The sequence below is a fragment of the Rathayibacter sp. AY1F4 genome (assembly GCF_002931775.1).
In the GTDB taxonomy this organism is placed as follows: Bacteria; Actinomycetota; Actinomycetes; order Actinomycetales; family Microbacteriaceae; genus Rathayibacter.
Genome location: NZ_PSVE01000010.1, coordinates 57,293 through 113,337 on the forward strand (window position 1 = coordinate 57,293; position 56,045 = coordinate 113,337).

A 56,045-nucleotide genomic window follows, 5' to 3' on the forward strand; every position below is an offset into this window, starting at 1 on the left:
CCGCCGGCCCGGTCCGTGTTTCGTCCGGATGAAATCTGGCAGGGGGGACTGGGCCGCACCGTTTCCTGTGAATACCCTCGCAGAGGACGCGATCCCCTCCCAGTCTTCGGGAGGTGCGCGTCGGGGCCGCCGACGCGGCGGCCCGTTCTCGAGGAGAGGGAGCCCCAGTGGCGCGAACCACCACGAACACCCCGAGCGGCCGCCGACGCCGCTCGCTGATCGGCTCGAGCGCGATGATCGGAGCGGGCGCCCTCGTCGCCGGCTTCGCCTTCGCGCCGACGGCGAGCGCCGTCGAGCCGGTCGACTTCGCCGACACCGTCACGGTCGACGGCATCATGACCCACCTGGAGGCCCTCCAGGCGATCGCGGACGCCAACGGCGGCACCCGCGCGATCGGCACTCCGGGCTACGAGCTGAGCGGCGCGTACGTCGAGAAGGTCCTCGCGGACGCCGGCTACACGACGCAGCGCCAGGACTTCACCACCGCGACGCAGACGATCGATGCGTTCTCGCTGACCACCGGCACCGGCGCCGTCGGCACGCCGATGGAGTTCACTCCGTCGACGCCCGAGGGCGGCGTGACCGGCGAGCTCATCGCCCCCGTCGATCCGCTCGGCTGCACCACGGACGCCTGGACCGGCCTCGACGCCACCGGGAAGGTCGCGCTCGTCAGCCGCGGCTCCTGCAGCTTCCTCGAGAAGTCGGTCGCCGCCGGTGCCGCCGGCGCCGCCGCGATCATCATCTACGACAACGCGCCGAGCGACGCCCTCAACGGGACGTTCGGCGGACAGGACGAGGCCGCCGTCCCCGGCGTCGGCGTCACGCAGGCCGAGGGGCAGGCGCTGCTGGCGTCGCTCCCCGCGAGCGTCTCGGTCCTCATCGACCAGACGACGACCGAGGTGGAGACCTTCAACATCGTCACGGAGACCCCGGGCGGCGACCACGACAACGTGGTCATGCTCGGCGCGCACCTCGACAGCGTGCCCGCCGGCCCCGGCATCAACGACAACGGCTCCGGATCCGCGACGCTGCTCGAGACGGCCGTGCAGCTGGCCGCCGCGGGCGACACGACCAACGCGGTCCGCTTCGCCTGGTGGGGCGCCGAGGAGGTGGGCCTGGTCGGCTCCTACACCTACGTCGACTCCCTGACGGAGGAGGACGCCTCGAAGATCGCGACCTACATGAACTTCGACATGGTCGCCTCGCCGAACTACGTGATCTCCGTCTACGATGCGGACCAGTCCACCTACGAGGCCCCCGTGGACGTGCCCGCCGGCTCGATCGCGACCGAGAAGGCGTTCACCGACTACTTCGACTCGATCGACCAGCCCTGGATCGACACCGCGTTCGACGGCCGCAGCGACTACGACGGCTTCATCTCGGTCGGCATCCCGTCCTCGGGCGTCTTCACCGGCGCCGACGACGTCAAGACGGAGGAGGAGGTCGCGCTGTTCGGCGGTACCGCCGGCATCACGCACGACCCGAACTACCACTCCGCCGCCGACGACATCGACAACATCAACCAGGAGGCGCTCGGCATCACGTCGAAGGCCATCGCCTTCGTGACCGCCTCGTTCGCCGCGGACACCTCCGCGATCGACGCCGAGAAGGACCCGACCACGCCGACCCCGACGCCGGAGCCCACCGTGGCCCCGACCGCCGAGCCGACCGTCGCTCCGACCGCACAGCCGACCGTCGCCCCGACGACCGCGCCCACCACCGCACCGACGGCCGCTCCCACTCCGAGCAGCACGCCGACCGCCGTGGCGCCGCACCCCGGTGGCCGCCCGCCCCTGGCCTCGACGGGCGCCGACATCGGCCTGCCGCTGGGCCTCGGCGGACTGCTGATCGCCGGCGGCGTCGGCGGGCTCCTGCTCGCTGCGCTGCGCCGCCGAAGCGCCGAGCGCGGCTAGCCGCCACCGCCCCGGAGCCGTCCAGTCGTCGCCCCGCGCGACGACCGGACGGCTCCGTCGTTCCGCCCTGAGGGGACCCCGGACCGTCGAGCTGCGGCGGGTCCCTTCGACGGTCGGGGGCTCCCTCGCGTCCGACAGGGCTTCCGGCGGCCGGGGGACACGGTGTTCACTGGGCGCATGCGAGCCATCTGGAAGGGCGCGATCACCTTCGGCCTGGTCAACGTGCCGGTGAAGATCTACAGCGCGACCGAGGACCACGACATCCCGCTGCACCAGGTCCACGACAAGGACGGCGGACGGATCCGGTATCAGCGCAAGTGCGAGATCTGCGGCGAGGTCGTCACCTTCGACCACATCGACAAGGCCTACGACGACGGCGAGCGCACCGTGGTCCTGTCCAAGGACGAGCTCAAGGCGCTGCCGGAGGAGCGCGACCGCGAGATCGACGTCGTGCAGTTCGTGCCCAGCGAGCAGGTCGACCCGATCATGTTCGACCGCGCCTACATCCTGGAGCCCGACTCCTCCTCCCCCAAGGCCTACGTCCTGCTGCGCCGCACCCTCGAGCAGACGGACCGCACCGCGATCGTCGAGTTCGCGCTGCGGCAGAAGACCCGCCTCGCCGCGCTGCGCGTGCGCGGCAAGCTCCTGATGCTGCAGACCCTGCTCTGGGCGGACGAGGTGCGGGAGGTCGAGTTCCCGTCGCTGGAAGGCAGCACCCGGATCGCGGCGCGCGAGCTCGAGATGTCGGCGCACCTGGTCGACTCCTACTCCGAGGACTTCGACGCCGCGAAGTTCCACGACGCGTACCAGGAGGAGCTGCGCACGCTGATCGACGCCAAGATCGAGCAGGGCGACGCCCTCGACACCGCCGCGACCTTCGGTGAGGCGCCGGAGGAGGAGGGCGGCGGCGAGGTGCTCGACCTGATGGAGGCGCTCAAGCGCTCGGTCGAGCGCAGCCGCGGGGCGAAGGGCGCGCCGGCGGAGGAGGCCTCTGCCGAGAAGAAGGCCGCGACGAAGCCTGCCCCGAAGAAGGCGGCGAAGGCTCCGGCGACGACCGCCGCGAAGAAGAAGCCCGCGGCGAGGAAGGCCGACCCGGAGAAGGGCGCCGACGCGCCTGCGAAGAAGCGGACCCCGAAGAAGACCGCGGCGGCGGAGAAGGCGGCCTCCTAGCCCCGCCGGATGCGGCGGGTCGGGGTCGGACGGAGCATCAGGCCCGCTCGGCCGCCCGGTCGGGCTCGTCGGCCCCGTCCAGCTCGTCCACGTCGTCGAGGTCGACCGCGACCGAGCTGACCAGCGCGAGCAGCGCCTCCGCATAGGCGTTCTCGGCCGCCGCGTCCTCGAAGGTCCGCGCCCGCCCGCCGAGCTCGACCTCGACGGCGAACCGCGCCTCCGGCTCCGCGAGGCGACGGAGGGAGCGGAAGGTCCCGCGGAGGAGCTCGCGCAGCTGGTCCTCCCGCGGCAGCCAGAGCGAGTCCTCCAGAGAGACGGAGTCGAGTGCCCATTCCGTGGTGCCGTTGAAGCCGAGGACGGTCCCGCTCGGGTACTCGTGCGCCTCGATGGTCATGTCGCTGACGGTGAAGACGTCGCCGTCGAAGCCCTCCCGCTCGATGCGGAAGCGGTCACCGGTGCGGGGCGTCCAGCGCACGCCCGCCGTGCGCAGGGCACGGGCCAGCTCGAAGGAGATCATCCGACGAGTGTGGCCCGCGAAGCCGCGAACGCGCCGCGAGCGGCACCCGCGCGCCCCGATGTCGGTGGATGAGTTTACGTTCATGAAACGTCCGGTTCACAGGCCGGGCACCCGCACTGCATAGCGTGACCATGCGTGCCCCTTCCGGGGGTGCGCCGGCCGCGCCGCGCGGCGACGACGCTGCGACCGCTCTTCCGAGCGGCGATCGAGAGGACCACCATGCCCGACTCTCCCACCCCGCCCGACCGCCGCCGGAGGCGCGGGCTCGGCCTGGCGGCCCTGACCGGCCTGGCCCTGGCGGCCGCTCCGCTGGTCGCGACCTCCGCCGCGGCCTCGCCCTCGGGCGACGAGCTCGTCATCAGCGAGGTCTTCGCCCGCGGAGGCTCCGCCGGCGCCGCGTTCAGCAACCGCTACGTGGAGCTCTACAACCCCACCGCCGCCGAGATCGCCCTCGGCGGCCTCTCGATCCAGTACCGCTCGGCGACCGGCACCGCGAACCCCACCACGACCGTGCCGCTCACCGGCTCGGTGCCCGCGGGCGGCCACTTCCTGCTCGCCGGCGCCAGCAACGGCACCAACGGCGCGGCCCTGCCGACGCCCGACCAGAGCGCGAACGGCCTCAACATGGCGGCCGCGGGCGGCACCCTCTTCCTCGTCGACGGGACCTCGGCGCTCGTGGCGCCGCCCACCGGCGCCGCCGCCCAGCCGGACGCGGTGATCGACCTCGTCGGCTACGGCACCTCGAACACCTTCGAGTCGTCCGTCGCCACGGTCCCCTCCCTCACCCAGACGATCGCCCGCGCGGACACTGCCACCGGCGACACCGACGTCAACTCGGCCGACTTCGCGCTCGGCGCACCGACCCCGCAGGCCGCGGGCGGAGGATCCGAGCCCGAGCCCACCTCGCCGCCGACGACGACTCCGCCGACCACTCCCCCGACGACCCCGCCGGCCGAGATCCCGGCCGTCTCCATCGCGGAGATCCAGGGCACCGGCGACGCGTCGCCGCTCGTCGGCAGCACCGTCACCACCTCCGGCGTCGTCACCGCGCGCTACCCGTCCGGCGGCTACAACGGCTACGTCATCCAGACCCCCGGCACCGGCGGCGAGAGCTCGCGCACGGCCTCCGACGCCGTCTTCGTCTTCTCCTCCGCCTCCGTCGGGTCGGTCGCGATCGGCGACCACCTGCGCATCACCGGCGAGGTGAGCGAGTACAACGGCCTGACCGAGCTCACCCCGACCTCGGCCGCGACCGTCGTGAAGCTCGAGGGCGCCGCCGCAGCGCCGGTCCCGGCCGCTGTCGCGCTCCCCCGCACCGCCGCCGAGCGCGAGGTGCTCGAGAGCATGCTGATCGCTCCGCAGGGCGCCTACACGGTCACCGACACCTTCGACCTGAACAGCTTCGGCTCGGTCGGCCTCGCCGCCGGCACGTCCCCGCTGCTCACGCCGACCGAGGTCGCCCGCCCCGGCTCGCCGGAGCTCGCGGCCGTCGTCGCCGACAACGCCGCCCGCGCGATCACCCTCGACGACGGCGCCTCGATCAACTTCCTCGGCGCCGCCGCGAACAAGGCGATCCCGCTGCCCTACCTCACCACCACCGCGCCGATCCGCGTGGGTGCTCCGGCGACCTTCACCCGCCCCGTCGTCCTCGACTACCGCAACGGCGGCTGGGCCTTCCAGCCCACCACGCAGCTGACCGTCGAGAACGCCGGCGACGTGCAGCCCGCGACCTTCGCGAACACCCGGACCGCGAAGCCCGAGGCCGTCGGCGGCGACCTCTCGATCGCGTCCTTCAACGTGCTCAACTACTTCTCCACCACCGGCGACTCGATCACCGGCTGCACCTTCTACACCGACCGCGACGGCGACCCCGTCACGGTCAACAGCGGCTGCGACGCACGCGGAGCGGCGAACGCCGACGACCTCGAGCGCCAGCAGGCCAAGATCGTGACCGCGATCAACACCCTCGGCGCGGGCGTCGTCTCGCTCGAGGAGATCGAGAACTCGGCCAAGTTCGGCAAGCCGCGCGACGAGGCCCTCGCCACCCTGACCGCCGCGCTGAACACGGCGGCCGGCTCCGAGGTCTGGGCCTACGTCCCCTCCCCCGCAGCGCTCCCCGCGCTCGCGGACGAGGACGTCATCCGCACCGCCTTCATCTACAAGAAGGCCGTCATCGAGCCGGTCGGCGAGTCCGTCGTGCTCAACGACACGGTGAACTTCTCGAACGCCCGCAAGCCCCTCGCCCAGGAGTTCCGCCTCCTCGGCGACGGCGCCAGCGAGTTCGTCGCGATCGTGAACCACTTCAAGTCGAAGGGCTCCGGATCCGGCGCCGACGCCGACCAGGGCGACGGCCAGGGCGCCTCGAACGCCTCGCGCGTGAAGCAGGCGACCGCCCTCGTCGCCTTCGCCGACCGCCTCCGCACCGAGAAGGCCACCGAGCTCGTCTACCTGCTGGGCGACTTCAACGCCTACTCGAAGGAGGACCCGGTGAAGGTGATCACCGACGCCGGCTACATCGACCAGGGTGCGAAGGACGGCAAGTACTCGTACTCGTTCGACGGCGCGGTCGGCTCGCTGGACCACGTCTTCGCCTCGCCCGCGGCCGACAGGACGGTCACCGGGGTCGACACCTGGAACATCAACAGCGGCGAGTCCGTGGCACTGGAGTACAGCCGCTACGACTACAACGCGACGATCTTCTACGACACCTCGGCGTACCGCTCCAGCGACCACGACCCGGTCGTCGTCGGCCTCGACCTGCCCGAGACCCAGACGGACCCGGAGCCCGAGCCCGTCACGGTCATCGACGTCGCGACCACCGCCTCCACCAAGCGCCTCGCCGTCGTGCGGACGCTGACGGTGTCGGCGGTGAACAACGGCGACGAGACGGTCTCGATCGAGATCACGACGGCGTACGGCAGCAAGACGAAGAAGACGGTCAAGCCCGGCCAGTCGTTCACGGTCAAGACCGTGACCGTCTTCAAGCCCATCAAGGCCGGCACGGCGACCATCGAGGTCACCGCGCCCGACGGCACCGAGCGCGTCTACAAGCAGGCGTACCGCGGCGCCTGATCCCGCGCGACCCCTGACCTCGACGAGCTCCGGCTCCTAGAGTTCGGGGATGCCCGAGGGAGACAGTGTGCACCGTCTCGCCGCCCGCCTCAGGCGGGCGGCGGACGGTCGCACCGTCCTCGAGGGCGAGCTGCGCTCCGGGGACGCGGCCGGCACTTCCCTCGCCGGGCTGAGGATCCTCGAGCACGACACCCACGGCAAGCACCTCCTCACCCGCTTCTCCGGCGGAACGACCCTGCACACCCACCTGCGGATGCAGGGCTCCTGGACCGTGACCGCTCCCGGCCGAGCGGTCCCCCGCTCGGTGCAGAAGGACGTCCGCGTCCGCCTCCGCCTCGACGATGACTCGACCGTGTGGGGCATCGACCTCCCGGTCGTCGAGCTCCTCGCCACCCGCGACGAGCCGCGCGCCGTCGGGCACCTCGGGCCCGACCCGCTCCGCGCGGACTGGGACGCCGACGAGGCCGTCCGGCGCCTCTCCCGCCTCCCGGACCGGCCCGTCGTCGCCGCACTCCTCGACCAGCGCTGCCTCGCGGGTCTCGGCAACCTCTGGGCCAACGAGGTCTGCTTCCTCCGCGGGGTCTGGCCCTGGCGGCCGATCGGCTCCTTCGACGTCCGCGCCCTCGTGGCGACCGCGGCGAGAGGCCTCCGCGCCTCCGTCACGATCCCGGGGATGTTCCAGACCACCACCGGTGACACCCGCCGCGGCGAGCGGCACTGGGTCGCGGGGCGCGCCGGGCGCCCGTGCCTGCGCTGCGGCACGACGGTGCTCGTCCGCGACGAGGTCCGCGACGACCCCGAGCAGCGCCGCACCTGGTGGTGCCCGCACTGCCAGCCGGAGCAGGCGGCCGCCCCCTGAGCCCGCGTACCGCCGCCTGAAGCCCGCGTACCGCTGCCGACGGCCCGTGCGTAGGCTGGCCGCATGACGAACGAGTGGGGAACTCCGGATCCGTCCGCCCGGCGAGACCGGTCCGCGGAGGTCGTCCCGGCGGCCGCCTCCGGCGAGGAGGTGGAGACCGCCCGCGTCGAGGACGCCGAGCGCGCGCTCGCCGTGCGCGAGGTCAAGCGGCGCCGCGACTTCCTGGGATCGGTCGGCGGATGGGCGAGCGTCTCGGCGATCACGACCGCCGTCTGGGTCGGCACAGGGGCCGACGGCTACTTCTGGCCGATCTGGCCGATGATCGGGATCGGGATCGGCGTCGTCGGCCAGGCCGCGTCGATCTGGGGTCCCGCCCGCAAGGAGATCACCGAGGCGGACATCGCCGCCGAGATGCAGCGCCGGGAGAAGCGCGGCCGCTGATCAGTCCAGGCGGCCGACCGAGGTGACGCGGACGACGGCCGCACCCTGCTCGTCCGACTCGGCGAGGTCGACGGTCGCCGAGATCCCCCAGTCGTGGTCGCCGGCCGGATCGTCGAGGATCTGCCGCACGAGCCACTGCGTCGGCTCCTCCGTGACGAGCAGCATCTTCGGCCCCCGGGCGTCGGGCCCGATGCCGATGCTGTCGTGCTCGTCGTAGTAGTCGTCGAGCGCGGCGCCCCACGCGTCGGCGTCGAAGCCGGCGGCGGCGTCGAGCTCGCCGAGCGCCTCGTGGTCGTCGAGGGCGGCGAGGGTCACCCGGCGGAACATCTCGTTGCGCACCAGCACGCGGAAGGCGCGGTGGTTCGCGGTGAGGCGGCGCGGAGCGGGCGGCACGATCGCCTGGTCCGCCGCGTGGAGCGCCGGATTGACCAGCTCCTCCCACTCGTCGACCAGCGAGGAGTCGACCTGGCGCACGAGCTCGCCCAGCCACTCGATCAGGTCGTGCAGCTCCTCGTTCTTCAGCTCGTCGGGGATGGTCTGCCGGGCCGCGCGGAACGCGTCGGACAGGTAGCGCAGCACCAGTCCCTCCGAGCGGGAGAGCTTGTAGAACGCGGTGTACTCGCCGAAGGACATCGCCCGCTCGTACATGTCGCGCACGACCGACTTCGGCGAGAGCTCGAAGTCCTTCACCCACGGCTGCGCCGCGGTGTAGGTCTCGAAGGTCGCCTCGAGGAGCTCCTCGAGCGGCTTGGGGTGCGTGACGGACTCGAGCAGCTCCATCCGCTCCTCGTACTCGATCCCGTCGGCCTTCATCGCCGCGACGGCCTCGCCGCGGGCCTGGAACTGCTGGGCCCCCAGGATCGGGCGCGGGTCGTCGAGGGTCGCCTCGAGCACCGAGATCACGTCGAGCGCGAAGCTCGGCGACTCCGGGTCGAGAACGTCGAACACGGCCAGCGCGAACGGCGAGAGCGGCTGGTTGAGCGCGAAGTTCGGCTGCAGGTCGACGGTCAGGCGGATGCGGGTCACGCCGTCGGCGCCGACGCTCTGCTCGACCACGCCCGCCTCCCGCAGCGTCCGGTAGATGCCGAGCGCCCGGCGGGCGAGCTGCAGCTGCCGCTTCCACGGCTCGTGGTTGTCGAAGATCAGGGCGTGCACGTTCGCGTAGGCGTCGCCGCCGCGGGCGATCACGTTCAGCAGCATCGCCGACGTGATCGTCATGTGCGAGGCCAGCGTCTCGGGCTCGGCGTCGACGAGCTTGCGGAAGCTCGGCTCGCCCCAGCTGACGAAGCCCTGCGGCGCGCGCTTGGCGACCCACTTCCTCCGCTTCTTCGGGTCGTCGCCCATCTTGTCGAGAGCCTTCCGGTTCTCGGACTCGTGCTCGGGGGCCTGCACGACCACGGTCCCGGCGGTGTCGTACCCCGCGCGACCGGCGCGGCCGGCGATCTGGTGGAACTCGCGGGCCGAGAGCTGGCGGGTCCGGGTGCCGTCGTACTTGGTCAGCGCGGTGAGCAGCACGGTGCGGATCGGGACGTTGATGCCGACGCCGAGGGTGTCCGTGCCGCAGATCACGCGCAGCATGCCCTGCTGGGCGAGCTGCTCGACCAGGCGGCGGTACTTCGGCAGCATGCCCGCGTGGTGCACGCCGATCCCCAGCCGGAGCAGCCGGGAGAGGGTCTTGCCGAACGCGGTGGTGAAGCGGAAGCCGCCGATCACCTCGGCGATGCGGTCGCGGTGCTCGCGGGTGGCGATGTTCGCGCTGGTGAGCGCCTGCGCACGCTCGAGAGCGGCCGCCTGCGAGAAGTGCACGACGTAGACCGGCGACTGGTTCGTCGAGAGCAGCTCCTCGATGGAGTCGTGGATCGGCGCGATCTCGTAGAAGTAGTGCAGCGGCACCGGGCGCTCCACGCCGGTGACCCGGGCGGTCTCCCGGCCCGTACGGCGGCTGAGGTCGGCGGCGAGCGCCGTCACGTCGCCGAGGGTGGCCGACATCAGCACGAACTGCACGTGAGGGAGGGTGAGCAGCGGCACCTGCCAGGCCCAGCCGCGTGCCGGGTCCGCGTAGAAGTGGAACTCGTCCATCACGACCTGGTCGACCGGGGTGTCCTCGCCGTGCCGGAGCGCGAGGTTCGCGAGGATCTCGGCCGTGCAGCAGATGATCGGCGCGTCGGCGTTCACCGAGGAGTCGCCGGTGACCATCCCGACGTTGGAGGCGCCGAAGACGTCGACCAGCGCGAAGAACTTCTCGGAGACGAGCGCCTTGATCGGCGCCGTGTAGAAGCTGCGGCGTCCGGAGGCGAGCGCCGCGGCGTGCGCGCCGATCGCGACGAGCGACTTCCCGGTGCCGGTGGGCGTCGAGAGGATCAGGTTGGAGCCGGAGGCGATCTCGAGCATGGACTCGTCCTGCGCCGGGTAGAGCGGGAGGCCGCGCGACTCCGCCCACTCGGTGAAGGCCAGGTAGACCGCGTCGTCGTCGACGCGCCCGTCCGCGTCGGGCGTCGGCATCCGGTCGAGCAGCGTCGAGGTCATCCCCCCATCCTCCCAGCCCGCGGCCCGTCGCTCAGGTGCGATCCGTCACGGACGGCCCGTGCGCCCCCGCCTCACGGGCCGCGGGTGACGGATCGGTCCGCCGGAGCGAGGGCCCCGTCGACGAGTCCGACGACGCGGTCCGCGTCGGCCAGCACGGCGGGGTCGTGCGAGACGCAGACCACGGTCGCGCCGCGGTCCGCCTCCGCGCGCAGGACCGACCGGATCCGCTCCGCGCTCGCCGAGTCGAGGCCGGTGGTGGGCTCGTCCAGGAGCAGCAGGCCGGCCCCGCGGGCGAGCCCCTGGGCGAGGAGCGTCCGCTGCCGCTGACCGCCGGAGAGCACCGCGAAGGGCTCCCGGGCGAGCGCGGCGATCTCCATCCGCTCGAGCGCGGTGGCGATCGCGCCCGCCGCGCGCGCGTCGCTGCGGCGGAGGCGGCCGAGCCGGCCCCAGGTGCCCACCGCGACCACGTCGCGCACCGTCACCGGGAGGCGGTCCGGGATCGACGCCCGCTGCGGCACGAAGGCGATCGCTCCGGTGACGTCCCGCGTGCCGGACGTCAGTGGACGCACTCCCGCGATCACCTCCAGAAGCGTGGACTTGCCGGCGCCGTTCGGCCCGGCGATCACGGTCAGCGAGCGCGCGGCGACGTCGAGATCGACCCCCGCGAGAGCGCGGCGGGAGCCGAAGTCGACGTGAGCGCCTCGGAGGCGGACCGGGGGCTCGGGCAGGGGTGAGACGTCCATCCCGACGAGCGTACAGGAATGATAACTGTTCTCATTATCGTGTACGGTCGGGCACCATGCCCAGCCTCCTCGCCGGAATCCTCGAGCCGTTCGCTCTCGACTTCCTCCAGCGCGCCCTCCTCGGCGGCGTCCTCGTCGCGGTCCTCTGCGGCGTCGTCGGCACCTGGGTGGTCCTCCGCGGGATGGCCTTCCTCGGCGAGGCGCTCGCCCACGGGATGCTCCCCGGCGTCGCCCTCGCGACGGTGCTCGGCGCGCCCGTCCTCGTGGGCGGCGCAGCCAGCGCGGTGCTGATGAGCCTCGGCATCGCGGCCCTGCAGCGGCGCGGACGACTGTCCTACGACACCAGCATCGGCCTGCTCTTCGTCGCCATGCTGGCGCTGGGGGTCATCGTGATCTCGCACTCGGGCAGCTTCGCCACGGACGCGACCTCGATCCTCTTCGGCGACATCCTCGCGATCACTTCCGTCGACATCGGGCTGCTCGCCGCCGCCGCCGGAGCCGGCCTCCTCGTCGCAGCGGCCTTCCACCGCCCGCTCGTCGCCCTGGCGCTGGATCCGCGCATCGCCGCAGTGCTCGGCCTCGGTCCGCGCTCGGCTCAGGCCGCGCTGGTCGGCCTGGTGACCCTCGCCGTCGTCGCCTCCTACCAGGCGGTCGGCTCGCTCCTCGTCGTCGGGCTCCTTCTGGCTCCCGCGGTGGCCGCCGGGCACTGGACCACCCGCATCCCGACCCGGATGCTGCTCGCGTCGATCCTCGGCGCGGCCTCCGTGCTCGTCGGCCTGCTCGTCTCCTGGCACGCGGCCACGGCCGCGGGCGCCTCGGTCGCCGGCACGGCCATCGCGGTCGCCGCGGTGTCCTGGGCGGTCCGCTCGGCCGCGTCGGCCCTCGCGTCCCGGTCGGGCCCTCAGCCGGTCGCCGCATGAGGCCCTGCCGGCACCGCTCCTCCCCCGCTCACCCTCGAAAGGACTCCGTGCACTCCCGAACCACCGCCTCCACCGTCCTCCTGGGCGCTCTCGCGCTGGGCCTGGCCGCCTGCTCGACCGACGCCTCCGCGCCGGCCGCGGACGACACGGGCTCCGGCCACGGCGCCGTCGCGAACGCCGCCGAGCTCGCCGAGCCGCGCCTGGGGCTGACCACGATCGACCCGTCGGGCGCCGTGTCTCACCTCGACCTCCTCGACGAGACGGTCACCGGCCTCGGCACCATCGGCGCACCGAGCGCGATGACGACCGACGGCCGCTACCTCTTCGCCCAGACCGATGCGGGCGTCGAGATCGTCGACAGCGGCGTGTGGACCTGGGACCACGTCGACCACTTCCACTACTACCGCGCGGACCCCCGCCTGATCGGCACGGTCGCGGGCTCCGGGACGGCCGTCGTCGCCACGACGAACCTCTCGACCACCGGCGGAACCGGACTCTTCTTCCCCGACTCCGGCGAGGCGGTCCTCCTCGACACCGAGGCGCTGTCGAAGGGCGCGATCGTCGAGCGGTTCCGGAAGGACGTCGAGCCCGGACCCGGGATGGTCGTGCCCGTCGGCTCGTCCGCACTGGTGACCGAGGGGTCCGGATCCGGAGCGGCCGTCGCCGGCTACGACTCGGCCGGCGAGCCGACGGGCCTCCGCGAGGCCTGCCCCGACCCCGCCGGGACGATCACCACCCGCGTCGGCGCCGTCATCGGCTGCTCCGACGGCGCACTCCTGGCGTCGATCGAGGACGAGGAGCTCATCGTCGAGCGGATCCCTTACCCCGCCGGCACCACCGCGCCACCCGCCGCCTCCTTCGACAACCGTGAGGGCCGCCCCACGGTCGCCGGCCTCGCCGGGGACGCGGGCATCTGGCTCCTCGACACCCGGGAGCGCTCCTGGAGCCTCCTCCCCTCTCCCGCCTCGCTGGCGCAGGTCACCGCGGTGGACGACGCGGACGAGACCGTCCTCGCCCTCGCCGCCGACGGCCGCGTGCTGGTGCTCGACGGCTCCGACGGTGCGGTCCTCGCCGAGACCGCGCCCCTCGTCGCGGACACGACCGCGGACGGCTCGCGGCCCGTCCTGATCGCCGACCAGCAGCGGGCCTACCTCAGCGCGCCCGCCGAGCGGAAGCTGCACGAGATCGACTACGCGGACGGCGCGCGCCTCGCCCGCACCTTCGAGACCGCCACCGAGCCGGCCTTCACGGCGGAGACGGGCCGATGAGGCGCGGCTGGGCCCTCGCCTCCGCCGCGGCGGTCCTGCTCCTGTCGGGCTGCACGTCCGCGGAGGAGGACGAGAGGCCCCTCGTCATCGTCTCCACCAACATCCTCGGCGACGTCGTGGGCGAGCTCGTCGGCGACGAGGCGCAGGTCGTCACGCTGATGAAGCCCGACGCCGACCCGCACTCCTTCGAGATCTCGGCGCAGGAGGCGGCGCGCCTGCGCTCCGCCGACCTCGTCGTCTCGAACGGGCTCGGACTCGAGGAGGGCCTGCAGCAGCACCTCGACGAGGCCTCCGGTGAGGACGTCCCCGCGTTCGTCGCCGGCGACGCCGTCGACGTCCTCGACTACAGCGAGGGCGACGCGGAGGGGAGCCCGGACTCGCACTTCTGGACAGACCCCGGCCGGATGATCGACGTCGTCGACTCCCTCGGGCCCGTGCTCGCCGCGCTCGACGGCGTCGATCCGGCCGCCGTCCGGGACCGGACGGCCGGCTACCGCGCCGAGCTCGAGCGGCTCGACTCCGAGATGGCCGCGGCGTTCGCCGCGATCCCGGCCGAGCGCCGCGCCCTCGTCACCAACCACCACGTCTTCGGGTACCTCGCCGACCGCTTCGACTTCGACGTCGTCGGCGCCGTCATCCCGGGAGGCACGACCCTCGCGGCGCCGTCCGCCTCCGACCTCGCCGATCTCGTCGACGCGGTCGAGCAGACCGGCGTCCCCACGATCTTCGCGGAGTCCTCGTCTCCCGACCGCCTGGTCCAGGCGCTCGCGAGCGAGGCCGACATCCGCGTGGAGGTGGTCGAACTGTTCACGGAGTCCCTGACGGGGCCCGAGGGCGGCGCTCCCGACTACCTCGCCATGATGCGCGTCAACACGCAGCGCATCGCCACCGGGCTCTCCCCGTGAGCCCTCCGATCCACCACCAGGAAGAAGAAGCACCCATGCAGAATCCCCACGTCCGGCGGGCGGGCCTCGGCCTGATCGCCGCCTGCTCGATCACGGTCCTCGCGGCCTGCTCGTCGAGCTCGACCCCGGCCGCCGAGTCCTCGGCGTCCACCGCACCGGCCACCGAGGCCGCGGCGGCCGCCGGCGCCCGCGTCGCCGTCGCCTACGAGGGCGGCATCCTCGTCCTCGACGGCGAGACCCTCGAGACCGTCGCGGACATGGACTCCGAGGAGTTCACCCGCCTCAACCCCGCCGGCGACGACCGCCACGTCATGGTCACCATGAGCGAGGGGTTCCAGCTCCTCGACACCGCCGCCGGCACCAGCGGCGAGCCGGAGCTGACGGACATCGTCTTCCCCGCGGACACCCCGGGCCACGTCGTCCGGCACGCCGGGAAGACCGTCCTCTACGCCGACGGCACGAGCGACACGACCGTCCTCGAGACCGCCGACCTGGCGTCCTCGGACGGGATTCCCGAGACCGAGACCATCCCGGGAGTCGAGGCGCACCACGGCGTCTCTATCGTCCTCGAGGACGGCACCTTCCTCACCACGGTCGGTGACGCCGACGGGCGCACCGGCATCGAGGTGCGCGACGCCTCCGGCGCCGTGACGGCCACGAACGACCAGTGCCCCGGAGTCCACGGAGAGGGCACGGCCGAGAACGAGGTCGTCGTCTTCGGCTGCGAGAACGGCGCCCTGGTCTACGACGGCGGCGAGATCACGAAGCTCGAGGCTCCGGACCAGCCGTACGGCCGCATGGGCAACGCCTGGGTCAGCGAGACCAGCCCGATCATCGTCGGCGACTACAAGGACGACCGCGACGCCGAGGGCTACCTCCTGCACCGCGTGGCGCTGATCGACACCGAGGCGAAGACCCTCGACGTCGTCGACCTGCCCGAGGGCGTCGAGTACACCTTCCGCGGCGTCGCCCGCGGCCCCGACGACCTGGCGTACATGATCGCCTCGGACGGCGCGATCCACGTCCTCGACCCCGGGACCGGCGAGCTGACCGCCTCCCACCCCGTCGTCGACGCCTGGGAGAGCCCGGTCGAGTGGCAGGACCCGCACCCCGCGATCACGGTCGCCGGGGACATCGCCTACGTGACCGACCCGGCCGCCGACAGCATCCACGCCGTCGACCTCGCCACGGGAGAGGTCGTCGCCACGGGCGAGCTCGACGTCACGCCGAACGAGATCGCCGTCGCCGCGAGCTGACCATCGGCACGGAGGAGGGGTGCGGGGCCGTGGGCTCCGCGCCCCTCCTGTTCACCTGGAGGGGCCAGGATCTCCGCATGACGACCGACTTCGATCTCGACCAGGTGGTGCGCGACGTGACCGCGAACGTGCGCAAGAAGTTCCCCGACCACTCCGAGGAGCAGGTCGCACCGCTCGTGCGCGAGGAGCTCGCGGACCTGCAGGACCGGCCCGTGCAGGACTACCTGACGGTGCTCACGGAGCGAGCGGTCAAGCGCCGCCTCAAGCGCGAGGCGCGCGGGGAGTAGACCGGGTCAGGCGAGCGCCCGCTCGATCGACGCCCGCAGCGCCGGAGCCGGCCGGAGCGCGCCCGCCTCCTCCGCCTCGAGGAGCGCCTGCGCGTCCGCCGGGCTGTGCTCGCGGTACCAGCGGTCGACCGGGACGCCGTGCCCGGGCCGGCTCAGGACCTCGACGGCGTCGCCCGCCTCCACCGATCCGCGGTGCAGCACCCGCAGGTACGCGCCGGTGCGCCCCTCGTCGGCGAAGCGCTTCACCCACTGCGGCTCTCCGAGGGCCCGCTGGAACGTCGCGCACGGCGTCCGCGGCATCGTCACCTCGACCTCGACCGCCTCGCCGATCCGCCAGCGCTCGCCGATCACGGCTCCGCTCACATCGAGGCCCGCGATCCGCAGGTTCTCGCCGAACATCCCCGCGGCCACCGGCCGCCCCAGGCGCTCCGCCCACCAGAGCGCGTCCTCGTCGGAGTAGGCGTAGAGCGCCTTGTCGAGGCCGCCGTGGTGCGCGCGATCGGCCTGCACATCGCCGTAGAGGCCCAGGTCGCGCACGCCGACGGGACCCTCGACCGGCCGCTTGTCGATCGCGGTCACGCCGACCGTGCCGGAGTCGGGCAGGAGGCGGGCGACGCGGCACACGGCGAGTAGGCGGGGCATGCCGCCATGGTGCCAGCACTAGGCTCGCCGCGTGCGCGACGCGACCGCTCCTCCCCGGCTCGACCCCCTCCTCCTCGACGGCCTCGCCGAGGGGTACGCCGGGGACACGGGCGCCCGGGAGCACGCCGAAGGGCTGCGCTTCGCCGGCACCGACCTCACCGGCGCCGATCTCACCGCGGCCTCCTTCAGCGAGTGCGCGCTGGAGGGAGTGGTCCTGGACGGCGCCCAGCTGCGGGCCGCGTCGATCGCGGAGTCGCGGCTCGAGCGGCTGGACGTCCCCGGGCTCTCGGCGCCGCGGAGCCGGCTCCGATCCGTCGAGCTGCTCGCCTCGCGGCTGGGCTCGGCCGAGCTCTACGAGAGCACCTGGGAGCAGGTGCGCGTGGCCGACTGCAAGCTCGGCTACCTGAACCTCCGCGGCGCCGCGGTGCGCGACGTGCTGCTCGAGCGCTGCACGATCGACGAGCTCGACCTGGCGGGTGCGACCGGCACGCGGCTGCGCCTGGTCGACTGCGACGTCCGCTCCCTCGATCTCTCCCGGGCCCGGATCGAGCACCTCGATCTGCGCGGCGCCGAGCTGCACGTGCTCACCGGGCTGGACGGCCTCCGCGGCGCCACCCTCTCCGAGCTGCAGCTCAGCCTGCTGCTGCCGCTGTTCGCGGAGCACTTCGGGGTGCGGGTGGGCTGAGCCGGCGGTCCGCCTAGCGCCGGCGGGCGATCAGCCGCGTCAGAGCGCGGCGGCCGAGGAGGAACACGGCCAGCACGACGGCCGTCACGATCACGAAGCTCCACTGCACGCCCTGCCCGGAGGCGATCCGCAGGAGCATCCCGCCCGCGACGGTCACCGCCCAGACGACGAGCCCGGCGGGCACGATCCGGTCCGGGGAGCGCCACGAGCGCGTGACGACCCAGCCGAGCAGGAGCGCCGCCAGGAACGGCCAGAGCGTGGTGAGCAGGCCGATCAGCGCCGACCCCTCGTCGTGGCTCCCGCGGCCGATCAGCACGAAGACCAGGACGAGCACGGCGTCGAGGGCGAGGCCGAGCCCCGCGTGCCGGGTCATGCGGGCTCCGTCACGAAGTCGATGAGCTGCTCGACCCGGCCCAGCAGCGCCGGCTCCAGGTCCTGGAAGGTGCGCACCCGGCCGAGGATGCGCTGCCAGGCGCGCGCGATGTCGGCCTGCTCCTCGTGCGGCCAGCCGAGCGCCTCGCAGATCCCGTGCTTCCACTCGGTGCCGCGCGGGATCTCGGGCCAGCGCTCCAGGCCGATCCGGCCGGGCTTCACGGCCTGCCAGACGTCGATGTAGGGGTGGCCGACGACGAGGACGTGGGCGCCGTGCGGACCGGCGGCGACCTGGTCGGCGATCCGCGACTCCTTCGAGCCGCGCACCAGGTGGTCGACGAGCACGCCGATGCGGCGCCCCGGACCGGGCCGGAACCCGCGCACCAGCTCGTCGAGGTTGTCGACGCCCTCGATGTACTCGACGACGACGCCCTCGACCCGCAGGTCGTGGCCCCAGACCTTCTCGACCAGCTCCGCGTCGTGCCGGCCCTCGACGTAGATGCGGCTGGGCAGGGCGACCCGCGCCTTCGCGTCGGCGACGTGGAAGGAGCCGGAGGCGGAGCGCGCGCGACCGAGGCCGGCGTCGCGCTTCAGCCCGGGCGCCTTGAGCGACACGGGCTTGCCCTCGAGGAGGAACCCGGGCCCCAGCGGGAACACGCGGACCTTGCCGAACCGGTCCTCCAGCCGCACCATCCGCAGCTCCACGCCGAGCACGGCGCCCACGAAGCCGGAGGCGACCTCCTCGACCACCAGATCGCGCTCGGCCTCGACCACCGCCACCTCGACCCTGCCGCGAGCGCGCCAGTCGCCGGCGAGCACGTCCTGCCCGTACCTGTCCTCGTCCATCGCACCGAGGGTAGCCGGAGGCGCGCGGGGCGCCGCGCGGACACGGCGCATGCACCTCTGCTTACATGAGCAGATGACCGAGGACCTCGAACCCGCCGCCGAGCTCTTCAAGGTGCTGTCCTCCTCCTCCCGGCTGCGCCTGCTCCGGGCCCTCGCCGAGGAGACGTCGACGGTCGGGCGGCTGGCCGAGGTGACCGGGCTCTCGCAGCCGCTGGTCTCGCAGCACCTGCGGATGCTCCGCACCGCCGGGCTGGTCGCGGTCGAGCGCGTGGGCCGTGAGGCGCACTACTCCGTCGCCGACACCCACGTCACGCACATCGTCGACGACGCTGTCCGGCACGCCCAGGAGGGGTGACCTCCGTCCCTGTCGGGAACGATGATCGCTCTCGATTAGGCGCATCCATTGCAATGCGTTTATGGATCTGGTCGACTGGAGCCCGTCGCGTCCGCGGCCCCCGCATCCGGAAAGGCAGCACCATGAGCACCACCGATCTCCACGCCGAGCACCCCGTCACCGAGCACGAGCACGGCGAGGGCTGCGGCCACCCGGCCGTGCAGCACGAGGACCACGTCGACTACGTCCACGGCACGCACCACCACGCCCTGCACGGCGACCACTACGACGAGCACGAGTCGGAGGCCGAGCACTCGACCGCCGACCACGAGCACGGCGACGCCTGCGGGCACGAGACCGTGCAGCACGACGACCACGTCGACTTCGTCCACGGCGGCCACAAGCACGCCGCTCACGCCGGCCACTACGACGAGCACTGAGGCCGTGCCGACGGGAGGGCTCGCTCCCTCCCGTCGGCACTCAGCCCTGACGTGCCTTGAAGCGCGGGTTCAGCTTGTTGATCACGAAGACGCGGCCGCGGCGGCGGACCACCTGCGAGCCGGGCTGCGCCTTCATCGACCTGAGGGAGTTGCGGACCTTCACGGATACTCCTGTCGTTAATGAGAACTGTTATCGATAGAGTAGCGGTCCATGGAGCCCCACCACCCCGCACCCCCCGTCCTCGCCGTCACCCTCGTCAGCGCGACCGACCCCCGGGACGCCGGGCGGACCGCCGCGCTCCTCGCAGGCAGGCCCGAGTCCCGGATCGCCTTCGAGGTCGATCCGCCCGGCGCCGACGGTCCCGCTCTCGCCGAGGAGCTCCACCGGCGCCTCGCGGCCGACGCCGACGACGGCCACCGCGGTCACACGGTCGTCGCCCTCGACGGCCAGGCCGACCCGCTCGAGATCGGACTCGTGCTCGAGCACCTCTGCGCGCAGCGGCATCCCGCCGACACCCGCATCGCGATCCTCGACGTGGTCGCCGTGACGTCGACGGAGGAGATCCTGCGCGTGCTCTGCGGCGGCGCGGGCCCCTCCTTCGACTCGGCGGAGCGCCTCGCCGCCCGCCTGGAGTTCTCGAGCCTCATCGCCCTCGCCGAGCCCCTCTCCGAGAGCGACCCCGAGCGGACCGCACTCGTCCGCGACCTCCTGCGAGCACTCGCCCCCACCGCCGATCTCCTCCCCGCCGGTGAGCTCCCGGCGGCGCCCCGGAGGCTCCACCCCCGGCGCGCGCACGCGATCGCCTCCTCGATGGGCTGGCAGTGCGCCCTCAACGGGACCCCGCGGCGCCGCGCCTCGGGCACGACCGTCGAGGAGTTCGTGTTCCGCGATCCGCTGCCCTTCCACCCCGGCCGCCTGAGCACGGCGGTCCACGGGGAGCTGGTGGCGGAGAAGGTGGGCCGCATCCTCCGCTCCCGCGGCCTGGTGCGCCTGGCGACGCGCGCCGACCGGGTCGGCTCGTGGTCGGTCGCCGGCGACGTGCTGACGCTGGACCCGACCAGCCTGCTCAGCTGGGACGAGGACGCGCCTCTCGGCCAGGAGCTCGCCTTCTTCGGGACGGGCCTGGACACCGGGAGGCTGACCGCCGTCCTGCAGAGCTGCCTGCTCACCCCCGAGGAGCTGCTGGCCGGCCCCGCCGCCTGGGCGGAGTACACGGACCCGTTCCCGCGCTGGGTGGACGAGCACCGGCACTGAACCGAGCGCCCTCCGTCGCGCGGGACTCGACGAGAGCGACCCGCCGAGGACACCATTAGGCGAATGGTCCTCCGAACGCGCCATCGGACTTCTGGAACCCGCCCGATCATTGATGATCTGCGATAACCCTGCAATTGTGACTGGTGTCAAAGATGACGTTGAGAGAAGGAGATGTTCTTGCCAGGCACCAGAAGATCGGTTCGAGCGCTGCTCATGGGCACCGTACTTGCTTTCACTTCATTGGTCGCGACACCTGCGACGGCCGATCCGGGAGTCGTCACAGCGACCCGAACAGCAGAATCGACAATGCAATCTTTCGGCTTGCTCACGCCTATCGCCGCCTCCAGTGGACGCGCCGCTCGACTAAGCTCCGAATCAGAGCACCTGGAGCCGAGCGGCTCCCTCTCGACGAAGTCCGGCCTCACGGTCGAATACAGGAACCACAGCGTCGGCATCACTCCAGGAATCGCTGTCCGATCGGCGAGCGTCGGGCCTTCAGGCGCGCTCGTCTACAACATGAGCGACTCCTAGGATTACGCGTTCACAGGGGCAGGCCATGTTCTCAATGCGGGCTTTGCTCTCATCAAGGACCAGGCAGCCCCATCTGATTACAGATTCGACGTGACCGTGGATGGAGAACCCGCCATCCTTGAGTTCATCGACCACTCGGTTGCGGTGAAGGATTCACACGGACGGACCGTCAACTTCATAAATCCGGCCTGGGCCTCAGATTCCACCGGCGCTCCTGTCAGGACCAGTTTCTCGATCGACGGCGGCACGCTGGTGCAGAGAGTGCATCACACGGGCGCATCCTATCCCGTGGTCGCCGACCCCAGCCTCGCCTGTGACATCGCATTCTGTACAATCATGCTCAACAGAACCGAGACGAAAACCGCGTCGCAATCTACCGCAGCAGCGGCAGGATTACTGTGCGGATCAATGACGGCCGCATTCGCCCCCCTCGGAGCGGTGTGCGGCGCTTAAGGCGCCGTATTCCACGTCGCCGCAGTTCAAGCGAACAACTCTGGCCAGTGCCTCGGCGCACGCTACCTCACTATAGGTGGCTCTCTGCACCCGGTCATCCAGCGCTGTTAGAGCGCGCGAAGAACAGCGAAGGAGATTCAATGGCCTCTGATCACGATCTCAGTCGGGCGATGCGCCGAGAATTGCGCAATCCCATCCTTGGAGGATTGGCGCTTCTGCTGTTCGGCGGTACAGCGGTTCTATTGCTTCTGTTCTGGTTCACCGATGCACGCGCCGTTCTCACGCCCTTCGTCGGGCCTGGAACGGGACTGGTCCTCACTGCTTTTACCGTGGAGGTAGCTCGACGCGCTAGGAGGCGCATACGCGCGGAGGAGCGGGAGAGCTGACCTCGGAGCCTCGATCGACGGAGATTCTCGTCGCGCCATTGAGCGGCGAAAATCTCCGTCGCCGGTGGAGGACATTCCGTGTCTGACCAGCCCGGCCGGTATACGCCAACCGGAGTCGAACGATCGGACTATCCAATTTGGGATGCAACCGACATCTACGGCAAACGAAGAGTGATCGACGGAGGGGACGCAGCGCGGCCGTCCACCGTGCGGAGACGACGGGCGACCGCAGCGCCGACGGGCTCCGGGACGCACGGAGCCGACCGTGCGCCGGGAGTGTGACGCGCGGAGGCTCCCGCCGGGCGGCGGGTGGGTAGGCTGACCGGACAGCACGTGCTCCGGGGTCGGTGGGAATTCCGAACCGGCGGTCACAGTCCGCGAGCCGCAGCCCCTCGAGAGGGGCGGCGGTTGACCTGGTGGAACTCCAGGACCGACGGTGAAAGTCCGGAGGAGAGGCAGCACGAGCGTCGCGCATCACCGCGCGATGCTGAGCGACGGTGCCCGCGCACCGTCGATCGAGACCCCGGAGTTCGGCGACGAACGGAAGAACCGGGAATGACGATCGACTACGAGCACGCGATGCGCCGGGCGCTGGCGCTCGCCGAGCGCGGGCCCGCCCGCGGACCCAACCCGCGCGTGGGCTGCGTGATCCTCGCGCCCGACGGCACCGTCCTCGGCGAGGGCTGGCACCACGGAGCCGGCACCGCGCACGCCGAGGTCGACGCCCTGTCGCACGTCGCGCCGGGCGCCGCCGAGAGCGCGACGGCCGTCGTCTCGCTCGAGCCGTGCGACCACACCGGTCGCACGGGCCCCTGCAGCCGCGCCCTGATCGAGGCGGGCGTCTCCCGCGTCGTCTACGCCGTGCCGGACCCGGGCGAGCGCTCGGCCGGCGGCGGTCGCACCCTCCGCGAGGCCGGCGTCGAGGTGATCGAGGGCGTGCTCGCCGAGGAGGGAGAGCAGTTCCTCCACCCGTGGCTCACCGCGACCCGCCTGCACCGCCCCTTCGTCACGCTCAAGTGGGCCTCGACCCTCGACGGCCGCACCGCGGCGGCGGACGGCAGCAGCCGCTGGATCACCGGAGCGGCGGCCCGTCAGCGCGTGCACGAGCAGCGTGCCGCGCACGACTCTATCCTCGTCGGCACCGGGACCGTCCTCGCCGACGATCCCGCGCTCACCGCCCGCGGCGACGGAGGCGAGCTCCTCGCCCACCAGCCGGTGCCCGTCGTCGTCGGCACGCGCCCCGTGCCGCCGGGCGCCCGCCTGCACGAGCATCCCCGCGCCGTCGTGGTCGAGCGCACCCGCGACCTCGCCGCGGTCCTCGCGCACCTCTACTCCGCCGAGATCCGCAGCGTCTACGTCGAGGCCGGACCGACCCTCGCCTCCGCGCTCGTCGCCGCCGGACTGGTCGACGAGTACCTCGTGTTCCTCGCGCCCGCGCTCCTCGGCGGCCCCCGCCTCGCGCTCGGCGACCTCGGCGTGGAGAGCATCGGCGGGGCCCGGCGCCTCTCCCTCCGCTCGGTCGAGGTCCTCGGCGACGACCTCCTCGTGACCGCGCGCCCCGACGTCCTCCCCGCGGGCGGTGCCGGCACCCCGGCCCGCCTCCCCCACGCCCTGCAGATGGAGACCCACTGATGTTCACCGGAATCATCGAGGAGAAGGGCGTCGTGACCGCCGTCGAGGCGGGCGCCGACGCGATCCGCCTCAGCATCCGCGGGCCCCTCGCCGTCGAGGGCGTGCGGCACGGCGACTCGATCGCGGTCTCGGGCGTCTGCCTCACCGTGGTCGAGCACACCGACCAGGGCTTCACCGCCGACGTCATGGCGCAGACCCTGCGGATGTCGACCCTCGACACCGTGGGCGTCGGCGACCCCGTGAACCTCGAGCGCGCCGCGCTGGTCGGCGACCGGCTCGGCGGCCACATCGTCCAGGGCCACATCGACGGCACGGCGACGCTGCTCGCCATCGCACCGGGCGAGGCCTGGCGGGTGCTGCGGTTCTCGCTGCCGACCGGCATCGCTCCGCTCGTCGTCGACAAGGGCTCGATCGCGGTGGACGGCGTCTCGCTGACCGTCTCGGCGATCAGCCCCGCCGCCGAGCCGGAGCAGTGGTTCGAGGTCTCGCTGATCCCCGAGACGCTCGCCGTCACCACGCTGGGCGCGCGCGCGATCGGCGATCAGGTCAACATCGAGACCGACGTCCTGGCCCGCCACGTCGAGCGGATGCTCGCCCTGCGCTCGATCGCGGAGGCCCGCTCATGAGCCTCGCCACCATCCCCGAGGCCGTCGAGGCACTGCGCGCCGGGCGCCCGATCATCGTCGCGGACGACGAGGGCCGCGAGAACGAGGGCGACGTCATCGTCTCGGCCCAGCTCGCCAGCCAGGAGACGATCGCCTGGATGGTCCGCCACTCCTCCGGGTTCATCTGCGCGCCGATGACCAACGAGATCGCCGACCGCCTCGCCCTGCCGCTGATGGTGGTCGAGAACGAGGACCCGCGCGGCACCGCCTACACGCTCTCCGTCGACGCGGCCGACCGGCTCTCCACCGGCATCAGCGCCTCCGACCGCGCGCACACCCTCCGCGTGCTGGCCGACCCCGAGGCGACCCCCTCCCGCCTGAACCGCCCCGGCCACATCCTGCCGCTGCGCGCCGTCGACGGCGGCGTGCGCGAGCGCGACGGGCACACGGAGGCGGCCGTCGACCTGATGAAGCTCGCCGGCCTGTACCCCGTGGGCGCGATCTCCGAGATCGTCGCCGAGGACGGCGAGATGATGCGGCTGCCCGGCCTGATCGCCTTGGGCGAGCGCGAGGGCGTGCCGGTGACCACGGTCGCGGCCCTCATCGCGTACCTGCAGGAGTTCCACTGCGACGCGGAGGTGCCCGTCACGGTCGCGGTCCCGGAGAGCGCCCGGGTGAGCTTCGAGGTCGAGACCACGGTGCCGACCACCCACGGCCCGTTCCGCATCCGCGCCTACCGCGACCGGCAGACCGGAGCGGATCACGTCGCGATCCTCGCGGGAGAGGTCGCCGCGGGGCGGCCCGCCCTGGTGCGCGTGCACTCCGAGTGCCTGACCGGCGAGGCGTTCGGCTCGCTGAAGTGCGAGTGCGGGCCCCAGCTCGACGCCGCCCTCGACACGATCCAGCGGGACGGCGGCGTCGTCGTCTACCTCCGCGGTCACGAGGGCCGGGGCATCGGCCTGATCAACAAGCTGCGCGCCTACCGCCTGCAGGAGGACGGCCTCGACACCCTCGACGCGAACCTCGCCCTCGGGCTCCCCGCCGACGCGCGGGACTACGGAGCGGCGGTCGGGATCCTCGAGGACCTCGGCCTCACCGAGGTGCGCCTGCTCACCAACAACCCCGAGAAGGTCCGCCAGCTCACCGACCGCGGCATCGTCGTCGCCGAGCGCGTGCCGCTCGTCGTCGGAGTCGGCGCCTTCAACGAGGGCTACCTCGAGACCAAGCGCGACCGCATGGGCCACACCCTCGACAGCGTCCTCGACCACGACCCCCTCGACGCCGGGATCTCCGGCCTCGCCCTCGACGCCGGGATCGCCGGCGCCACCACGAAGGAGTAGCAATGGCCGGTAGCGGCGCCCCCACCACCTCCCCTCTCGACGGCTCGGGACTGCGCGTCGTCGTCATCGCGGGCACCTGGCACGAGCAGATCAGCGACGGCCTGATCGCCGGAGCGGGCCGAGCCCTCGACGAGGCCGGAGCGTCCTGGTCGCTCGTGCGCGTGCCCGGCTCGTTCGAGCTGCCCGTCGCCTCGAAAGCGGCCCTGGAGGCGGGGGCCGACGCGGTCGTCGCCCTCGGCGTGATCATCCGCGGCGGCACCCCGCACTTCGAGTACGTCTCGGACGCCGCCACCTCCGGGCTCACCACCGTCTCGATCCTGACCGGCAAGCCGGTCGGCTTCGGCGTGCTCACCCTCGACACCGAGCAGCAGGGCATCGATCGCGCGGGCCTTCCCGGCTCGAAGGAGGACAAGGGGCGCGAGGCGGCCGAGGCGGCGGTCTCGACCGCTCTGCTCCTCCGCTCGCTGCGCAGCTGAACCACTGCGGGCGGCCCCCGTCCTGGGGTCGCCTGCACACGAACCTGGGAGAACACGGAGTAAAGTGGACGGGTCGTCACGAGCGACCCCCCTCTCCTCCCCCTCTCCTCAGCGGCCCGCGACGCCCGATCGACGCCCCGCCCCGCCGGCTCGGGGGGAGCCGCCGTCCACACGGAGCCCCTCCCTCATGTCTTCTCCCGCCGTCTCCGACGCGCCAGCAGCCGCCCCGCAGAACTCCCGCGGCCGCGTCATCCTCGCCAGCCTCATCGGCACGTCGATCGAGTTCTACGACTTCTACGCCTACGCGACCGCCGCCGTCCTGGTCTTCCCGTCGCTCTTCTTCGTCAACGAGGACCCGGCCACGGCCCTCCTCGCCTCCTTCGCCGTCTTCGGCGTCGCGTTCATCGCGCGCCCGATCGGGTCGATCATCTTCGGCCACTTCGGCGACCGCGTCGGCCGCAAGGGCACCCTCGTCGCCTCGCTGCTCACCATGGGCGTCGCGACCTTCCTGATCGGCTGCCTGCCCACCGCGCTCACGCCCGGCTGGGAGTTCCTCGCTCCGTTCCTGCTCGTGGTGATGCGCTTCTGCCAGGGCCTCGGCCTCGGCGGCGAGTGGTCCGGAGCCGCGCTGCTCGCGACCGAGAACGCACCGGCCGGCAAGCGCGCGATCTACGGCACCTTCCCGCAGTTGGGCGCACCGATCGGGTTCATCGTCGCCAACGTCCTGTTCCTGGTGCTCGCGAGCACGATGAGCGACGAGACGTTCGCGGCCTGGGGCTGGCGCGTGCCGTTCCTGGCGAGCGCCGTGCTCGTGATCATCGGGCTCTACGTGCGGTTCAAGCTCGTCGAGACGCCCGCGTTCCAGAAGGTCGTCGAGAAGGGCGAGGTCGCCAAGCTGCCCCTCGCCCGCGTCTTCGTCACCAGCTGGCGCCCGCTCATCCTGGGCACCTTCATCATGCTGGCGACCTATGTGCTCTTCTACCTGATGACCACGTTCACGCTGACCTACGGCACCTCACCCGTCGACGGCGCGGTTCCGGGCCTCGGCTACACGCGCAACGACTTCCTCGTCATGCTGATCGTCGGCGTGGTGTTCTTCGGGATCTTCACGCTCGTCTCCGGCCCGCTCGCGGAGCGCTTCGGCCGCCGGCGGACGCTGCTCGTGGTGACCGCGGCGATCCTCGTGTTCGGCCTGCTCTTCGTGCCCCTGTTCAGCGCCGGCTTCGCGGGCGTCATGGCGGTCCTGATCCTCGGCTTCACGCTGATGGGCCTGACCTTCGGCCCGATGGGCGCCGTCCTCCCCGAGCTGTTCCCGACCAACGTCCGGTACACCGGCTCGGCGATGGCGTACAACCTCGCATCGATCCTCGGAGCGGCCCTCGCGCCGATCATCGCGGTCGCGCTCTGGAGGGCGGCGGGCGGCAGCACCGTGCTGGTCGGCCTCTACCTCAGCGCCGCGGCCGTGCTGACGCTGATCGCACTCCTGCTCTCCAAGGAGACGAAGAACGCGTCGTACCACGACAACGTGTCGTAGGACTCCCTGCAGAGGACGGCCCGTCGGGATCCCCCGGCGGGCCGTTCGCGTCTCCGCTGCCTCCCTGAGCACCGGGCCCGCCCTCTGGCGGCCTGCTCGCAGCGACGACGGGGCAGAATGGACGGCGATGAGCACCACCACCTCCCGGCGCGGCGGACGACGACCCTCCCGCGACGACGGACCCCGCGCCTCCTTCTCGCAGCTCGTGCCCTACCTGCTCGAGCACCGCGGCATCCTCTCGGTCGTCGTGGTCCTCAGCCTGTTCGGAGCGGCGGCGAGCCTCGGCCAGCCCCTGCTCGTCGGCCAGGTCATCACCCGGGTCCAGTCCGGTCTCGATCTCGGCCCGCTCGTGTGGGCCCTCGTCGGCCTGGTCGTGGCCTCCGGGCTCATCTCGGGCTTCGCGCACTACCTGCTCCAGCGCACCGGCGAGGGGATCGTGCTCTCGAGCCGCCGCCGCCTCGTCGCACGGCTGCTGCGCCTCCCCATCCGGGAGTTCGACGCGCGCCGCACCGGCGACCTCGTCTCCCGCGTCGGCTCCGACTCCACGCTCCTGCGCGCCGTGCTGACCCAGGGGCTCGTCGACTCGATCGCGGGCTCCCTCGTCTTCGTCGGCGCGATCATCGCGATGGCCGTCATCGACTGGGTGCTGCTGCTGATCATCGTGGCGGTGGTGGCGGTGGCCCTCGGGCTCGCGCTGACCCTCGGCCGCGGCATCCGCACCGCCAGCCGCAAGGCGCAGGAGAAGGTCGGCGATCTGGCCGCGGCCGTCGAGCGCGCCATCAGTGCCGTCCGGACGATCCGTGCCGCCGGAGCCACCGACCGTGAGATCGCGGTCGTCGACCAGCACGCGACGGAGGCGTACCGCCTCGGGATCCGCGTCGCGCACGTCTCGGCCCTCGTGGTGCCGGTGGCGGGGATCGCCATGCAGGTCGCCTTCCTCGCCGTCCTCGGCGTCGGCGGCTACCGCGTCGCGTCCGGCGCGATCGACATCGCCCAGCTGGTCTCGTTCATCCTCTTCCTCTTCATGATGGTGATGCCGCTCGGCAACTTCATCGGTGCCATCACCTCGGTGAACTCGGCGCTGGGCGCCCTCGGCCGCATCCAGGAGATCATCGACCTGCCGATCGAGGGCGACGGCGACGCCTCCGCGGGCGGCCTCGGCGCCGGCGTGGCGGAGGAGGCCATCTCCTTCGAGGACGTGGTGTTCTCCTACGAGGAGGGCGCCGTGCCCGACGCGGCGGCCGTGGCGGACGAGCGCGACCGCACCGTCCTGCGCGGCGTCTCCTTCACCGTGCCGCGCGGCAAGCGCACCGCCCTGGTCGGGCCGTCGGGAGCGGGCAAGAGCACGATCCTCGCCCTCATCGAGCGGTTCTACGACCCGGAGGCCGGCGTCGTCCGACTCGGCGGCGTCGACATCACGGCCATCGACCGCGACGCGCTCCGTGCGCAGATCGGCTACGTCGAGCAGGACGCCCCCGTCCTGGCCGGCACCATCCGCGAGAACCTCGTCCTCGGCCGCCCCGACGCCGACGACGCCGACTGCCTCCGGGTGCTCGAGGCGGTGAACCTGACCGACGTGCTCGAGCGCAACCCGCTCGGCCTGCACGCGCCGGTGGGCGAGAGCGGAGTGATGCTCTCGGGCGGCGAGCGTCAGCGCCTCGCGATCGGCCGCGCGCTCCTGGCGGCCCCGCCGATCCTGCTGCTGGACGAGTCCACGTCGAGCCTCGACGGCCTCAACGAGCAGCGCCTGCGCCTGGCGATCGACGCGGTCGCCGAGAACCGGACCCTGCTGGTGATCGCGCACCGCCTGTCGACGGTGGTCGACTCCGACCGCATCGTCGTGCTGCAGAAGGGCGAGGTCGTGGGAGTCGGCACCCACTCCGAGCTCGTCGAGTCGACGCCGCTCTACCGGGACCTCGCCAAGCACCAGCTGCTCGTCTGACGGACGCCGCAGCGGCGTCTCGCGACCGCCGCCGCCTCATGCCGGTCGACCAGCCGCGCAGCGGCGGCTCGAGACGCCCGCACGTCTCGACCGGCAGCCTGCGCCGGCTCGTCCCTCAGCGCGGCGGCAGCCGCAGGGCCCCGTCGAGCCGGATGGTCTCGCCGTTGATCATGGGGTTCTCGACGATGTGCCGCACCAGGGCCGCGAACTCCTCGGGGCGTCCGAGGCGGGCCGGATGCGGCGTCGCCGAGCCGAGCGCCTCGCGGGCCTTGTCCGGCAGCCCGGCGAGCAGGGGCGTGTCGAACGTGCCCGGTGCGATCGACACCACGCGCACGAGCCGGGCCGCGAGCTCGCGCGCGAGCGGCAGGGTCATCGCCGCCACGGCTCCCTTCGACGCGGCGTAGGCCGCCTGCCCGATCTGCCCCTCGAAGGCGGCGACGGAGGCGGTCGTGACCAGGACTCCCCGCTCCCCGTCGACCGGCTCCCGCTCGGCGATCGACGCCGCGGCGAGGCGCAGCACGTTGAGCGTCCCGGTCGTGTTGATCCGCAGCACCCGCTCGAACTGCTCGAGCGGCAGCGGCCCGTCGCGTCCGAGCAGCCGCCCGGGTGTGGCCACGCCCGCACAGCTCACGGCGACGCGCAGCTCCCCCGCCGCCTCCACGGCGCTCGAGACGGCGTCCGGATCGAGGACGTCCCCGGCGATCAGCTGCACGGAGGCGGGCAGACGCGCGGCCTCCACCGCGTGCGGCAGGTCGAGCACGACCACGTGCGCTCCTGCGGCGTCGAGCGCCGTCGCCGTCGCGGCTCCCAGTCCGGATGCTCCTCCCGCGATCAGCGCGGACGTCCCCTCGAGTCGCACGGTCAACCCGCCGGAGCGGGGGTGGAGTCGGCGTCGGGCTCGTCGGTCGGCTCGCTGCCGGGCTCCCCCGTCGGATCACTGCTCGGCTCTCCGGACGCGAGCGCCTGCGCCGAGCAGTCGGTCAGGGTGGCGTCGTAGGCGTCCCGGGCGCGCTGCGCCGCCAGGCGGACCTCCTCCTCCGCGAGCGGGCTCGCGAGCGGCGGCCGGTCGCTCAGGCCGTAGCGGGCGAGGCAGTCGCTGATCAGGCGGGTCATGCGCGCGCCGATCTCGGGATCGGCTGTGCCGGTGGGCGCCGGGGCAGCGGTCGCGACGGAGCCCGAGTCGCGCACGGACCCGTCCGGCACCTCCGCGGCGGGACCGGAGCAGGCGGTGAGGCTCAGTGCGAGCGCGACTCCGACGAGCAGCGCGACGGGCGGGCGGAGCGTCGTGCGCAGGAGCATGGACGACCTCGTTCGTGACGGCTGCGGGCAGGAGTGCGGCCACGGTAGCGCAGTCGATGCTTCCGGCGAGCGCTGGGCGCGCTCTCACGCCCCAGTGGCACCCCCAACGGGGCACAGGCGCACCTCTCAGGAGGGCTCGGCGAGCGCCCACATCGCGACCGCCGACGCCGCAGCGACGTTGAGCGAGTCGATCCCGTGCCGCATCGGGATCTGGACGGCGACATCGGCGGCGGCGAGCGCGTCGGCGGTGAGACCCTGCCCCTCGGTGCCGAGCACGAGGGCGACGCGCTCCGGAGCGCGGGCGGCGAAGTCCCGCAGGGGTACCGCCTCCGGGGTCAGAGCCATCGCCGCGATCGTGAAGCCCGCGCCGTGCAGGAGCCGCTGCGTCGACGGCCAGTCGCCGACGCGCGTCCAGGGCACCTGGAGGACCGTTCCCATGCTCACGCGGATGGCGCGGCGGTAGTACGGATCGGAGCAGCGCGGCGTCACCAGCACCGCATCGGCTCCGATGGCCCCGACGGAGCGGAAGATCGCGCCGACGTTGGTCGGGTCGACCACGTCCTCGAGCACGACGACGCGGCGTGCTCCCGCGAGCAGGCCGGCCGGGTCGGGCAGCACGGGCCGGTCCATCGCCGCGATCAGGCCGCGGTGCAGGGTGTACCCGGTGAGCTCGGCCAGGAGCTCGCCCGGGCCTGTGAAGACGGGGACGTCGAAGCGGCCGACCAGGCGCTCGGCCTCGCCGGCCGACCCGCCGAGGGCGAGCACCGAACGCGGCCGGTGCCCGGCGGCGATCGCGCGCTCGAGCACGAGCGCCGACTCCGCGATGTACAGGCCGTGCGGGCCGCGGGCGTTCTTCAGCGCGACGTCGGTCGCGTGCGCGTAGTCGCGCAGCCGCGGGTCGTCGAGCGCGGTGACCTCGATCCGCTCCACCGGATCAGGCGAAGGGGTCGGGGGTGAGCGTGTACTTGGTGCTGAGGTACTCGTGGATCCCCTCGAGTCCGCCCTCGCGGCCGAGGCCCGACTGCTTCACCCCGCCGAAGGGCGCCGCCGCGTTCGACACCACGCCGACGTTGAGGCCCATCATCCCGGTGGCGAGCCGCTCGATCATCCGCTGACCGCGGGCGAGATCGCGCGTGAAGACGTAGGACACCAGTCCGTACTCGGTGTCGTTGGCGAGCGCGACGGCGTCGTCCTCGTCGGTGAACGGCACGATCGCGAGGACCGGGCCGAAGATCTCGGTGCGCAGGATCTCGCTCTCCCGGTCGACCCCCGCGAGCACGGTCGGCCGGTAGAAGTGGCCGGCCCCCTCGATCCGATCGCCGCCGGTGAGCAGGCGCGCGCCGCGGGAGATTGCGTCCTCCACCAGCGCGGACGCCTTCTCGACCGCGCGCTCGTCGATCAGCGGGCCGATGGTCACTCCGTCCTCGGTGCCGCGGCCGACGCGCAGAGCGCGCACGCGCTCCACGATCCGCGCCGCGAACTCCTCGGCGATCGACTCGTGCACGAAGAAGCGGTTGGCGGCCGTGCAGGCCTGGCCGATGTTCCGGAACTTCGCGAGCATCGCGCCCTCGACCGCCCGGTCGAGGTCGGCGTCCTCGAACACGACGAAGGGCGCGTTGCCGCCCAGCTCCATCGAGGTCCGCAGCACGTTCTCGGAGGCCTGCTGCAGCAACGTGCGCCCGACGGGAGTGGAGCCGGTGAAGGACACCTTCCGCAGGCGGGGATCCGACAGGATCGGAGCCGACACGGCTCCCGCCGAGGACGTGGTGACCACGTTGAGCACGCCGTCGGGGAGCCCCGCCTCGGCGAGCAGTGCCGCGAAGGCGAGCGTGGTGAGCGGAGTGAGCTCGGCCGGCTTCACGACGACGGTGCAGCCCGCCGCCAGCGCCGGAGCGATCTTCCGCGTCGCCATGGCGAGCGGGAAGTTCCAGGGGGTGATGAGGTAGCAGGGGCCCACCGGGTGCTGCGAGACGATCATCCGGCCGCTGCCCTCGGGCGAGACTCCGTAGCGTCCGCTGATGCGCACCGCCTCCTCGCTGAACCAGCGGAGGAATTCGCCGCCGTACACGACCTCGCCCCTCGCCTCCGCGACCGGCTTGCCCATCTCGAGCGCCATCAGGAGCGCGAACTCCTCGGTGCGCTCCTGCAGGAGGTCGAACGCCCGCCGGAGGATCTCGCCCCGCTTCCGCGGCGCCGTCGCGGCCCACGACGGACCGGCGGCGACGGCGGCGTCGAGCGCCCGGACCCCGTCCTCCGGAGTCGCGTCGGCGATCGAGACCAGGACCGCTCCGGTGGCCGGGTCCTCGACGTCGATCTTGCCGCCGCCGGAGGCGTCCACCCACTCACCGCCGATCAGCAGCTGCGTGGGGATGCGGGCGAGCAGAGCGGTCTCGGCGGCGCGGGACGCGACGGAATCAGTCACAGGAGGAAACCACTTCTTCGGATCGGAGCGCGCAGACCGCGCCGGGAGGAGCTTCTCGTCCTCCCAGTGTAGGACGAGCGATCGCTCCGGGGGCGGGGTCGCCGGGAGCCGCGAGGACCTGCGCCTCCCTGAGCCCTGTGGAGGGACGAGCGCTCAGACGGACCGCTCGACGCGGACTCCCGCCTCCGTCAGCTCGCGCAGCGCCGCGCCACTCGCCTCCTCGGAGACGCCTGCGACCAGGTCCTGGAGCACGCGGACCTCGAGCCCCGCCCGTCGCGCGTCGAGCGCCGAGGCGCGCACGCAGTGGTCGGTCGCGAGTCCCACGACGTCGAGCGCGGTGACGCCCCGCTCCGCGAGCACGGCGCCGAGCTCCTCGCCCGCCTCCGTCGTGCCCTCGAAGGCCGAGTAGGAGGGGCGGCCCTGCCCCTTGAGGATCTGCACGTCGATCCGAGCGGTGTCCAGGGCCAGGTGGAACCGCGCGCCGTCCGTGCCGGCGACGCAGTGGACGGGCCAGCTGTCGACGAAGTCCGGCTCCACCGCGAAGTGGCCGCCGTTGTCGGAGTCGCCCTCATGCCAGTCGCGGGAGGCCAGCACCGCGGAGTAGCGGTCGGCGTGCGCCGCCAGATGCGCGGTGATTCCCTGGGCGACGGCCGCGCCGCCTGTGACGGCGAGCGCGCCGCCCTCGGTGAAGTCGTTCTGCACGTCGACGATCAGGAGTGCGGTGGTCATCGTAGGCCTTCCGGGAGGAGGTGGCGAGGAGGAGCGGGAGGTCGACCCGCCCGCGTCAGGAATCGGAGAGCGAGGATCCGCAGCGGTAGACACCCGTCACGAGAGTGTCGATCGCGGTCTTCGCCGAGTCGGAGACGTCGCCGAGAGCGTAGACCGCGAAGGTCAGCTCGGTACCGTCCGCCGCGGCGACCACGCCGGCCAGGGTGTATCCGGTGTCGATCCAGCCCGTCTTCGCCCGCACCGCGCCGTCGGCCGCGGCGTTGTCGCCGGCGAAGCGGTCGGAGTAGGAGAGCGAGCCCGTCCGTCCCGACACCGGCAGGCCGTCCAGGAGGATCCCCAGCTGCCCCTCGCGGGCCTGCACCTTCCGGAGCAGCTCGGTGAAGTACGCCGGCGCGACCGCGTTGTCGTCGCTCAGGCCGGAGCCGTCGACGATCGCGATCCCGGACGTGTCGACGCCGTAACCGGCGAGCCCCTGCAGCACACCGGCCTGCTCGGCAGCGAAGTCGCTGCCCGCGCCGGTGCGGATCGCGACGAGTCGCGCGAGCATCTCGGCGATCGCGTTGTCGGAGACGAGCAGCATCTGCTGCACGAGCGTGCCGACCGGGGCGGACTCCACCGTGCCGAGAACCGCGGCGCCCGCGGGAGCGGTCCCCGCGGAGACCACGGGCGAGCCGTCCAGCTCGTCGGCGAACGCCTCGCCGGCCCGGCCGACCGGATCCGTGCCGCGCTCGGAGGTCGAGGCCGTGGGGTCCTCGCGATCGCCGTCCACCTGGAGCGCCGTGATCTCGGGCATGTAGCCGTCGACCTGCTCCTTGCGGTTCCAGCTCGGCTGCCAGGTCTCGCCCGAGTAGAGGGAGGAGTCGAGCACCAGCGACGTGATCGGCGTCCCGTCGGTAGAGGGGTCCGCCTCCCAGGCGCTCTCGACCTGCGCCGCGAGGTCGTCGAGGTGGGCCGCTCCGGCGTAGGTCGACTCCCGGCCGGTCGGGAGCCGGGTCAGGGTGAGGTCTCCCCCGCCGACGAGGACGACGCTCCCGGGTTCGCTCCCCCGGACCACGGTGGTGGCGATCCGCGTGTCCGGGCCGAGGACCGCGAGCGCCGACGCGGCCGTCAGGATCTTGAGGGCGGAGGCGGTGCGGGACGCGGTCTTGCCTCCGCGGTCGAACAGGACCTCGCCCGTCGCGGCGTCGACCACACGCGCCTGCATCGAGCCGAGGCGCGGGTCGGCGGCGAGCCCCGCCACCGAGCAGGTGCGGAGCGCCTCGGCCGCCGCTTCGGCGGTGGGCCGCGCCGTGGCCGTCGGCGTCGGGGTGGGAGTCGCGGTGGCGGTCGGGGTCGAGGCGACGGGCAGCGCCCCGGGCTCCGCGGCGCTGCCGAGAGCCGTCCCCACGCCGAAGGCGCCGCCACCGAGCACGGCGGCCACGAGCACCGCGGCGACCACGAGAGTGCGGCGACGGCGGGGAGGAGGCGTGTCGGTCATCCGCAACAGGGTAGCGACGCGAGTTCGACGCGACCTGGACGCCGGGGATCCGGCCGGGAACTCACGGATCCGGCTTGGACGTCGAGGATGACGGGAGAGGGAGCCGCCTGTGGGAATCGAACCCACGACCTTCTCATTACGAGTGAGACGCTCTGCCGACTGAGCTAAGGCGGCGTGCACGCGGGGCCTGAGCCCCGGACACGATTACACAGCATAGCCTGCTCGCGCCCCCGGGCGTGAATCAGGACGGCGCGGTCGACCAGAGGCCCCGCGACGGCGGCCGCGACCGCTGCGCTCGGCTCAGGCGAGCGCGCCGCGGAGCTCCTCGAAGGAGCGGGCGATGCGTCCGGGCAGGGCCTCCCGGCCGTCGTGATCGACCCAGGCCGCCCAGGCGTGGCGGACGGCGGCGAGCCCGAGGAGCGTCAGCATCCGCGCCCGGCTGCGCACCCGCTCCGCGTCGTCGTCCTCCTGGCCGAGACGCTCGGCGACGAGCCCCTCGACCGCGAGCTCGAACTCGCGCATCCCCGCGATCTTCAGACCGACCAGATGCGGGTGCTCGCGGAACAGCGCGCGGCGGAGGACGTGCAGCTCCCGGTCCTCCTCGAGGGGCTCCTCCATCGCGGCGACGAAGACGCGCTGCAGGTCCTCGAGCACGGCGCCCCGGGCGGCGACGAACGCCGCCGCCGTCTCGTCGGCGATGACCGGGAGCCCGCCGACCAGCGCGTCCTCCTTCGAGGCGAAGTAGTTGAAGAAGGTGCGCGTGGAGACGTCGGCGGCGCGCGAGACGTCCTCGATGGTCACCCGCTCCGGCCCGCGCTCGCTCGCCAGGCGGAGGACGGCGATCTCGATCGCCCGCCGCGTGGCCAGGCGCTTGCGCTCGCGGAGCCCGGGCTGCTGCTCGCGGGGCCGCTCCTGCTCGGTCAGCACTGCGGATCCACCTCCGGGACGGTCCCCGCGAGCAGGTACGCGTCGACCGCGTCGTTCACGCAGGACGTCGACTTGTTGTAGGCCGTGTGGCCCTCGCCGTCGTAGGTGACCAGGTGACCGGCGGAGAGCTCGCCCGCGAGCGCCTGCGCCCACACGTAGGGCGTCGCGGGATCGTTCGTGGTGCCCACGACCAGGATGGGCGCCGAGCCCTCCGCGGTGATCGGCTCGCGGGAGCCCTCGAAGGCCGCCGGCCACTCGCTGCAGAGGATGTCGCCGTAGGCCATGTAGCGGCCGATCGTCGGCGCGGCCTGCTCGAGAGCGGCCTCGTCGGCGCGCATCGAGGCGGTGTCGGCGTCGTAGGAGTAGTCGACGCAGTTGATCGCGAGGAACGCCTCGGTGGTGTTGTCCGCGTACCGGCCATCCGCGTCGCGGCCGTTGTAGGCGTCCGCGTACTGGAACGCGACCGCGGGGTCGCCCCGGCGGACGTCGGCCAGCATCTCGCTCAGCGCTCCCCACGCCGTGGCGTCGTAGAGCGGGTAGACGATCGCGGTGAACAGCGTGCTCGCGCCGAGCTCACGGCCGTCGGCGGCCCGGATCGGCGAGGCGTCCACGTCCTCGAGCATGCGCTTCAGCTGGGCCATCCCCGCGTCGACGGTGCCGGTGAACGGGCAGTCGTCCGAGCGGAGGCAGTCGGCGAGGTAGGCGCGCAGTGCGCTCTCGAACCCCTTCGCCTGCTCGCGCACCACGTCGAACGAGGTGGCCGCCGGATCGATCGCGCCGTCGAGGACGAGGCGGCCGACCCGGTCCGGGAACAGCCCGGCGTAGGTCGCTCCGAGGAACGTGCCGTAGGAGTAGCCGAGGTAGTTCAGCGTCTCGTCGCCGAGCGCCGCGCGCAGCACGTCGAGATCACGGGCGGCGCTCGGGGTGCCGACCTCGGGCAGCAGCGGCCCGCTGCGCTCCTCGCAGGCGGCGGCGAACGCGGCAGCGGTCGTGCGCTGCGCCTGGATCCACTCGTCGCTGCCCCGCTCCCCCGGCGTGATGTCGTAGAGGTAGGAGTCGAGGCCCGCGGCGTCGAGACAGGACACCGCGGTGGAGGCGCCCACTCCGCGCGGATCGAAGCCGACGACGTCGTACCGGGCGGCGAGCGCGGAGTCGACCGCGTAGTCGGCGCTGTCGCGGATGAAGTCGACGCCCGACGCTCCCGGTCCGCCCGGGTTCACGAGCAGGGACCCGATCGCCGGGCCCTTCGTCGCGGGTCGGCGCACCAGAGCGATCGACGCGGTCTCCCCCGAGGGGTCGTCCCAGTCGAGCGGGACGGTCGCGTCGGTGCAGAGAACTCCGTCGCCGCAGTCGTCCCAGACCAGCACCTGCGAGTAGTAGCGCTCCAGGGAGTCGTCGACGGTCTGCGGATAGGGGGTGGAGGTCCGGTCGACGCTCGGGCCGGGCGCGAAGCAGCCGGTCAGGAGGGACGCGGCCGCGACGAGCGCGAGGACGACGGCCGTCCGGCGCCCCCGCCTCACGCGGCCACCGGACGGCGCGCCGCGACGACGAGCAGCGCCTCGAGAGCGAGGACCGGGGAGACGTTCGCGTCGATCCGCTGCCGGGCTGTCGCGATCGCGTCGAGGACGGCGAGCGTGCGGTCGGGCGGAGTCGCGTCGGCGAGCGCGGTCATCTCGGTCCGGACCTCCTCGTTGATGACGCCGCCGGGCGCTCCGAGCTGGAGGCGCACCACGTCGCGGTAGAGGGAGAGCAGGTCGACGAGGATCCGGTCGAGACCGTCGCGGAGGCTCCGCGTCGCGCGTCGCTTCTGGTCCTCCTCGAGCGCCCGCAGCTGCGAGCGGAGCTGCGCGGGCACGGTGCCCCCGGGCTCGACGCCGAGCGAGCGCAGCGCCTGCTGCCGCTCGGCCTCGTCGCGCTCGAGGGTGATCGCCTTGGCGTCCTCGGTCGCGACCTCGATCATCCGCGCAGCGCCGAGCACCGCGTCCGAGACGCCGCGGAGGCGCAGGGCGATGCGGAGCGTCTCCTCGCGGCGCTCGCGCGCGTTCGCGTCGGTCGCCAGGCGGTGCGCCATCCCGATGTGGCTCTGAGCCTGGCGGGCGGCGCGCTCGGCGGTCTCGGGGTCGACCCCGTCGCGGCGCTCGAGGAGACCGGCGACGTCCTCGATGCTCGGCACGCGGAGCCGCACGGAGCGGACGCGGGAGCGGATGGTGGGGAGCAGATCGGCCTCGCTCGGGGCGCACAGGATCCAGACCGTGCGCTCCGGCGGCTCCTCGAGCGCCTTCAGCAGCACGTTGGACGTGCGCTCGCTCATCCGGTCGGCGTCCTCGATGACCATGACGCGGTAGCGCGACACCGAGGGCGAGTACTGCGAGCTGCTGACCAGCCGCCGCACCTCGTCGATCGAGATGATCACGCGCTCGGTCGTCAGCACGGCGAGGTCGGGATGGGAGCGGGCGGCGACCTGGCGGCAGTCGGGGCACTCCCCGCAGCCGCCGTGGCGGCAGAGCAGTGCGGAGGCGAACGCGTAGGCGAGGTTCGAGCGGCCGGACCCGGGAGGGCCGGTGATGAGCCAGGAGTGCGTCATCGACGATGACTCCCGGCCACGGTCGTCCCGGGGCGTCGAGGCGTCCTGCAGGGCGCCGATGGCGTGCTCCTGCCCGACGAGCTGGCTCCAGACGGTCATGCCACCAGGCTAACCGCGAGCACCGACAGCCGACGCGCCGTCGAGGAGGACGGCGACCCGCTCCCGCACCGCGGCCGCGATCTCCTCGACGGGGAGAGCGGCGTCCAGGACGAGGAAGCGCTCGGCGTCCGTCTCGGCGATCGCCAGGAACGCCTCGCGCACTCGCCCGTGGAACTCCGCCTTCTCGGCCTCCAGCCGGTCGAAGCGGGTGCGGGCCGCGTCGAGCCGGCCCCGCGCGACGGCGGGGTCGAGGTCGAGCAGGACGGTGAGGTCGGGCCTCAGGTCGTGGGTGGCCCATTCCGAGAGCCGCCGGACCTCGACGGCGTCGAGGACCCGCCCGGCTCCCTGGTAGGCGACGGAGGAGTCGATGTAGCGGTCCTGCACGACGACCTCGCCGCGCTCGAGCGCCGGTCGCACGAGCGTCCCGATGTGCTGGGCGCGGTCCGCCGCGTAGAGCAGGGCCTCGGCCCGCGGGTCGATCTCGCCGCGGTGGTGCAGAACGATCTCGCGGATCTGCAGGCCCACCTCGGTGCCTCCGGGCTCGCGGGTGCGGACGACGGTCTCGCCCCGCGTGCCCAGCCACTCCTCGAGCAGCCGGGCCTGCGTGGTCTTGCCCGCGCCGTCCCCGCCCTCGAGGGTGACGAACAGCCCGGTCACGACTCCGTCGCGTCCGACGTCTCGGCGGCGGCCGCCGCGGCCGCGCGGCTCGCGGCGGTGGCGCGGGGCGCGGCGGGCTTCTTCGCTGCGGTCGTCTTCTTGGCGGCCGCCGTCGTCTTCGCCGCGGTCGTCTTGGCCGCCGTCGTCTTGGCCGCCGTCGTCTTCGCCGCCGTCGTCTTGGCCGCCGTCGTCTTCGCCGCGGGCTTCTTGGCCGGCGCGCGCTTGGCCGGAGCCTTCTTGGCCGGGCCCTTCGCACGCTTGTCGGCGAGCATCTGGACCGCCTGCTCGAAGTCGATCTCCTCGATCGTCAGGCCCTTGGAGATCGTGACGTTGGTCTCGCCGTCGGTCACGTAGGCGCCGAAGCGTCCGTCGCGGATCCGGATCGGCTTGCCGCTGACGGGGTCCGCCTCGAACTCCTTCAGGGCGCTCGACGCGCGTCGCGCCCCGTACTTCGGCTGGGCGAAGATCTCGAGCGCCGTCGGCAGGTCGACCTCGAAGATCTGGTCCTCGCTGGTGAGCGACCGGCTGTCGGTGCCCTTCTTGATGTACGGGCCGTATCGGCCGTTCTGAGCCGTGATCGGCTCGCCGCTCTCGGGGTCGTCACCGACCGTGCGCGGCAGGTCGAGCAGGCGCAGCGCCGTCGCCAGGTCGATCGACGCGACGTCCATGGACTTGAAGAGGGAGGAGGTGCGCGGCTTCACGACAGCGGGCTTCTTCGCGCCGCGCTTCGCGGGCGCGGGCTCGACGACCTCCCCGGTGGCGGGATCCGCCGTGGTCTCCGGCTCCGGATCGACCTCGGTCACGTAGGGGCCGAAGCGCCCGTCCTTGACGACGACGGTCTTGCCCGAGTCGGGGTTGCTTCCCAGCACGCGGTCGGTCTGCACCGGGGCGTCGACGAGCTCCTGCGCCTTGGCGGGCGTGAGCTCGTCGGGAGCCAGCTCGAGCGGCAGGTTGACGCGACGCGGCGTCTCCTGCCCCTCCTCCTGGGCCACCTCGAGGTAGGGGCCGTACTTGCCGATGCGCAGGGTGATGTCGTCCGTGATCCGGACGGAGTTGATGCTCTTCGCATCGATCTCGCCGAGGTTGTCCACGACGTGTCGGAGCCCGGGATGCGTGCCTCCGCCGAAGTAGAAGCGGTTGAGCCAGGCGACGCGGTCCTCCTCGCCGCCGGCGATGCGGTCGAGGTCGCCCTCCATCTCGGCGGTGAAGTCGTACTCCACCAGGTCGGAGAAGAAGTCCTCGAGCAGCCGGACCACCGAGAAGGCGATCCAGTTGGGCACGAGGGCGGTCCCGCGCGGAGTGACGTAGCCGCGGTCGACGATGGTGGAGATGATCGACGCGTAGGTCGAGGGCCGGCCGATGCCGAGCTCCTCGAGCGCCTTGACCAGGCTCGCCTCCGTGTAGCGCGGGGGCGGCGAGGTCTCGTGGCCCTTGGCCTCGACCTCGGCGACGACCAGGCTCTGGCCGACCTCGAGCACCGGCAGCTTGGCGTCCTTCTCGTCGCGGGCGCCGTGACGCTCCTCGTCGCGCCCCTCCTCGTAGGCGAGGAGGAATCCGCGGAAGGTGATGACGGTTCCGGAGGCGGTGAACTCGGCGGTCTTCGCGACGTCGCCGGCCGGCTCGGCGAGCAGCGTCACGGTGGCGGTCGAGCCCTTGGCGTCGGCCATCTGCGAGGCGACGGTGCGCTTCCAGATGAGCTCGTAGAGGCGGAGGTCGTTGCCGCGGAGGGTGCCCGAGAGCTGGTCCGGGGTGCGGAAGGTCTCGCCCGCGGGCCGGATGGCCTCGTGCGCCTCCTGCGCGTTCTTGTTCTTGCCGGAGTAGAGGCGGGGCTTGTCCGGGACGGTCTCGGCTCCGTAGAGGGACGCAGCCTGAGTGCGTGCGGCGTTCAGCGCCTGCTGCGAGAGCCCGGGCGAGTCGGTCCTCATGTAGGTGATGAAGCCGTTCTCGTAGAGCGACTGCGCGACGCTCATCGTCTGGCGCGCCGAGAAGCGGAGCTTGCGCGCCGCCTCCTGCTGGAGCGTGGACGTGGTGAACGGGGCGGCGGGGCGGCGCGAGTACGGCTTGGACTCGAGGTTCGAGACCCGGACCGTGGTGGCGGGGTCGCGCAGCGCCTCGGCGAGGGCACCGGCGGTGGACTCGTCGAGGACGGTGACGTCGCCCTTCAGCTGACCGCGGTCGTCGAAGTCGCGGCCGCTTCCGATCCGCTTGCCGTCGAGCCGCGCCAGGCGGGCGTCGAAGCCCGCCGCGGCGTCCGACTCGGGTGCGAGCACGGTGGCGAGGTCCCAGTAGCTCGCCGACACGAACGCCAGGCGCTCCCGCTCGCGGTCGACCACCAGGCGGGTCGCGGCCGACTGCACCCGACCGGCCGAGAGCCCGGGGCCGACCTTGCGCCACAGCACGGGCGAGATCTCGTAGCCGTAGAGGCGGTCGAGGATGCGACGGGTCTCCTGGGCGTCGACCAGGGAGGTGTCGATGTCCCGGGTGTTGTCGCGCGCCTTCTGGATCGCGTCCTTCGTGATCTCGTGGAAGACCATGCGGTGCACGGGGACCTTGGGCTTGAGCTCCTCGAGGAGGTGCCACGCGATGGCCTCGCCCTCGCGGTCCTCATCAGTGGCGAGGTAGAGCTCGTCGGCGTTCTTCAGCGCGCGCTTGAGGTCGGCGACCGTCTTCTTCTTCTGGTCGGACACGACGTAGTAGGGCTCGAAGCCGTTGTCGACGTCGACGGAGAACTTGCCCAGCGGGCCCTTCTTCAGCTCCGGGGGGAGGTTCTTCGGCTCGATGAGGTCGCGGATGTGCCCGACGGAGGCGAGCACCTCGTAGCCGTCGCCCAGGTACTGGGCGATGGTCTTGGCTTTCGCCGGCGACTCGACGATCACCAGCTTCTTCGTGCCGGACACAGTTCTCCTCGATTGGTGCTGTCGGGTCGGACGACCAGTGGTCCGACGTCCCCTGCTGCGGGGAGACGGTGCGCGGCGACGTGGTGCGGGGAACGGCGACGCGTCCCCATCGGCGGGGGCGCCCGACAGGCACACCATACACACTGACTCCGGACGTCCTGCCCCCTCCCGAGGACACGGGGACCTCGGGAGGACGCTGGACACGGCCTCGGAGCCGCCTGCCCGGCCTGCCGTCGGCGGGGGTGACGCGCGGCGCCGATCGGCGCATGATGAGGCATGGCAACGACGCACACCACCACGACCTCCGCCTACACGGCCAAGCTCCTCGACGGACCGCTGGAGGGCAAGACCCTCCGCCGGGGATACGGCGATGATCAGGCCCCCGCCGCACGCCTCGAGATCCCCGGGGCGAGGGCGGGCTCCCGCTACATCTACCTCCTCGCCGGCGGCCTCGAGCACGACGAGGGCGCGGGCGCCCTGCCGACCGCCGCCGCGTACCGGTACCAGCGACTCTCCTCCGACTGACGCGCTCCCGCGGCGTCGTCCGAACCTCGGTCCGGACGACGCCCGCTGCTGCCTCCGCCCTCAGGGCGGCGGGCCGGCCCTCGACCGCGCCGTGAGGGAGAGCGGACCCGCGGCGACGGCCGCCTCCGTTCTCGCGACGCCGCCGTCGACGTCGCAGAGGACGAGCTCGGCGCCGTTCGCGCGGGACACGGCGGCGGCACGTCCGCACGGATCCCCGGCCAGCAGGCCGGAGGCGACGTCGGCCGCCGCCAGGGACGAGGCGTCCGCGGCGGCGACCGCTCGCTGGTGCCCGACGACTCCTGCGCAGCCGGCGAGCACGGCGGCCGTCACCAGGATCGTGCCCGCGACGACTCCGATCGCCACGACCGCGGCCGAGCCCTCCTCCCGGTCGCGGACAGCCCCGGCGAGCCGGCGGATCATCCGCCCCCGCCCAGCGCGCAGGACCGGACCGAGACCGGGAGCGACACCGCCGGGAGCGGGCGCAGCCGGGCCGCCACGTCGACGCAGACCAGTCCGTCCTGCTCCCCCGCCGTGAGCGACGCCCCCGCCACCCGGGCGAGCGGCGCGCGGGGGTCGTCGCCCCGGGCCGCGGACCGGGCCGCGTCGGCGGCCGCGTCGACGAGCCGGACGTACTGCGCCGAGGCCGCCACCGACCCCAGGCACAGCGCCAGCACCGTGACCACCGCCGGGAGCACGAGCGCGAGCTCGGCAGTGGCCGAGCCCTCCTCCTGGACGAGCCGCCCGCGCAGCAGCGGAAGGCCTCTCATCCCGCCGCGGTGAGCGCGCGGGTCACCAGGTCGGTCAGGATGCTCCGCACCTCGTCGCCCTTGAGGATGACCACGAGCAGTCCGGCGAAGCCGACCGCGGCCATCGTCGCGATCGCGTACTCCGCCGTCGCCGATCCCTCCTCGTCGCCCAGAGCGCCGAGCCCTCCCCACCCGGGTCGACGCCACTCGACGCGCCCCGCGGAGACGTCGACGCCCGTTCCTCCGCCGGACACCGCACCTCCGCCGCTCCTCGAGCCCCGGCTCGTTCCGGCCACGTCACTTCCCGCATCCCTCCTCCTACCGAGTCCTCGACTCCGGGAGACTCCCCCGCCGCTGATCGCCGTGTCACTGCTCATGTGTCCTGCTCCGTTCCGCCCCGCTCCGTGCCCCTCCTTTGAGGATCGCGGACTCCCGATCCCGCCGATCGACCCTCCGGTGGATCCGTGGAGACGCCTCCCGATCCCGCCCCTGTGGAGGAGCGGTCGACCGAATCACGCCGTCACCGAGAACGTCGAGAGCAGCACCGAGACGACCATCGGAGCCACTCCGAGCAGCAGGAACGCCGGCAGCACGCAGACTCCGAGCGGCAGCATCAGGGTCACGCCGAGCCGAGCGGCTCGCTCCCGCGCCCCGGAGGACGCCCGTGCCCGGATCAGAGCCGCCTCACTCCGGAGCAGACGTCCGGCCGGCACACCCGCCGCCGCGGAGAGGGCGAGCACCGGGTCCGCGTCGGAGAGCACGCGCGCGCCCGAGTCGAGCCCGCACTCGGCGAGCGCCGCCACGACCCGGGCGCGCGACGACTCGATCGAGCCGCCACCGGCCAGCGCCACCGAGAGGAGGTCGAGCGCGAGCCCGGGCGCCGGATCGGCCGGGGCCGCGCTTCGGACGAGGCGCCGCGTCCACGCGTGCGCGGCCGCCATCAACCCGGCTCCCCCGACCAGGCAGACCGCACCGGGCACCGTCCCGAGGAGCACGCCGACCACGTCGAAGCCCAGCAGCGCCCCCAGACCCAGCGCCGCCAGCGGCAGCGCGCTCACGACCCTCCCGGTGGCGGAGGGACCGGCCAGAGCCACCTCGATGTCCCGGCGGGCGCGTGCCAGCTCGCGCAGGGACTCTGCCAGCTCGCCGAGAGCGGCGGCGACCGGCGCGCCGGAGTCGGCGGCCACCCGCCACGCGGCGGCCAGCGCCGCCCACGCGGTCGCCTCACCGGTGTCCGGCGCTCGCCGTCCCGCCCGCTTCCGCTCCGGGCCGCTCCGCCGCGAAGCCGGCGTCCCGCGCAGCAGCGCCTCCGTCACGTCGCCCCCGCGGCCGGCCTCCTCCGACACCGCCCGGAGCAGCCGCCGCCGCCGCGCGTCCCCGCCGTCCGCCCCCTCCGCCCCCGCGAGATGCCCGAGGGCCGACGCGGGAGCCACTCCCGCCGCGAGGAGGACGGCCAGTCGGTGCACGACGGCCGCGACCTCGTCCAGCCCGTCGCGGCCCGTCACGCGCTCGACCTCGAGGCGCTCGGGAGCGACCCGTCCTCGACCCTCAGGCGGCCGGCCGCGTCGAGCGCGAACGTCCCGAATGCCGCCAGCCGCCGCCGCCCGGCGCGGCGCTCGAGGTGGAGCACCAGGTCGATCGCGCTGACCGTCTGGCGGGCGATCGCCTCGGGCCCGAGCCCCGCGAGGACCCCGAGCGCCTCGAGACGCGCGGGCACGTCCTCGAGGGAGTTCGCGTGGAGGGTCCCCGCACCGCCGTCGTGCCCGGTGTTCAGCGCGGACAGCAGCTCGCGCAGCTCGACGCCGCGGCACTCGCCGAGGACCAGGCGGTCCGGACGCATCCGCAGCGCCTCCCGCACGAGCCGGTCCAGGCCCACGGCACCGGCGCCCTCGAGGTTGGGCTGCCGCGCCTCGAGCGAGACGACGTGCGGGTGCGCCGGCCGCAGCTCGCCGACGTCCTCGATGGCCACGATCCGCTCGGTCGGCGCCGCGCACCCGAGCAGGGCGCCGAGCAGGGTGGTCTTCCCCGATCCGCCCGCTCCCGTGATCAGCAGGTTCCACCGCTCGCGGACGGCGCGGCGCAGAAGCCGCACCCCGTCGTCGTCCAGCATCCCCGCCGCCTGCAGCTCCCCGAGCGTCCAGGAGTCCGACCGAGGCACCCGCACCGACACGAGCGCTCCCCCTGTCGCCACCGGCGGCAGCACGACGTGCACACGGACCCCGTGGCGGAGCCTGACGTCCACGCACGGGCTCGCCTCGTCGACGTGCCGTCCGCCGGCCGCGACCAGCGCGACGGCCAGCCGCCGTGCTCCGGCGGCGTCGAGCGTCCACTCCGGAACCCGCTCCGCACCACCGCCCCGGTCGATCCAGAGGCCCGCGCCGCCGTTCACGAAGAGGTCGGTCACCGCGGGATCCGCGGCGTGCGGCGCGAGCAGCCCGAGACCGGCGGCGGCGGGCCGCACCGGCAGCGGGTCGCGGCGGTGCTCGGCGGGGACGAGGGGGACGAAGTCGCGGGTCATCCCGGCACGCTACGAGCCCGTTCCGCGCGCCGGGGCGCTCCCTGCCCGATCGGAGGAGAGACGCCCGCGTCGGCGCCTGTGGAGGAACGACCCGGGCCGAACGCGCGCGCAGGGGCGGCCCGGAGCTCCCGCCAGGGAGCCGCTCCGAGGAGAGGTCCCCACGGCGCAGAGAAGCCCGGTCGACGAGGAGACGTCCCGCGACGGAGACGTCCCGGCGACGCGGAAACGCCCCCGCGAGCAGGGCTCGAGCGGGGGCGTCCGTCCGCCGGATCCGGCGGGAAGAAGGGGGCGGCACCCATTGGGGGGAACAGGTGCCGCCTCGGCGGCGCTGGATTGGGGGGAATCACTTGCGCCGCTGGGCCGAAGTTCATTCGGCCGTATGCAACTGTAGGGGACGGATCGCGATTCGCCAAGCCCGGATCCTGTTCTCTGCGGACTCTTATCCGACACCCGCCCCGCACCCAGCTTGCGGCGCTCGGCGATCCGCGCTGGAGGCGGGCGCTACGGTGGTGCGACGCCGACCGCGCGGGCCGGCGAACGTCTCACTCGCGAAGGAGCGAATCGCAGATGTCCACTCCCCCCGACGCCCCGGCCGCCGACCGGAACGCCATCGACAACCTCCTCCACGAGACCCGCCGGTTCCCGCCGCCGGCCGATCTCGCCGCCGGAGCGGTCGCGACCGCCGCGCTCTACGACGAGGCCGCGGCCGACCGCCTCGCCTTCTGGGCCGACCGGAGCCGCGAGCTCCTGCACTGGCACCGGCCGTTCACGCGCACGCTCGACTGGAGCGAGCCCCCGTTCGCGAAGTGGTTCGACGACGGTGCGCTGAACGTGGCCTACAACTGCCTCGACCGCCACGTCCTGGCCGGCCACGGCGACCGCGTCGCCCTGCACTGGGAGGGCGAGCCCGGCGACTCCCGCTCGATCACCTACGCCGAGCTCACCGCCGAGGTGAAGCGCGCCGCGAACCTGCTCACGAGCCTCGGCGTCCGCGCCGGCGACCGCGTCGCGATCTACCTGCCCATGATCCCGGAGGCGGTCATCGCGATGCTGGCCGTCGCCCGGCTGGGGGCGGTCCACTCCGTCGTCTTCGGCGGCTTCAGCGCCGAGAGCCTCCGCGCGCGGATCGACGACGCGGAGGCGACACTCGTCATCACCGCCGACGGCGGCTGGCGCAAGGGCGCTGTCTCGCCCCTGAAGCCGGCGGTCGACGCCGCGCTCGCCCTCGGCGGAGAGTCCAGCATCCAGCACGTCCTGGTCGTGCGCCGCGGAGGCAACGAGGTCGCCTGGCACGAGGGGCGCGACCTCTGGTGGCACGAGGAGATCGTGGCGGTCGACGCCGACCACGTCGCCAAGCCGTTCCCCGCCGAGCAGCCCCTCTTCATCCTCTACACGAGCGGCACGACCGGGAAGCCCAAGGGCATCCTGCACACCAGCGGCGGGTACCTCACCCAGGTCGCCTTCACGCACCGCGCGGTCTTCGACCTGCACCCCGAGTCGGACGTCTACTGGTCGACCGCGGACGTGGGCTGGATCACCGGACACAGCTACGTCGTCTACGGCCCGCTCGCCAACGGCGCCACCCAGGTGATGTACGAGGGCACTCCCGACAGCCCGCATCCCGGCCGCTGGTGGGAGATCGTCGAGAAGCACGGCGTGACGATCCTCTACGCGGCGCCCACGGCGATCCGCTCCTTCATGAAGCTCGGCCGGCAGATCCCGCAGCGCTTCGACCTCTCGAGCCTGCGCCTGCTCGGATCGGTCGGCGAGCCGATCAACCCGGAGGCGTGGGTCTGGTACCGCGACGTCATCGGCGGCGGCCGCACCCCCATCGTCGACACCTGGTGGCAGACCGAGACCGGCGCGATGATGGTGTCCCCCCTGCCCGGGGTGACGACTCTCAAGCCCGGGTCGGCGCAGGTCGCTCTGCCGGGGATCTCGATTGACGTGGTCGACGACTCCGGGACGCCGGTCGGCGCCGACGAGGGCGGACTGCTCGTGATCACCGAGCCCTGGCCGGCGATGCTGCGCGGCATCTGGGGCGACCCGGAGCGGTACGTCGAGACCTACTGGTCGAAGTTCGGCGACCGCTACTTCGCGGGCGACGGGGCGCGTCGCGACCAGGACGGCGACCTCTGGCTCCTGGGGCGCGTGGACGACGTGATGAACGTCTCCGGCCACCGCCTCTCGACCGCCGAGATCGAGTCGGCCCTCGTCTCGCACCCGGTCGTCGCCGAGGCGGCCGTCGTGGGAGCCGCGGACGAGACCACCGGTCAGGCCGTGGTCGCGTTCGTGATCGCGAAGGCGAGCCAGGCCGAGGCGCTGGCCCACGGGCACGACGAGCTCGAGGCCACCCTGAAGGCGCACGTCGCCGAGCACATCGGCGCGATCGCCCGCCCGAAGCGGATCTTCGTGGTGCAGGAGCTGCCCAAGACCCGCTCGGGGAAGATCATGCGCCGGCTGCTGCGCGACGTGGCGGAGGGACGTGCCGTGGGCGACACGACGACGCTCGCGGACACGCAGGTGATGGCGGTGATCTCCTCCGCGATCGCCGCGGACTGACCGGGCGCCGCCCCCTCCCGCCGCGTGGGCCGGAGGGGGCGGTGCGTCAGTCGAAGGCGACGATCAGCTCGACCTCGACGGGAGCGCCGAGGGGCAGCTCCGCCACCCCGACGGCCGAGCGCGCGTGACGGCCGGGCTCGCCGAACACGTCGCCGAGCAGCTCCGAGGCGCCGTTGATCACGCCGGGCTGCCCGGTGAAGCCGGAGGCGGACGCGACGAAGCCGGTGAGCTTCACGATCCGCGTCACCCGGTCGAGCGATCCGATCGCGTCGGCGACGGCCGCGAGCGCGTTGAGGGCGCAGGTGCGGGCCAGCTCCTTCGCCTGCTCGGGCGACACCTCGTCGCCGACCTTGCCGACCAGCGGCAGAGCGCCGTCGACGAAGGGGATCTGCCCCGACGTGTAGACGAGGCCGCCGTGCACGACGGCGGGGACGTAGGCGCCGGCGGGGACCGCCACGGCGGGCAGCTCGACGCCGAGCTCCGCGAGACGCTCGGCGATCACGCGCCGGCCTCGGCGACGGGGCGCTTGAGGTACGCGACGAGGCCGCCCTCGGGACCGGTCACGATCTGGACCAGCTCCCAGCCCTCGGATCCCCAGGTGTTCAGGATCGCCGTGGTGTTGTGGATCATCAGCGGGGTGGTGATGTACTCCCAGCGCGGGACGGACATGGCTCTCCTCGGGTGCGGCCGGTGCGGGACGACTGCTGAGCGCCGCGCGTCGGCGGGATGAGCGCCGCGGCTCGTCCGAGCGCGGCGACTACGCTGATTCTATGTCGGGGCAGGGCGGGACCAGAGTCGTGAAGACCATCGGGGGCGCCGTCGGCGGCCTGATCGGCATCGTCGCCATGAGCGTCGTCGCGGGAGTCCTGGTGGCCGCCTCGGTGACGCCGGCGATCGCGCTGAGCGGCATGGCCGCCGGCAACACGGTGGAGATGTTCGACAACCTCCCCGAGTACCTCGAGATCGGCACGCTCGCCGAGAAGAGCGACGTGTACGCGAAGGACTCCTCCGGCGGCGACGTGCTGCTCGCCTCCTTCTACGCCCAGAACCGCGTCGAAGTGGGCTGGGACGAGATCTCGCCGTTCGTGAAGGACGCCGTGGTCGCCTCCGAGGACCCCCGCTTCTACGAGCACGGCGGCATCGATCTGCTCGGCACCGTCCGCGCGGCCGCGACCACGGCCATGGGCGGGGACGTCCAGGGCGGCTCGTCCATCACGCAGCAGTACGTCAAGAACGTGCTCGTGCAGAAGGCGGAGGCGCTCAGCGATCCGATCGAGCGCGACGCGGCCTACCGCGAGGCCACGGAGACCACTCCGGAGCGCAAGGTCGCCGAGATGCGGCTCGCCATCGGGCTCGAGAAGGAGTACCCGAAGAACGACATCCTGCTGGGCTACCTCAACATCGCCCTGTTCGGCGGCACCGTCTACGGCGTCGAGGCGGCCGCCCGCTACTACTTCGGAGTGAGCGCGAAGGACCTCTCGCTCGCGCAGTCCGCCGCGCTCGTCGCGATCGTGAACAACCCCGAGAAGTTCCGCTTCGACCGGCCCGGCGACCCGGCGAACCCCGCCGCGGAGGGCTACCCGCAGACCCGGGACCGGCGCGACTACATCGTCACCCGCATGGACCTCGAGTCGAAGGTGACGTCCGAGCAGGCGCAGGCGGCCGTCGCCGAGCCCGTGACGCCGAACATCACCGAGCCGAGCACCGGCTGCCAGACCGCCGGAGTCGCGGCCTTCTTCTGCGACTACGTCACCTGGGTCATCAAGAACGACGACGCGTTCGGTGCGAGCCAGGACGAGCGCGACGCCACCTTCAAGCGCGGCGGCTACCGGATCTACACGACCCTCGACTCCGACCTGCAGCAGGCCGCCGTCTCGGCCACCGACGACTGGGTGCCCAAGTCGATGGCGAACGTGAACATCGGCAGCGCGAGCGTCTCGGTCGAGGTCGGCACCGGCCGCATCCTCGCTATGACCCAGAACAAGGACTACTCCAACGATCCCGACCTGACGGGCCCCAACTACACGAGCGTCAACTACAACACCGACTTCGGGTACGGCGGCTCCTCGGGATTCCAGGTCGGCTCGACCTACAAGGTGTTCACCCTCGCGGAGTGGCTGCAGGAGGGGCACTCGCTCGGCGAGAGCGTCGACGGCACCCGCCGCGCCTACACGACCTTCCGTGACAGCTGCGAGCCCGACGGCGTCTACTACGGCGAGTCCTGGAACCCCGGGAACGACGAGGGCGGCAACGGAGGCGTGACCACGGCTCTGCAGGCCACCACCGGCTCGATCAACACCTCGTTCGCCGCCATGGCCCAGCAGCTGGACCTCTGCGGCATCCGCAACACGGCGCTGGCGATGGGCGTGCACCGTGCCGACGGGACCGAGCTGCAGAAGCTCGCGCCGACCATCCTCGGCACCAACGAGATCGCTCCGCTCACGATGGCCACGGCCTTCGCCGGCTTCGCGAACAAGGGCACCGTCTGCACGCCCATCGCGATCGACCGGATCGTCGACCGCACGGGCGCGGACGTCGCGCCGCCCGCCTCCGAGTGCAGCCAGGGGATGTCCGAGGAGGTGGCCGCGACCGCCGGCTACGCCCTGCAGCAGGTGGTGACGGGCGGCACCGGCGCCCCCTCCAACCCCCGCACCGGAGTGCCGCACATCGGCAAGACCGGCACCACGGACGACGCGCTGCACACGTGGATGGTCGGCGCGAGCACCGAGGTCGCCACCGCCACCTGGGTCGGCAACGTGACCGGCTTCACCTCCATGCGCGGATTCAGTCTCAACCGGGTGAACGCCGGTCAGGTGCGCCACCAGATCTGGCCGCGCATCATGCGCGTCGCCGACGCGAAGTACGGTGGGACGGCTTTCCCGGCTCCCGTCCGCTCGCTCGTCGACGCTCCGCAGGAGGCCGTGCCCCAGGTCACCGGCCAGAGCCCCTCTGCGGCGGCCGCACGCCTGCGCTCCGTCGGCTTCACGGTCCGCATCGACACTTCTCCGGTCCCCTCCGACCGCCCGGCAGGGACGGTCGCGCAGACGAACCCGCCCGCCGGGTCGCGCGTCTCCCGGGGCGCGGAGATCACCCTGCAGATCAGCGCCGGACCGGGCGCCCCGCCCCGCGCGGGCTGAGCCCCCGCACCCCCGGCTGCTCCCGAGGGAGCGTCCGGCAGAATGAACGCGGCCGCGCTCGCGGCCGACGTGCGAGAGAAGGACCCATGACCGGACGCACCCGTCGCCCCCTCACCACCGCCCTCGCGACCGTCGCCGCGGCCGGAGCCGTCGCCGCGGCCTGGGGCATCGGCGTCGAGCGGACGCTGTTCACCGTCCGGCGCACGTCGTTCCCGGTGCTGCCCGCCGGTTCCGAGCCGATCCGCGTCCTGCACGTGTCGGACCTGCACATGGCCCCGTGGCAGACGAAGAAGCAGGAGTGGATCCGCTCGCTCCTCGCCCTGGCGCCCGACGTCGTGGTCGACACCGGCGACAACCTCGGCCACCGCGACGGCGTGCTCGGCATCCGCCGGGCCCTGGAGCCCTTCGCCGGGATCCCCGGCGCCTTCGTCAACGGATCCAACGACTACTTCGGCCCTCGGATCAAGAACCCGCTCCGCTACTTCGTCGGCCCCTCCAAGAACCCCAAGCAGCACGAGGCCGATCTCGACACCGACGGGCTGACCGGCTTCTTCTCGGACGGGCTCGGCTGGGTGGACCTCAACAACCGCGCCGAGAGCATCACGGTGAAGGGGACGCGCATCGAGTTCTTCGGCGTCGACGACCCGCACATCGGCCTCGACCGCATCGACCTCGTCGCCGGAGCCGTGGACGAGCTGCGCGGGGCGGAGGACGGACCGGCCGGGGTCAGCATCGGCGTGGCGCACGCGCCCTATCAGCGCATCCTCGACGACTTCGTCGCCCGCGGCGCCGAGGTGATCCTCGCCGGGCACACGCACGGCGGGCAGGTCTGCGTCCCGGGCTTCGGCGCCCTCGTCACCAACTGCGACATCCCGCGCGACAAGGTCGCCGGCTCGACGACGTGGGACAACGGACTGCGCAGCTCGTACCTCAACGTGTCCGCCGGAGTCGGCACCTCGATCTACGCCCCGGTGCGCTTCGCCTGCCGACCCGAGGTGACCCTCGTCACGCTCACTCCGGCGGCCTGACGAGGGGTGTCCGACGGCGGTCCGGAAATCGGCTACTATTGTCGAGGCTCGTGAGCGGTTCTCCGTGATGAGCACACCGGGGTGTGGCGCAGCTTGGTAGCGCGCCTCGTTCGGGACGAGGAGGTCGTGGGTTCGAATCCCGCTACCCCGACCGGTGAGAAGCCCGGCCAGGATCGATGATCCGGCCGGGCTTCGTCGTTCCCCGGGCGTTCTCGGAATTCTGCTGTGGCGGGGGTCGCCCGCAGGTGGATGCTCGCCCGGGTCGGAGCCGGGTCGTCGCCGGGTCGTCGACGGAGCCGGCCCGATCACCGCCCTGCGCTCTCCGGCTCCAGCACCCCCGTCCGCGTCCCGAGCGTCCTGCGCACGGGCGTGCCTCCAGCCCACTCCCCCGCGCCTCCCGGCCCGATCCCAGCAGCCGGGAGCGAGACTGTTCTTCCGCCGTCGTCGCCGCCTCCGCCCGACGACCGACGAGAGGAGCACCGTGACCCGGTCGCTCACCCGCCTCACCCTCGCCATCGGCGTGCCCTACGTGGTCGCGCTCGCAGCGATCGCCTTCTGGCCGACGCCCGTCGATGCGGGAGTGCGGGGAGATCTCGGCCGGGTGACCTCCTGGTTCGCCCGGCACGGCCTCCCGATGGTCGACTACGCGTTCATCGAGTCGACGGCCAACATCGCCCTGTTCGTGCCCCTGGGGCTGCTCCTGGCCCTCAACCTGCGGCTCCGGAGGGCGTGGGTCGCCGTGGCCGTCGGCGCCGTCGTGAGCTCGCTGATCGAGGCGGGCCAGCTGCTCTTCCTCTCGGCGCGCTTCGCCACCGTCGACGACGTCGTGATGAACACCTCCGGCGCCCTCCTCGGCGCGGTCGCCGGCGTCCTGCTCCGGATGGTCGTCCGCGCACGACGACGCCGGAGGGCGGCGGAGTGGGACGACGCCTTCGCGCACATCCCCCTCCGCGGCACCTCCGGCGTCGTGGCGGATCAGCCGAGCCGCGTCCGCTGAGACGACGGCTCTGCCGCGTCAGCGGCCGAGGCCGCGGTACTCCCAGCCGGCCGCACGCCAGGCGGCGGGGTCGAGGCAGTTGCGACCGTCGACGAGGAAGGTGTTGGCCACCTTCGCCGCCGTGGCCGCGGGGTCGAGGGCGCGGAACTGCTTCCACTCCGTCACGACGACCACGGCGTCGGCACCGGCCAGCGCCTCGTCGACGTCGGTCGTGTAGGTGATCTCGGGGTAGCGGCGGCGCGAGTTCTCGATCGCCTCGGGGTCGGTCGCGACCACGGTCGCACCGAGGTCGTGCAGGCGAGCGGCGACGTCGAGCGACGGCGAGTCGCGGATGTCGTCCGACTCCGGCTTGAACGCCAGACCGAGCACCGCGATGCGGCGGCCCTCGACGGAGCCGCCCAGGCCCTCGGTGACGAGGTCGACGACGCGCTGACGGCGACGCAGGTTGATCGCGTCGACCTCTTTGAGGAAGGCGACGGACTCGCCGACGCCGAGCTCGTCGGCGCGGGCCGAGAAGGCGCGGATGTCCTTCGGGAGGCAGCCGCCTCCGAAGCCGATGCCCGCGTTCAGGAAGCGGCGGCCGATCCGCACGTCGTAGCCGATCGCGTCGGCGAGCTGCGTGACGTCCGCGCCGGTGACCTCCGCGATCTCGGCGATCGCGTTGATGAACGAGATCTTGGTCGCGAGGAAGGCGTTGGCCGAGACCTTCACCAGCTCGGCGGTGGCGTAGTCGGTGACCACGAGCGGGGTCTCGGCCGCGAGCGCCGTCGCGTAGACCTCGTCGAGGGTCGCCTTCGCCGCTGCTCCGGCCTCGCCTGCGGGCACGCCGTAGACGAGGCGGTCGGGGCTGATCGTGTCCTTCACGGCGAAGCCCTCGCGGAGGAACTCGGGGTTCCAGGCGAGAGTCGCACCGGAGGAGGCGATGCGGTCGGCCAGGCGGGCGGCGGTGCCGACGGGGACGGTCGACTTGCCGACGACGAGGGAGTCCGCCTCGAGGTAGGGCAGGAGACCGTCGATCGCCGAGTCGACGTAGGTCATGTCCGCGGCGTTCTCGCCCGGCTTCTGCGGGGTGCCGACGGCGACGAAGTGCACGGCCGCACCGGCGGCGTCGGCCATGTCGGTCGAGAAGCGCAGGCGCCCGGAGGCGACGCCGGAGGACAGCAGCTCCGGGAGGCCGGGCTCGAAGAACGGCGCGGTGCCGGCGGCCAGGGCGTCGATCTTCTTCTGGTCGACGTCGATGCCGATGACGTCGTGGCCGAGCTCGGCCATGGCGGCAGCGTGGACGGCACCGAGGTAGCCGCAGCCGATGACAGAAAGCTTCACAGGGGTTCTCCGAATCGTGGCGGGTTCGTGTCGCGGTCGCGACGGTGAGGAGGAGCGATGCGATGCGGCGAGGCGTCAGCGCGCCCGCGGACGCGCGACTACCGCCGCGCCAATGCTCTCAGATCACGGGAGACGTCGGCGACAGCCGCCGCGATCTGCGCCGCCACGCGCTCGTGCACGGCCTCGCTGCGGCCGATCGGGTCCTCGATGTCGTCGCCGCCCTCGCCCCGCGGGGCGCGCCCGCGGTGGGCGGCGGCGAGCCGCACGACGGCGCGGAGCCGCGCGGCGGGGTCCTCGACCGTCGGCAGCGGCACCTCCCGCAGGACGAACGGCAGCACGCGGGCGAACTCGAGCAGCGTGAAGCCGCGGAGGAGGAGCGACGGGAAGCGCCGGGAGGCGTCGACCAGGTGGTCGCGCGTCATCGTGAGCAGGAGGTCGGCGTCGCCGACGATCGCGTCGCCGAGCACCGCGCTCGTGTGCGCGGCCGGGTCTCCCCCGTGCTGAGCCGAGAAGCGGGCCGAGACCGGGTCCATCGGCAGTCCGTCGCGCGTCCTCACTCCGGCGCTCGTGAACGCGAAGAGCGGACCTCCCGCGGGCGAGGTCGCGTCGGAGAGCGCGGCGCGCAGCAGCTGCTGCGCCATCGGCGACCGGCAGATGTTGCCGGTGCAGACCGAGAGCACGGTGAAGACGGGGGCGGCGGAGGCGGCGACCGGTTCGTCCGGTCGCCAGCTCCGGCGGGCGGGGCGGGCGGAGTCGTCTCCCGGGAAG

Annotated in this window: 53 protein-coding genes, 2 tRNA genes and 1 riboswitch (1 of these 56 cut by a window edge); of the genes, 27 read left to right on the top strand and 28 right to left on the bottom strand. The window is 72.8% G+C overall.

Going from position 1 to position 56,045, the window contains the following annotated elements:
• Positions 1–167: 167 nt before the first annotated feature.
• Entirely contained in the window at positions 168–1,913 is a 1,746-nt protein-coding gene (locus C5C59_RS08135) for a M28 family peptidase (protein ID WP_104237696.1), read from the top strand.
• Between the two features lie 177 nt (positions 1,914–2,090).
• Complete coding sequence (locus C5C59_RS08140; protein WP_104237697.1) at positions 2,091–3,083, top strand: Ku protein; 993 nt, start codon at positions 2,091–2,093, stop codon at positions 3,081–3,083.
• Between the two features lie 37 nt (positions 3,084–3,120).
• Here the strand turns inward: C5C59_RS08140 and C5C59_RS08145 are convergent, their stop codons facing one another.
• The gene (locus tag C5C59_RS08145; RefSeq protein WP_258062657.1) at positions 3,121–3,600 is read right to left on the bottom strand and encodes a pilus assembly protein CpaE; all 480 of its coding nucleotides are present in this window, start codon (positions 3,598–3,600) and stop codon (positions 3,121–3,123) included.
• Positions 3,601–3,819: 219 nt separating this feature from the next.
• Between C5C59_RS08145 and C5C59_RS08150 the strand changes: the two genes are divergently transcribed.
• The 3 genes from C5C59_RS08150 (at position 3,820) to C5C59_RS08160 (ending at position 7,972) form a co-directional block, all read left to right on the top strand.
• Positions 3,820–6,672, top strand: a complete 2,853-nt coding sequence (locus C5C59_RS08150) for an ExeM/NucH family extracellular endonuclease (RefSeq protein WP_104237698.1) — start codon at positions 3,820–3,822, stop codon at positions 6,670–6,672.
• Positions 6,673–6,721: 49 nt separating this feature from the next.
• Entirely contained in the window at positions 6,722–7,531 is an 810-nt protein-coding gene (locus tag C5C59_RS08155) for a DNA-formamidopyrimidine glycosylase family protein (protein WP_104237699.1), read from the top strand.
• 63 nt (positions 7,532–7,594) lie between these two features.
• A complete protein-coding gene (locus C5C59_RS08160; RefSeq protein WP_104222259.1) occupies positions 7,595–7,972 on the top strand; it encodes a 2TM domain-containing protein in 378 nt (125 codons plus the stop codon).
• On the opposite strand, the gene C5C59_RS08165 is transcribed toward C5C59_RS08160, so the two are convergent.
• Both C5C59_RS08165 and aztA read right to left on the bottom strand, forming a co-directional pair.
• Positions 7,973–10,498 (bottom strand): RNA helicase, encoded by a 2,526-nt coding sequence (locus tag C5C59_RS08165; protein ID WP_104237700.1) that lies wholly within the window; start codon positions 10,496–10,498, stop codon positions 7,973–7,975.
• 71 nt (positions 10,499–10,569) lie between these two features.
• Positions 10,570–11,241, bottom strand: a complete 672-nt coding sequence (aztA, locus tag C5C59_RS08170; RefSeq protein ID WP_104237701.1) for a zinc ABC transporter ATP-binding protein AztA — start codon at positions 11,239–11,241, stop codon at positions 10,570–10,572.
• 56 nt (positions 11,242–11,297) lie between these two features.
• Between aztA and aztB the strand changes: the two genes are divergently transcribed.
• The 5 genes from aztB to C5C59_RS08195 all read left to right on the top strand — a co-directional run bounded on the left by aztB (position 11,298) and on the right by C5C59_RS08195 (position 15,877).
• A complete protein-coding gene (aztB, locus tag C5C59_RS08175) occupies positions 11,298–12,161 on the top strand; it encodes a zinc ABC transporter permease AztB (protein WP_104237702.1) in 864 nt (287 codons plus the stop codon).
• A 47-nt stretch (positions 12,162–12,208) separates the two neighbouring features.
• Positions 12,209–13,429, top strand: a complete 1,221-nt coding sequence (locus C5C59_RS08180; RefSeq protein ID WP_104237703.1) for an ABC transporter — start codon at positions 12,209–12,211, stop codon at positions 13,427–13,429.
• Complete coding sequence (gene aztC, locus C5C59_RS08185) at positions 13,426–14,334, top strand: zinc ABC transporter substrate-binding protein AztC (RefSeq protein WP_104222249.1); 909 nt, start codon at positions 13,426–13,428, stop codon at positions 14,332–14,334. Before C5C59_RS08180 ends, aztC begins: the two co-directional genes overlap by 4 nt.
• 35 nt (positions 14,335–14,369) lie before the next feature.
• The gene (gene aztD / locus C5C59_RS08190; RefSeq protein ID WP_104237704.1) at positions 14,370–15,590 is read left to right on the top strand and encodes a zinc metallochaperone AztD; all 1,221 of its coding nucleotides are present in this window, start codon (positions 14,370–14,372) and stop codon (positions 15,588–15,590) included.
• 77 nt (positions 15,591–15,667) lie between these two features.
• Positions 15,668–15,877, top strand: a complete 210-nt coding sequence (locus C5C59_RS08195) for a three-helix bundle dimerization domain-containing protein (protein WP_104262881.1) — start codon at positions 15,668–15,670, stop codon at positions 15,875–15,877.
• Between the two features lie 6 nt (positions 15,878–15,883).
• On the opposite strand, the gene C5C59_RS08200 is transcribed toward C5C59_RS08195, so the two are convergent.
• The gene (locus C5C59_RS08200; protein WP_104226901.1) at positions 15,884–16,519 is read right to left on the bottom strand and encodes an MOSC domain-containing protein; all 636 of its coding nucleotides are present in this window, start codon (positions 16,517–16,519) and stop codon (positions 15,884–15,886) included.
• A 31-nt stretch (positions 16,520–16,550) separates the two neighbouring features.
• On the opposite strand from C5C59_RS08200, the gene C5C59_RS08205 reads away from it, so the two are divergent.
• Complete coding sequence (locus C5C59_RS08205; RefSeq protein ID WP_104237705.1) at positions 16,551–17,204, top strand: pentapeptide repeat-containing protein; 654 nt, start codon at positions 16,551–16,553, stop codon at positions 17,202–17,204.
• A 13-nt stretch (positions 17,205–17,217) separates the two neighbouring features.
• Here C5C59_RS08205 and C5C59_RS08210 read toward each other — a convergent pair whose 3' ends face one another.
• Positions 17,218–17,577 carry a DUF3054 domain-containing protein gene (locus C5C59_RS08210; protein ID WP_104233715.1) on the bottom strand — a complete coding sequence of 120 codons (360 nt, stop codon included), beginning with the start codon at positions 17,575–17,577 and terminating at the stop codon, positions 17,218–17,220.
• Positions 17,574–18,422 (bottom strand): DUF3097 domain-containing protein, encoded by an 849-nt coding sequence (locus tag C5C59_RS08215; protein ID WP_104237706.1) that lies wholly within the window; start codon positions 18,420–18,422, stop codon positions 17,574–17,576. The genes C5C59_RS08210 and C5C59_RS08215 overlap by 4 nt, the downstream gene beginning before the upstream one ends.
• Before the next feature lie 73 nt (positions 18,423–18,495).
• Between C5C59_RS08215 and C5C59_RS08220 the strand changes: the two genes are divergently transcribed.
• Both C5C59_RS08220 and C5C59_RS08225 read left to right on the top strand, forming a co-directional pair.
• The gene (locus C5C59_RS08220) at positions 18,496–18,777 is read left to right on the top strand and encodes a helix-turn-helix transcriptional regulator (protein ID WP_104237707.1); all 282 of its coding nucleotides are present in this window, start codon (positions 18,496–18,498) and stop codon (positions 18,775–18,777) included.
• Between the two features lie 122 nt (positions 18,778–18,899).
• The gene (locus tag C5C59_RS08225; RefSeq protein WP_104237708.1) at positions 18,900–19,196 is read left to right on the top strand and encodes a hypothetical protein; all 297 of its coding nucleotides are present in this window, start codon (positions 18,900–18,902) and stop codon (positions 19,194–19,196) included.
• Positions 19,197–19,236: 40 nt separating this feature from the next.
• Here C5C59_RS08225 and ykgO read toward each other — a convergent pair whose 3' ends face one another.
• Positions 19,237–19,359, bottom strand: coding sequence for a type B 50S ribosomal protein L36 (gene ykgO, locus C5C59_RS08230; protein WP_104226896.1), 123 nt, complete (start codon positions 19,357–19,359; stop codon positions 19,237–19,239).
• A gap of 48 nt (positions 19,360–19,407) precedes the next feature.
• Here ykgO and C5C59_RS08235 point away from each other — a divergent pair, with 48 nt between their 5' ends.
• The 8 genes from C5C59_RS08235 to C5C59_RS08265 all read left to right on the top strand — a co-directional run bounded on the left by C5C59_RS08235 (position 19,408) and on the right by C5C59_RS08265 (position 29,350).
• The gene (locus tag C5C59_RS08235) at positions 19,408–20,451 is read left to right on the top strand and encodes a GTP-binding protein (RefSeq protein ID WP_104237709.1); all 1,044 of its coding nucleotides are present in this window, start codon (positions 19,408–19,410) and stop codon (positions 20,449–20,451) included.
• 621 nt (positions 20,452–21,072) lie between these two features.
• Positions 21,073–21,435 (top strand): hypothetical protein, encoded by a 363-nt coding sequence (locus C5C59_RS17015; protein ID WP_146082805.1) that lies wholly within the window; start codon positions 21,073–21,075, stop codon positions 21,433–21,435.
• A 717-nt stretch (positions 21,436–22,152) separates the two neighbouring features.
• Positions 22,153–22,285, top strand: a riboswitch (FMN riboswitch).
• A gap of 91 nt (positions 22,286–22,376) precedes the next feature.
• Positions 22,377–23,453 (top strand): bifunctional diaminohydroxyphosphoribosylaminopyrimidine deaminase/5-amino-6-(5-phosphoribosylamino)uracil reductase RibD, encoded by a 1,077-nt coding sequence (gene ribD / locus C5C59_RS08240; protein WP_258062660.1) that lies wholly within the window; start codon positions 22,377–22,379, stop codon positions 23,451–23,453.
• Positions 23,453–24,079 (top strand): riboflavin synthase, encoded by a 627-nt coding sequence (locus C5C59_RS08245; protein ID WP_104233719.1) that lies wholly within the window; start codon positions 23,453–23,455, stop codon positions 24,077–24,079. The genes ribD and C5C59_RS08245 overlap by 1 nt, the downstream gene beginning before the upstream one ends.
• Positions 24,076–25,398 carry a GTP cyclohydrolase II gene (gene ribA, locus C5C59_RS08250; RefSeq protein WP_104222225.1) on the top strand — a complete coding sequence of 441 codons (1,323 nt, stop codon included), beginning with the start codon at positions 24,076–24,078 and terminating at the stop codon, positions 25,396–25,398. Before C5C59_RS08245 ends, ribA begins: the two co-directional genes overlap by 4 nt.
• A 2-nt stretch (positions 25,399–25,400) precedes the next feature.
• Positions 25,401–25,874: a 6,7-dimethyl-8-ribityllumazine synthase gene (gene ribH, locus C5C59_RS08255; RefSeq protein ID WP_104237710.1), complete on the top strand. Its 474-nt coding sequence runs from the start codon at positions 25,401–25,403 to the stop codon at positions 25,872–25,874.
• Between the two features lie 187 nt (positions 25,875–26,061).
• Positions 26,062–27,408 (top strand): MFS transporter, encoded by a 1,347-nt coding sequence (locus tag C5C59_RS08260; protein WP_104222221.1) that lies wholly within the window; start codon positions 26,062–26,064, stop codon positions 27,406–27,408.
• A 127-nt stretch (positions 27,409–27,535) separates the two neighbouring features.
• Entirely contained in the window at positions 27,536–29,350 is a 1,815-nt protein-coding gene (locus C5C59_RS08265) for an ABC transporter ATP-binding protein (RefSeq protein WP_104233721.1), read from the top strand.
• Between the two features lie 115 nt (positions 29,351–29,465).
• On the opposite strand, the gene C5C59_RS08270 is transcribed toward C5C59_RS08265, so the two are convergent.
• The 12 genes from C5C59_RS08270 to topA form a co-directional block, all read right to left on the bottom strand.
• Positions 29,466–30,209: an SDR family NAD(P)-dependent oxidoreductase gene (locus tag C5C59_RS08270; RefSeq protein ID WP_104237734.1), complete on the bottom strand. Its 744-nt coding sequence runs from the start codon at positions 30,207–30,209 to the stop codon at positions 29,466–29,468.
• 2 nt (positions 30,210–30,211) lie between these two features.
• Positions 30,212–30,649, bottom strand: coding sequence for a hypothetical protein (locus C5C59_RS08275; protein ID WP_104237711.1), 438 nt, complete (start codon positions 30,647–30,649; stop codon positions 30,212–30,214).
• 126 nt (positions 30,650–30,775) lie between these two features.
• On the bottom strand, positions 30,776–31,579 hold the full coding sequence (locus C5C59_RS08280) for an RNA methyltransferase (RefSeq protein WP_104237712.1): 804 nt from the start codon (positions 31,577–31,579) through the stop codon (positions 30,776–30,778).
• Positions 31,580–31,583: 4 nt separating this feature from the next.
• Positions 31,584–33,071: an NAD-dependent succinate-semialdehyde dehydrogenase gene (locus C5C59_RS08285; protein ID WP_104237713.1), complete on the bottom strand. Its 1,488-nt coding sequence runs from the start codon at positions 33,069–33,071 to the stop codon at positions 31,584–31,586.
• Positions 33,072–33,224: 153 nt separating this feature from the next.
• Positions 33,225–33,800, bottom strand: a complete 576-nt coding sequence (locus C5C59_RS08290) for an isochorismatase family protein (protein ID WP_104237714.1) — start codon at positions 33,798–33,800, stop codon at positions 33,225–33,227.
• 55 nt (positions 33,801–33,855) lie between these two features.
• Positions 33,856–35,277, bottom strand: coding sequence for a D-alanyl-D-alanine carboxypeptidase/D-alanyl-D-alanine-endopeptidase (gene dacB, locus C5C59_RS08295; protein ID WP_104237715.1), 1,422 nt, complete (start codon positions 35,275–35,277; stop codon positions 33,856–33,858).
• A gap of 101 nt (positions 35,278–35,378) precedes the next feature.
• Positions 35,379–35,451 (bottom strand) — tRNA-Thr (locus C5C59_RS08300).
• A 126-nt stretch (positions 35,452–35,577) separates the two neighbouring features.
• Positions 35,578–36,204, bottom strand: coding sequence for a TetR/AcrR family transcriptional regulator (locus tag C5C59_RS17205; RefSeq protein WP_219812421.1), 627 nt, complete (start codon positions 36,202–36,204; stop codon positions 35,578–35,580).
• Positions 36,198–37,724, bottom strand: a complete 1,527-nt coding sequence (locus C5C59_RS08310) for an alpha/beta hydrolase (protein WP_104237716.1) — start codon at positions 37,722–37,724, stop codon at positions 36,198–36,200. The genes C5C59_RS17205 and C5C59_RS08310 overlap by 7 nt, the downstream gene beginning before the upstream one ends.
• Positions 37,721–38,887 (bottom strand): DNA polymerase III subunit delta', encoded by a 1,167-nt coding sequence (locus C5C59_RS08315; RefSeq protein ID WP_104233729.1) that lies wholly within the window; start codon positions 38,885–38,887, stop codon positions 37,721–37,723. The genes C5C59_RS08310 and C5C59_RS08315 overlap by 4 nt, the downstream gene beginning before the upstream one ends.
• Before the next feature lie 9 nt (positions 38,888–38,896).
• A complete protein-coding gene (tmk, locus tag C5C59_RS08320) occupies positions 38,897–39,544 on the bottom strand; it encodes a dTMP kinase (RefSeq protein WP_104237717.1) in 648 nt (215 codons plus the stop codon).
• A complete protein-coding gene (gene topA / locus C5C59_RS08325; RefSeq protein ID WP_104237718.1) occupies positions 39,541–42,441 on the bottom strand; it encodes a type I DNA topoisomerase in 2,901 nt (966 codons plus the stop codon). Before topA ends, tmk begins: the two co-directional genes overlap by 4 nt.
• A gap of 276 nt (positions 42,442–42,717) precedes the next feature.
• Between topA and C5C59_RS08330 the strand changes: the two genes are divergently transcribed.
• Positions 42,718–42,966: a hypothetical protein gene (locus C5C59_RS08330; protein ID WP_104222197.1), complete on the top strand. Its 249-nt coding sequence runs from the start codon at positions 42,718–42,720 to the stop codon at positions 42,964–42,966.
• Positions 42,967–43,026: 60 nt separating this feature from the next.
• Here the strand turns inward: C5C59_RS08330 and C5C59_RS08335 are convergent, their stop codons facing one another.
• The 5 genes from C5C59_RS08335 to C5C59_RS08355 all read right to left on the bottom strand — a co-directional run bounded on the left by C5C59_RS08335 (position 43,027) and on the right by C5C59_RS08355 (position 46,230).
• On the bottom strand, positions 43,027–43,386 hold the full coding sequence (locus tag C5C59_RS08335; RefSeq protein WP_104237719.1) for an Rv3654c family TadE-like protein: 360 nt from the start codon (positions 43,384–43,386) through the stop codon (positions 43,027–43,029).
• Entirely contained in the window at positions 43,383–43,733 is a 351-nt protein-coding gene (locus tag C5C59_RS08340) for a TadE family type IV pilus minor pilin (protein ID WP_104237720.1), read from the bottom strand. Before C5C59_RS08340 ends, C5C59_RS08335 begins: the two co-directional genes overlap by 4 nt.
• Positions 43,730–43,966: a DUF4244 domain-containing protein gene (locus tag C5C59_RS08345; protein ID WP_258062662.1), complete on the bottom strand. Its 237-nt coding sequence runs from the start codon at positions 43,964–43,966 to the stop codon at positions 43,730–43,732. The genes C5C59_RS08340 and C5C59_RS08345 overlap by 4 nt, the downstream gene beginning before the upstream one ends.
• 258 nt (positions 43,967–44,224) lie before the next feature.
• On the bottom strand, positions 44,225–45,217 hold the full coding sequence (locus tag C5C59_RS08350; RefSeq protein WP_104237722.1) for a type II secretion system F family protein: 993 nt from the start codon (positions 45,215–45,217) through the stop codon (positions 44,225–44,227).
• Positions 45,214–46,230: a TadA family conjugal transfer-associated ATPase gene (locus tag C5C59_RS08355; RefSeq protein WP_104237723.1), complete on the bottom strand. Its 1,017-nt coding sequence runs from the start codon at positions 46,228–46,230 to the stop codon at positions 45,214–45,216. Before C5C59_RS08355 ends, C5C59_RS08350 begins: the two co-directional genes overlap by 4 nt.
• Positions 46,231–46,797: 567 nt before the next feature.
• Between C5C59_RS08355 and acs the strand changes: the two genes are divergently transcribed.
• Positions 46,798–48,792 carry an acetate--CoA ligase gene (gene acs / locus C5C59_RS08360; RefSeq protein WP_104237724.1) on the top strand — a complete coding sequence of 665 codons (1,995 nt, stop codon included), beginning with the start codon at positions 46,798–46,800 and terminating at the stop codon, positions 48,790–48,792.
• Between the two features lie 46 nt (positions 48,793–48,838).
• Here acs and C5C59_RS08365 read toward each other — a convergent pair whose 3' ends face one another.
• Together C5C59_RS08365 and C5C59_RS17210 are read right to left on the bottom strand one after the other, a co-directional pair.
• Complete coding sequence (locus C5C59_RS08365; protein ID WP_219812422.1) at positions 48,839–49,294, bottom strand: RidA family protein; 456 nt, start codon at positions 49,292–49,294, stop codon at positions 48,839–48,841.
• Complete coding sequence (locus C5C59_RS17210) at positions 49,291–49,461, bottom strand: hypothetical protein (protein ID WP_164861113.1); 171 nt, start codon at positions 49,459–49,461, stop codon at positions 49,291–49,293. Before C5C59_RS17210 ends, C5C59_RS08365 begins: the two co-directional genes overlap by 4 nt.
• 101 nt (positions 49,462–49,562) lie before the next feature.
• Between C5C59_RS17210 and C5C59_RS08370 the strand changes: the two genes are divergently transcribed.
• From C5C59_RS08370 to C5C59_RS08385, 4 genes are all read left to right on the top strand, one after another.
• Positions 49,563–51,929 carry a transglycosylase domain-containing protein gene (locus C5C59_RS08370; protein WP_104237725.1) on the top strand — a complete coding sequence of 789 codons (2,367 nt, stop codon included), beginning with the start codon at positions 49,563–49,565 and terminating at the stop codon, positions 51,927–51,929.
• Between the two features lie 86 nt (positions 51,930–52,015).
• A complete protein-coding gene (locus C5C59_RS08375) occupies positions 52,016–52,957 on the top strand; it encodes a metallophosphoesterase (RefSeq protein ID WP_104222183.1) in 942 nt (313 codons plus the stop codon).
• Between the two features lie 77 nt (positions 52,958–53,034).
• Positions 53,035–53,108, top strand: a tRNA-Pro gene (locus C5C59_RS08380).
• 330 nt (positions 53,109–53,438) lie between these two features.
• Entirely contained in the window at positions 53,439–53,954 is a 516-nt protein-coding gene (locus C5C59_RS08385; protein ID WP_244229599.1) for a VanZ family protein, read from the top strand.
• An 18-nt stretch (positions 53,955–53,972) separates the two neighbouring features.
• Here the strand turns inward: C5C59_RS08385 and C5C59_RS08390 are convergent, their stop codons facing one another.
• Together C5C59_RS08390 and C5C59_RS08395 are read right to left on the bottom strand one after the other, a co-directional pair.
• Positions 53,973–55,277 (bottom strand): UDP-glucose/GDP-mannose dehydrogenase family protein, encoded by a 1,305-nt coding sequence (locus tag C5C59_RS08390; protein ID WP_104222179.1) that lies wholly within the window; start codon positions 55,275–55,277, stop codon positions 53,973–53,975.
• Positions 55,278–55,375: 98 nt separating this feature from the next.
• Positions 55,376–56,045, bottom strand: the 3' portion of a protein-coding gene (locus C5C59_RS08395) for a low molecular weight phosphatase family protein (protein WP_104237726.1). The gene runs 5 nt beyond the window's last position; 670 of the gene's 675 nt are visible here — the last part of the coding sequence; its start codon lies off the right edge, out of view; the stop codon is at positions 55,376–55,378.

What these genes read in the sequence shown, in the direction of transcription:
- C5C59_RS08335 (WP_104237719.1), bottom strand. Translation starts at nt 43,386, where the DNA reads ATGATCCGCCGGCTCGCCGGGGCTGTCCGCGACCGGGAGGAGGGCTCG.
- C5C59_RS08160 (WP_104222259.1), top strand. Translation starts at nt 7,595, where the DNA reads ATGACGAACGAGTGGGGAACTCCGGATCCGTCCGCCCGGCGAGACCGG.
- dacB (WP_104237715.1), bottom strand. Translation starts at nt 35,277, where the DNA reads ATGACCGACACGCCTCCTCCCCGCCGTCGCCGCACTCTCGTGGTCGCC.
- C5C59_RS08195 (WP_104262881.1), top strand. Translation starts at nt 15,668, where the DNA reads ATGACGACCGACTTCGATCTCGACCAGGTGGTGCGCGACGTGACCGCG.
- C5C59_RS08215 (WP_104237706.1), bottom strand. Translation starts at nt 18,422, where the DNA reads ATGGACGAGGACAGGTACGGGCAGGACGTGCTCGCCGGCGACTGGCGC.
- aztD (WP_104237704.1), top strand. Translation starts at nt 14,370, where the DNA reads ATGCAGAATCCCCACGTCCGGCGGGCGGGCCTCGGCCTGATCGCCGCC.
- C5C59_RS08290 (WP_104237714.1), bottom strand. Translation starts at nt 33,800, where the DNA reads ATGACCACCGCACTCCTGATCGTCGACGTGCAGAACGACTTCACCGAG.
- C5C59_RS08140 (WP_104237697.1), top strand. Translation starts at nt 2,091, where the DNA reads ATGCGAGCCATCTGGAAGGGCGCGATCACCTTCGGCCTGGTCAACGTG.
- C5C59_RS08210 (WP_104233715.1), bottom strand. Translation starts at nt 17,577, where the DNA reads ATGACCCGGCACGCGGGGCTCGGCCTCGCCCTCGACGCCGTGCTCGTC.
- C5C59_RS08150 (WP_104237698.1), top strand. Translation starts at nt 3,820, where the DNA reads ATGCCCGACTCTCCCACCCCGCCCGACCGCCGCCGGAGGCGCGGGCTC.
- C5C59_RS08370 (WP_104237725.1), top strand. Translation starts at nt 49,563, where the DNA reads ATGTCGGGGCAGGGCGGGACCAGAGTCGTGAAGACCATCGGGGGCGCC.
- ribH (WP_104237710.1), top strand. Translation starts at nt 25,401, where the DNA reads ATGGCCGGTAGCGGCGCCCCCACCACCTCCCCTCTCGACGGCTCGGGA.
- C5C59_RS08200 (WP_104226901.1), bottom strand. Translation starts at nt 16,519, where the DNA reads ATGCCCCGCCTACTCGCCGTGTGCCGCGTCGCCCGCCTCCTGCCCGAC.
- C5C59_RS08375 (WP_104222183.1), top strand. Translation starts at nt 52,016, where the DNA reads ATGACCGGACGCACCCGTCGCCCCCTCACCACCGCCCTCGCGACCGTC.
- C5C59_RS08145 (WP_258062657.1), bottom strand. Translation starts at nt 3,600, where the DNA reads ATGATCTCCTTCGAGCTGGCCCGTGCCCTGCGCACGGCGGGCGTGCGC.
- acs (WP_104237724.1), top strand. Translation starts at nt 46,798, where the DNA reads ATGTCCACTCCCCCCGACGCCCCGGCCGCCGACCGGAACGCCATCGAC.
- C5C59_RS08275 (WP_104237711.1), bottom strand. Translation starts at nt 30,649, where the DNA reads ATGCTCCTGCGCACGACGCTCCGCCCGCCCGTCGCGCTGCTCGTCGGA.
- C5C59_RS08155 (WP_104237699.1), top strand. Translation starts at nt 6,722, where the DNA reads ATGCCCGAGGGAGACAGTGTGCACCGTCTCGCCGCCCGCCTCAGGCGG.
- ribA (WP_104222225.1), top strand. Translation starts at nt 24,076, where the DNA reads ATGAGCCTCGCCACCATCCCCGAGGCCGTCGAGGCACTGCGCGCCGGG.
- aztB (WP_104237702.1), top strand. Translation starts at nt 11,298, where the DNA reads ATGCCCAGCCTCCTCGCCGGAATCCTCGAGCCGTTCGCTCTCGACTTC.
- C5C59_RS08245 (WP_104233719.1), top strand. Translation starts at nt 23,453, where the DNA reads ATGTTCACCGGAATCATCGAGGAGAAGGGCGTCGTGACCGCCGTCGAG.
- aztA (WP_104237701.1), bottom strand. Translation starts at nt 11,241, where the DNA reads ATGGACGTCTCACCCCTGCCCGAGCCCCCGGTCCGCCTCCGAGGCGCT.
- C5C59_RS08165 (WP_104237700.1), bottom strand. Translation starts at nt 10,498, where the DNA reads ATGACCTCGACGCTGCTCGACCGGATGCCGACGCCCGACGCGGACGGG.
- ribD (WP_258062660.1), top strand. Translation starts at nt 22,377, where the DNA reads ATGACGATCGACTACGAGCACGCGATGCGCCGGGCGCTGGCGCTCGCC.
- C5C59_RS08330 (WP_104222197.1), top strand. Translation starts at nt 42,718, where the DNA reads ATGGCAACGACGCACACCACCACGACCTCCGCCTACACGGCCAAGCTC.
- C5C59_RS17210 (WP_164861113.1), bottom strand. Translation starts at nt 49,461, where the DNA reads ATGTCCGTCCCGCGCTGGGAGTACATCACCACCCCGCTGATGATCCAC.
- C5C59_RS08355 (WP_104237723.1), bottom strand. Translation starts at nt 46,230, where the DNA reads ATGACCCGCGACTTCGTCCCCCTCGTCCCCGCCGAGCACCGCCGCGAC.
- C5C59_RS08260 (WP_104222221.1), top strand. Translation starts at nt 26,062, where the DNA reads ATGTCTTCTCCCGCCGTCTCCGACGCGCCAGCAGCCGCCCCGCAGAAC.
- C5C59_RS08220 (WP_104237707.1), top strand. Translation starts at nt 18,496, where the DNA reads ATGACCGAGGACCTCGAACCCGCCGCCGAGCTCTTCAAGGTGCTGTCC.
- C5C59_RS08235 (WP_104237709.1), top strand. Translation starts at nt 19,408, where the DNA reads ATGGAGCCCCACCACCCCGCACCCCCCGTCCTCGCCGTCACCCTCGTC.
- C5C59_RS08225 (WP_104237708.1), top strand. Translation starts at nt 18,900, where the DNA reads ATGAGCACCACCGATCTCCACGCCGAGCACCCCGTCACCGAGCACGAG.
- C5C59_RS08340 (WP_104237720.1), bottom strand. Translation starts at nt 43,733, where the DNA reads ATGAGAGGCCTTCCGCTGCTGCGCGGGCGGCTCGTCCAGGAGGAGGGC.
- aztC (WP_104222249.1), top strand. Translation starts at nt 13,426, where the DNA reads ATGAGGCGCGGCTGGGCCCTCGCCTCCGCCGCGGCGGTCCTGCTCCTG.
- C5C59_RS08265 (WP_104233721.1), top strand. Translation starts at nt 27,536, where the DNA reads ATGAGCACCACCACCTCCCGGCGCGGCGGACGACGACCCTCCCGCGAC.
- C5C59_RS08315 (WP_104233729.1), bottom strand. Translation starts at nt 38,887, where the DNA reads ATGACCGTCTGGAGCCAGCTCGTCGGGCAGGAGCACGCCATCGGCGCC.